We start from the raw sequence: 56,395 nt of genomic DNA, 5'->3' as shown, positions 1-56,395 counted from the left end.
GGCGTATGAACCATCCGCAAGATGGCTCAACTCTCCTTTGCGATGCGCCAGGCGATAGTAGAAATCCTTGATAAAGTTGGGATCGCCCGCTTCCAGTTGATCCCAGCGGATCTCCGCATATTCCTCAGCCGGAAGCACGCGCTTGAACACGCCTTTGCTGTAGCAATACGTGAAGTCACGGTGCAACTGCCCGTAGTTACACCAGATACCGTAGTCGTCAAACAGGTTCAGGCCGATCAGATTACCGATAACGCGGCCATCGTCCTTGTCGTCAAAATCTTTCGGGCCGTGCGGGAAGATCGTGGTATGGACAAAGTTTGCCACGCAGGTATTCCCCCCGGTGCTCGGTACGCCAAAATCCTTTACCCGTGGAATATTGAGCTGCGACATGCAGCGGATCGGGCATGAGTGGCAACCGCTCATTTTCACGGTGTATTTTTCAGCCGCCGGACCTAAGTCAAACACGGATTTATAGGTGCGAAAGCCGACCGTATTTTGATTACCCGGCGGGATCTCGCCGGTTTCAACAGGCCCGCCCTCTGCGGCCCCCCAGAACAAACCTTTACGCGCCGTCCAGCGCGAGGCCGGTGAGGAAAATTCCGCCCATGCCTGCGGGGTGCTCGGCACAACATGATTATTATTGGCGCCAATCAGCTCCGTCATCATGTAGTCATTCAGCCGCTTCATCTCTTTGCGATCGGCAATATTGACCCCTTTGGTGCCTTCAACGGCAATGGCCTTGAGGTTTTTCGACCCCATCACCGCGCCGGTTCCCGCCCCGCCGCTGTGGTTACGGCTGTTGAGCATACAGGAGAGCGGCACCAGGTTTTCACCCGCCTGACCAATGGCCGCCACGCAGGTCTCCGGGCTGGTCATACGGCAGATCTCTTCGGTCGTGGCGCGCGTCCCTTTGCCCCACAGAAAATCTGCTTTTTCGAGGCTGACCTTGTCATCTTTAATATTGATCCACACAGGCGAAGCGGATTTACCCTCAATAATAATCGCGTCGTACCCGGCAAATTTCATTTGTGCCGCAAAGAAGCCGCCCATATGCGCGTCGACAACCAAATTACCTTTAGTAAACGTAGAGAGCGAAGTGATATTGACGCGGGAACTACAGGGCGCGCCAGATCCGGTCAGCGGGCCGGTGGCAAATACCAGTTTATTTCCTTCATCGAAAGGTTTCGTGCCTGGCGGGACTTCGTCATACATAATTTTGTAGCCGAACCCCATTCCACCGACAAATTTTTTATATTTATTGGAATCTTCGAGGGTAATATCGCCTGTTGTAAGATTGACCCGTAATATATTACCTGTCCAACCGTTAGCCATAATGTTTTCCTTTGCAAGATTCAAACAGTAATATCTTTCCACTCGATAACTTTCAGCGCCCCTGTTGGACAGGCGCTGGCGCACTCGCCGCATAAAACACATTTTGACGATTTTTTCGTTTCGCTGTTTACGGTAGCCATCATCCAGGGGCAGGCAGTGGTGCAGGCGCTACAGCCAATACACCGCTTATGATCAACCGCGATGCAGCCATCGTCCTGTTTCCAGGTAATTGCGCCGATTGGGCAGACCTTCATGCACTGCGGGTCCTTACACTGGCGACAGGTATCTGCGGTGTAGTTTAAATCGCCGTACAGACCGCCGCCGGAGCCGACGCCATTGTCGCCAAAGAAGTAATTACGGTGAATCTTAATGCGGGAGAAGAACGAGCCCACGGCGCCATCGTTGTAATTGGTGCAGGAGATTTCGCAGCGATGGCAGCCTGTGCAGCGGGCGCGTTGGGTCACTAATACCCCTTTGGGCGTGTTTATCAGTCCTACCGTACCGCTATCAACGTCTTCCTGTTTGCAGCCAAAAAGTGACAGCAGCGCGGGAGCGATAGTTAATCCTGCCAGACCCTTTCCTGATATACGCAGAAATTCGAGCCGCGTTAAGCCAAAATCTAATATTGGACGTTCGACCTGGTTCATTTATTTCGCATCCTCTTCGCAAACACAGTGCTGACAACACCCGATGTTTTGCCCTAACCGGATCGCATACGTCATATCATTAAATACAAATAGACTAATCCTAAAGAGTTAGGCACATAAATAATGTGGTTATTCAGTGCTATTAACTTTGATCGTTATCAATTAAAAACCGGAAGTGAAATAATAAAAGCGGAGTGATATTTATTATCATTTAGGGGAAATAAAACACGGCAATCTATTAATAATTATAAATGTGACCTCGTTCCCATTATTAATATCAATCGCCTTCGTTATATATTAATATACATATCGATATTAATATAAACGCGATATCTGATTATTTACAAGGTGAAGAGTTTAAATACCGGGAATAAGGGATGACGAAGCGAGCGCCATCCCTGAGAGAATTATCCTGCCAGGGCTTTGATAACCGTTTCCATCGCCTGTTTTTCAAGTTCGCTGCGCTGGAGTCGCTGGTTCGCCATGGCGGTTCGTAACACTCCCGCAATCACGATATGCTTCGGCTCTTGCCCCAGGTCGCGCATCTCCAGAACCACTTTGCCAACCACTCTGCACATCTCACGGTACAGTTCGTCGTCTTTTGTCAGGTTTCCCATTATTGTCTCTCATCGCCAGCACAAACAAACAGCATATATCACTCTAACCATGAAGACAAAACTCAAATAAATCAAACAAATAAACAGAGTGACTATTCAACTTAACCGATATCCGTCACCTCACACTCTGTAACTTGCTCACCCGTTCGGCCAGGCCCTTTTATAGGCCGGATAAGCGTCACGCTATCCGGCACTACGTGGTATTAGTTATTGACCGGAATCACCGCGCCTTTGTACTTCGTGCGGATCCAGTCCTGAATCTCTTTTGAGTGCAGAACGTCAACCAGCGCCACGATGTCTTTTTTCTTCTCGTCGCCACGGTGTACGGTAATGATGTTGGCGTACGGATTGTTTTCACCGCTCTCAACGGCGATCGGATCGTTAACCGGGTCCAGACCTGCGTCGATAGCGTAGTTGGCGTTAATCACCACCGCATCGCCTTCATCGTTGTTGTACATCTGTGGTAACAGCGCCGCTTCCACGTTCGGCAGGAACTTCAGTTTTTTCGGGTTATCCACGATGTCGCTGATGCGCGCGCTGACCTTATCCACGTCCGGCTTCAGTTTGATCACGCCCTCTTTTTCAAAAATCGACAGAATACGTCCCTCTTCAGAGACCGCGTCACGCATAATGATCCTGCCGCCTTCCGGCAGATCTTTCAGCGATTTGTATTTTTTAGAGTAGATGCCGATCGGCTCAATATGAATCGCCCCGGCGCTGACGAAATCATAGGTTTTATCACCCGCATGATCTTTCAGCACGCTATTCAGGTACGGGATATGCTGGAAGTAGTTGGCGTCGATTTCACGACCGGCCAGCGCGGTGTTCGGCAGAATGTAATCCTGGAAAGGTTTAATCTCCAGATCGATCCCCTGTTTCGCCAGAATTGGTTTCGCCTGCTCAAGGATTTCCGCATGCGGTACGTTAGAGGCGCCAACGGTCAGCGTATCCGCCCAGGAGGCAAAGCTCAGGGCGCTTAAGGTTGCTGCGGCGAGTAATGTCAGTGATTTTTTCATGATAATGGTTTCCGTATTTTATTAGCGTTTATCTAACAGAGAGGTGATCACATCGCCGCAGAACTGGATAATGAAGACGATGATCAGGATAGTCACCGTCGCCACCAGCGTGACGTCGTTGTGGTTGCGCTGGAATCCTTCCAGATAAGCCAGGTTCCCTAAACCGCCTGCCCCAATCACTCCGGCCATCGCGCTGTAACTGACCAGCGCAATCAGCGTCACGGTGATCCCGGACACTAGTGCGGGTGATGATTCAGGCAGTAAAACCCGAAAAATAAGTGTGCTGAGACGTGCGCCCATTGAACGCGTGGCTTCAATCACGCCTCTGTCAACCTCGCGCAGTGCGATTTCAACCAGACGCGCATAAAACGGTGCCGCCCCGACAATCAACGCCGGCAGCGCAGCGTTCGCCCCGAGAATGGTGCCGACCAGCGCTTTGGTAAACGGGATCAACAAGACGATCAAAATGATGAACGGGATCGAGCGAAAAATATTCACCACCAGAGAAATGACGCTATACAGCGTGCGGTTCTGAAACAGCCCGCCGCGCGCGGTCAAAAACAGCGCCAGCCCCAGTACAATCCCCAGCACAAACGTCGCGATACCGGAAAGCGCCGTCATATAGAGCGTTTCCTGCGTTGCCGCAAAAAGTTGTTCCCATTTCAGATGGGGAAACAGATTCTCAACCATGTTGTACTACCTCACCTTCAATATCGCTCTGCCGCAAATCCGCCAGAATATTATTCAGTTGTTCTTCCGTCGCCACGACGTGCAGCCACAGTTGGCCAAACACGCCATGCGCGGTTTGCGTCATCTTGCCGTGTAAGATATTGAAAGGCAGGCCGTAACGCAGGGTAAGCTCCCCTACGATCGGCTGATGCGTACTGTGCCCGGTGAAGGTCAGCTTAATCACCGTCCCGCCCAGCTCGCTCGCCAGCTGCGGGTTAAACGCTTCCTCTTCGGCATACTGACTTACCTGGCGGACAAACTGCCGGGTAATCGGCTGTTGCGGATGAGTAAAGACGTTCAGCACATCGCCTTCCTCCACCACTCTGCCGTTTTCCATCACCGCAACGCGATCGCAGATTTTGCGCACCACATGCATCTCGTGGGTAATAAGCACAATCGTGAGCTGGAAGCGGCGATTAATATCGAGCAGCAGATCCAGAATCTGATCGGTGGTTTGCGGGTCCAGCGCGGAAGTCGCCTCGTCGCAGAGCAGCACATCTGGGTTATTTGCCAGCGCACGGGCAATCCCCACACGTTGCTTTTGCCCGCCGCTCAGCTGGGATGGGTAAGCATTCTCACGCCCGGTTAATCCCACCAGGTCGATCAGCTCCGCCACCCGCGCCTTGATTTTTGCTTTTGGCGCGCCCGCGATTTGCATAGAAAAAGCGATGTTTTCGCTGACGGTACGCGACCACAGCAAATTGAAGTGCTGAAACACCATGCTGATTTTCAGCCGCGCCTGGCGCAGGGACTCTCCTGTCGCCGCTGAAATATCATGACCATTGATGGTCACGCTGCCCACGGTCGGTTTTTCCAGACCGTTCAGCAAACGAATCAACGTACTCTTTCCGGCGCCGCTGTAGCCAATAATCCCGTAAATTTGTCCCTGTTCAACCGTCAGATTAACGTTATCCACTGCGGTAATAGACAGCTTGCCGGGCGTAAAAACTTTCGAAATATTTTTCAGGACGATCATATCGTTATCGTATCCGCTGCTGCTTATGGTTATCCTGCCAGTGCTTTTAGCTGTTTAGCAGTATGGATGTCCAAACGAGTGTAATCAGGGTATTTCTGCTTTTAAATGACCAAAAAGGAATTTGATATATCCACAAGGAATAAGAGAGGCGCAGCGCGGGAAAATGGCTTTAGTACAATTTCGGCAACCTTTATGCGGGGAGCGGCATTATCCTTAACGTGAGCAGCGTAAACTGTTGAATTAATCGACAAAAACAGGGTCATTCGGCCATCAACACCGCCAGACGACCGCACGGCTAAACGTCCTGCCATCCAAATAGCGTTTTATATTCCATTCTGTTCTTATTCACAGACAAACATTCTTTAGGCGTGCATTTTGGCAACTCTATTATTTCGTCATGTTATTCACTGACGGATATTCACCATGACAACGTTTCACTCCGTAACGGAACTGATTGGCAATACGCCGCTGCTTCAGTTGCATAAGCTGAATAGCGGCGTAAGCGAACTCTTTTTGAAACTGGAGAACCAGAATCCGGGCGGTTCGATTAAAGATCGCGTCGCACTTTCTATGATCAATGAAGCGGAAAGACAGGGGCTGCTAAAGCCCGGCGGCACGATTATTGAAGCGACGGCGGGCAACACCGGGCTGGGTCTGGCGCTGATCGCCGCGCAAAAAGGTTATGCCCTGACGCTGGTCGTGCCGGACAAAATGAGCCGTGAGAAGATCTTCCATTTGCGCGCGCTTGGCGCACAGGTGGTATTAACCCGCTCAGACGTCAACAAAGGTCATCCGGCCTATTATCAGGATTACGCACGCCGTCTGGCGCAGGAGACGCCCGGCGCCTTTTATATTGATCAGTTCAACAACGCCGCGAACCCGCTGGCGCATGCTTCCACCACCGCCCCCGAATTGTTTGCCCAGATGGATGGCCGCATTGACGCCATCGTGGTCGGCGTCGGTTCCGGCGGCACGCTGGGCGGTTTACAGGCATGGTTTCGCGAACACTCCCCGCACACGGAGTTCGTGCTGGCCGACCCCGCCGGTTCAATCCTTGCCGATCAGGTCGAGACAGGCACATTCGGCACCGCCGGTTCCTGGCTGGTTGAAGGGATTGGCGAGGACTTTATTCCGCTGCTCGCCCACATCGAATCCGTTTCACAGGCCTTTCGCATCAGCGATAAAGACGCCTTCGCCACGGCGCGCGAGTTGCTCAGAACCGAAGGCATCCTTGCCGGTTCATCGACCGGTACGCTGCTCGCCGCCGCCCTGCGCTACTGTCAGGCGCAGACGCAGCCAAAGCGCGTGGCGACCTTCGCCTGCGATAGCGGCAATAAGTATCTCTCGAAAATGTTTAACGATGACTGGATGCGCCAGCAAGGGCTCATCACCCGGCCACAGGCTGGCGATCTGAGCGACTTCATCGCCTTACGTCATGACGAAGGGGCAACCGTGACCGCCGCGCCGGACGATACGCTGGCGACCGTGCTGGCGCGTATGCGCCTGTACGATATTTCGCAGTTGCCGGTTCTTCAGGAGGATCAGCTTATCGGCATCATCGACGAATGGGATCTGATTACGCATATTCAGGGCGATAACCCGCGTTTTTCCCTCCCGGTAAAAGAAGCGATGACGCGCGAGGTAGTCCGGCTTGATAAACGTGAACCGGAAAGCGCGCTGAAACCTATTTTTGATCGCGGCCAGGTGGCTGTGATTGTCGACAACGACCAGTTCCTCGGTCTGGTCACCCGTAGCGATGTGCTCACCCACTGGCGCAACCGCCTGGATAAATAAGGAACTCTCATGAAATCGTATTCCACACTTAGCGTCCATAGCGGAACCTTTTCTGACGCGCACGGCGCCGTTATGCCGCCGATTTATGCGACATCGACGTTTGCGCAACCCGCGCCGGGTCAGCATACCGGATATGAATATTCACGCAGCGGCAACCCAACGCGCCATGCGCTGGAAACCGCCATTGCCGAGCTGGAAGGCGGTACGCAAGGTTATGCCTTCGCGTCCGGTCTGGCGGGCATCGCTACCGTGCTTGAACTTCTCGATAAAGACAGCCATCTGGTGGCGATTGACGATGTCTATGGCGGCACCTATCGACTGATTGAAAATGTGCGCCGTCGCAGCGCCGGACTACAGGTTAGCTGGGTAAAACCTGACGATCTGACCGGTATTGAAGCCGCGATTCGTCCTGATACCCGCATGATCTGGGTAGAAACGCCGACAAATCCGTTACTAAAACTGGCCGATCTGGCGGCCATTGCCGATATCGCGCGTCGCCACCAGCTTATCAGCGTGGCCGATAACACCTTCGCTTCGCCGTTGATCCATCGTCCTCTTGATCTGGGGTTCGATATCGTGGTGCATTCCGCGACGAAATACCTGAACGGCCATTCAGACGTCGTCGCCGGACTGGCGGTCGTCGGGGACAACCCGGCGCTCGCACAACAGCTGGGTTATCTGCAAAACGCCGTCGGCGGCGTACTGGACCCATTTAGCAGTTTTCTGACATTACGCGGTATTCGCACGCTGGCCTTGCGAATTGAGCGGCACAGCGGCAATGCGCTGACGCTGGCGCAATGGCTGGAAAAACATCCGGCGGTAGAACACGTCTGGTATCCGGGGCTGGCGTCGCATCCTCAGCATGCCCTTGCGCGCCAGCAAATGTCACAGTTCGGCGGGATGATCTCCATCGTCATAAAAGGCGATGACCAGCGCGCCACTGACGTTATCACGCGGCTGAAATTATTTACCCTGGCGGAAAGCCTGGGCGGTGTTGAAAGCCTCGTCAGCCAGCCGTTTACCATGACTCACGCCTCTATTCCGCTTGAGCAGCGTCTGGCGAATGGCATCACCCCGCAATTGATTCGCCTGTCAGTGGGCATTGAAGATGTTCAGGATTTGCAGGACGATTTAGCTCAGGCGCTCGCCGGGTAGTTGCGCAACGCCGCCCTTTCCCGGGCGGCACAACGCAAGGATCATAATTAACGCTTTAATAACAATTTGTTGTGAATCTGCACAGATGTTTTTTGAAACGCTGTTTTCATTTTCCTTTTGTGTAAATTTCAGCGTATAATGCGCGCCAATTGTCTCTTGAATGGTTTCAGCGCATTGGACTGCAAAACTCAACGACTAAAAAACACGCCATCCCGTTGGGCTGAAACACGAGCACACATTCCTCTGCACGCTCTTTCGATGTCACCTATCCTTAGAGCGAGGCAACACCACTTTCGCAACACAGGTTTAGCTTCAAGGCCGTGCGCCCCTGAAGCCAGATTTCCATATCCTTCTCAACTTAAAGACTAAGACTGTCATGAAAAAGACGAAAATTGTTTGCACCATCGGTCCGAAAACCGAATCTGAAGAGATGTTAACCAAAATGCTGGACGCAGGCATGAACGTTATGCGTCTGAACTTCTCTCACGGTGACTATGCAGAACACGGTCAGCGCATCAAGAATTTGCGCAACGTAATGAGCAAAACCGGTAAAAAAGCCGCAATCCTGCTCGATACCAAAGGCCCGGAAATCCGTACCATTAAGCTGGAAGGTGGTAATGACGTCTCCCTGAAAGCGGGCCAGACCTTCACTTTCACAACGGACAAATCCGTTATCGGCAACAGCGAAATGGTTGCCGTCACTTACGAAGGTTTCACTTCTGACCTGTCCGTAGGCAACACCGTACTGGTTGACGATGGTCTGATCGGCATGGAAGTCACCGCGATCGAAGGTAACAAGGTTATCTGTAAAGTGCTGAACAACGGCGACCTGGGCGAAAACAAAGGCGTTAACCTGCCGGGCGTTTCCATCGCGCTGCCAGCACTGGCTGAAAAAGACAAACAGGATCTGATCTTCGGCTGCGAACAAGGCGTTGACTTTGTTGCCGCGTCCTTTATCCGTAAGCGTTCTGACGTTGTTGAAATTCGTGAGCACCTGAAAGCGCACGGCGGCGAGAACATCCAGATCATCTCCAAGATCGAAAACCAGGAAGGCCTGAACAACTTCGATGAGATCCTCGAAGCGTCTGACGGCATCATGGTTGCTCGTGGCGACATGGGCGTTGAGATCCCGGTTGAAGAAGTTATCTTCGCGCAGAAGATGATCATCGAAAAATGTATCCGCGCACGTAAAGTCGTTATCACCGCGACCCAGATGCTGGATTCCATGATCAAGAACCCGCGTCCGACCCGCGCAGAAGCTGGCGACGTGGCGAACGCCATCCTCGACGGCACCGACGCAGTGATGCTGTCCGGCGAATCCGCAAAAGGAAAATACCCGCTGGAAGCCGTCACCATCATGGCAACCATCTGCGAGCGTACTGACCGCGTGATGACCAGCCGTCTGGACTTCAACAACGACAGCCGTAAACTGCGCATCACCGAAGCGGTGTGCCGCGGCGCGGTTGAAACTGCCGAAAAACTGGAAGCGCCGGTCATTGTCGTTGCGACTCAGGGCGGTAAATCTGCTCGCGCAGTGCGTAAATACTTCCCGGACGCTACCATCCTGGCGCTGACCACCAACGAAGTGACCGCGCGTCAGCTGGTGCTGAGCAAAGGCATTGTGCCGCAGCTGGTGAAAGAAATTAACTCTACTGACGACTTCTACCGTCTGGGTAAAGAAGTCGCTCTACAGAGCGGTCTGGGCCAGAAAGGCGACGTTGTGGTCATGGTTTCCGGCGCGCTGGTACCGAGCGGCACGACCAACACCGCATCTGTTCACGTCCTGTAATAATTCCTGTGTGAATTAATTTTCTGAATAAAAAGCGCCCTCGCGGCGCTTTTTTTATTTAATCGATAGCCACTCTTAATAAAAAATCAAATCGGATTTCACTATCTAATCGCAGATTATCTAAGACGAATCCGATGGAAGGATTCTGTTTTCACTCGGTTTTTTAGCCATTTTAGCTCAATTCGATGCTTCTTTGAGCGAACGATCAAAAATAAGTGCATTCCCGTCAAAAAAATATTCTCAACCTAAAAAAGTTTGTGTAATACTTGTAACGCTACATGGAGATTAACTCAATCTAGAGGGTATTAATAATGAATCGTACTAAACTGGTACTGGGCGCGGTAATCCTGGGTTCTACTCTGCTGGCTGGTTGCTCCAGCAACGCTAAAATCGATCAGCTGTCTTCTGACGTTCAGACTCTGAACGCTAAAGTTGACCAGCTGAGCAACGACGTGAACGCAATGCGTTCCGACGTTCAGGCTGCTAAAGACGACGCAGCTCGCGCTAACCAGCGTCTGGACAACCAGGCTACTAAATACCGTAAGTAATAGTACCTGTGTAATAAAAATGGCGCACATTGTGCGCCATTTTTTTTGCCTGTGTTTTCCCTTCCCTGCTACTGCGTTGCCTGGTTTTCAGCGCCGCTTCCGGGTTGGCTGTTTTGCGCGGACTCCACCACTGAGCGGCCAGAAGCTATCGGCGCCTGCCCTGATGTAACGGCAACCGGATATCCCGCCCGGCGATACAGCGCGTTTTCCACCAGACGCTCATCCACCTCCTGAGTCGCCTTAAACTGCGTAAAGCCTGCTGGCAGCACATACGGCATCGTCTGTACGTTTTGCTCCTCTTCAGGCGACAGCGGGCGATGTACTTCAACGTAACGCATTCCATTTGGTTCCACGGCGAATTTCACCGGTTCGTTAATCACCCGTACCGGCGTTCCCGTTCTGACCTGCGCAAACAGAGCTTTAATGTCTGGCGCGTTCATCCGAATACAGCCGGAACTGACGCGTAACCCGACGCTGTCCGGGGCATTGGTGCCGTGAATGAGATACTCACCGTTGCCGTATGCCAGGCGCAGGGCGAAGCGTCCTAACGGGTTATTTGGCCCGGCGGGCACCACCGGCGGCAGCGTAATGCCGCGTTCAAGCGAGCGTTTGCGGATACCTGCCGTCGGCGTCCAGGTCGGATTCGGGATTTTTTGCCCGACGCGCGTCGCCATTACCGGCGTTTCCAGCCCCTCTAAACCAATACCGATGGGGTAAACCTGAACACTATTTTCACCCGGCGGGAAATAATAGAGTCGTAACTCCGCCAGGTTCACAATAATGCCTTCACGCGGCGCATCGGGTAATAACAGTTGAGATGGAATGATAATCGGCGTCCCCGGTTTAGGGACCGGCGCGATGGTATTATTTGCCTCCAGGATCAGCATTGCGGCAGTATCAAAACGCCGGGCAATCGCCTGTAAGTTTTTATCCCCCGCTTGCACGGTATAGGTTTGATTCTGCCCGACAAGGCGACTGTTTGCTGGCGGCAAGGGGTAATCCACTGCCCAGGCCGTCTGAAATGCGCTGTAAGCGCCGAAAAGTGTAACTGCAATGAGAGACGCACGTTTCATATCCACCCCCCTGGCGTTTTGCCGGATGGCGGTTAAATGCCTTATCCGGCCTACGAGTCACGTAGAGCTGTACGCCATCTGGCGTTCTACGTCTTTTCAGTTTAGCTAAGAGTTGCGGCTCTGGCGCGGATCGCGCGAATCATAGCTTCCAGTCCTTGTGAACGGGAGGGCGTGAGATGTTGCGTCAGCGCCATTCTTTCAAACCACGGCCGCACATCAAAATTCACAATATCCTGTGGCGTCATCTGATGATACAAAATGAAGACGATGGCAATTAACCCTTTTACTATTGCTGCATCGCTGTCGCCCTGCAATTCAATAACGCCGTCAGCGTTCTGACGCATAACAATCCATACCTGACTCTGACATCCCTGAATACTATTTTCCGGGCAACGATCCTGCTCATTTAATTCCGCCAGACGCTGCCCCAGTTCAATAATGTACAGATACTTTTCTTCCCAATTGGCGCAACGCTGAAAATTACGCAGCAATCTTTCTTTATCTGGTAGCGCAGCCATAGCGTCTCCCTGTTATCCCAGTAAGCGATGAATACGTTTTAGCCCGGTTGCCAGACGATCCACTTCTTCATGGGTGTTATACATTGCTATCGACGCCCGACACATGGCGGGAACGTTGTAATACGTCATCAGCGGCATTGCGCAGTGATGGCCGGTTCGTACGGCGATACCGTAATTGTCGAGGAAGCTGCCCACGTCATAGGCGTGGTGTTTGCCCAGATTAAAGGCGATGACCCCCAGCCGGTTAGCCGGGCCATATAGCGTCAACTCCGGCACGTCCGCCAGTTGTTCCAGCGCATAGTGCATCAGGTTTTGTTCATATTCGCTGATTTCCGCCAGCCCTAACGCGCAAACGTATTCAATGGCGGCGCCAAGGCCAATAATTCCGCCCGTGTTCGGCGTCCCCGCCTCAAAACGCCAGGGCGCTTTGGTCCAGGTCGTCCCTTCCGTCAGACTAACGGTCGCAATCATCGAACCGCCGCCTTCCCACGGCGGCATATCCTGAAGCAGTTCCTCCCGGACATACAGCACGCCGATACCGGTGGGGCCATACAGCTTATGCCCGGAGAAAACGTAAAAATCACAATCCAGCGCCTGAACATCCACCGCATGGTGCATTACCGCCTGCGCGCCATCAACCAGCACTTTCGCGCCATACTGATGCGCCAGCGCGATCATTTCAGGAAGCGGGTTTTCCGTTCCCAGCACGTTCGACACATGCGCGATAGCCAGCAGTCGGGTACGCTCATCAAACAGCGACGGGAGCGTATCCAGCTGCAACGTGCCGTCCGTATTGAGCGGAATGACGCGCAGTTCCGCCCCTGTACGCGCGCACAGCATCTGCCAGGGGACGATATTGGCGTGGTGCTCCATCTCGCTGATGATGATGTTATCGCCAGCCCGAACATTCTCCGGCCCCCAGCTGTTGGCAACAAGGTTGATGCCCTCTGTCGTCCCGCGCACGAACACCAGTTCTTCCGCTGAACGGGCGTTAATGAACAGCGATGCCTGTTTACGCACATTTTCCATCTTCTCGGTGGCCTGCGCGCTCAGCGTATGGATGCCCCGGTGCACCGCCGCATAGCCATGACGGTAAAACTCCGCCTCAGCGTCAATCACCTGGTTGGGCTTTTGCGCACTGGCCGCGCTATCCAGATACGCCAACGGCAGCCCGTTGACTTCACGCGTCAGGACGGGAAAATCAGCCCGCACTTTTTCGATGGGAAATGTCATGCTATGCCTCCCGGCAGGCGAAGCCCTATTCGCGCCAGCACCTGTTGTTTAAGCGCGTCATCGCCGAGGGCTTCCGTCAACTCAGCGGCAAACGCGTAGAGAATCATCTGTCTGGCATCCTGCTCTCCAATCCCGCGTGAACGCAGGTAGAACATCTGCTCGTCATCAATCCGTCCTACCGTCGCCCCGTGGCTGCATTTCACGTCATCGGCGTAAATCTCCAGCTGCGGTTTGGTGTCCACCTCGGCAAGTTTACCGAGCAGCAGATTGTTATTGGTCATTTGTCCGTCGGTTTTAATGGCGTGCTGCGCCACGTTGATCAAGCCATTGAATACCGCCCGACCTTTATCGCTGACAATGGTTTTATGCAACTGACGGCTGTTGCAGTAACCCTTGTTGTGCTCCAGCCACGTACGGGTATCACACACTTCGTTTTTCACCGGCATCGCCAGGCTGTTAATCCGCAACGTAGTGTTTTCACCGTTTAACTGGGTGCTGGTGTTATGTCGCAGCACGGCATCGCCCAACAGGAAACTGTGGCTGTGCGCGCTTGCATCCGCCGCCAGCAGAATATCGTTATGGGCAAAGTGGTGGCTCACCGGGTTTTCAAACGCCAGTTTGATGTGGTGCAGATGCGCATTCGCCGCCACGTTCATGGTCAGACGCGCTCCGGTAAAGTGCCGTGCCGCGTTAAGGCTGACATAGTGTTCTATCACCGTCGCCTCTGCCCCTTCCGCCAGTTCCAGGTGGTGGCGGTAGTGCGCAGTGTTGACCTCATCGCCTTCCAGCCCCTGCGTGATGTGCATCAGCAGCAACGGCTTAGAGGGCCGCTGGTTGCGCTTAACGCTGATGTGCGTCACGCTCTGCGCCAGGCTTTCCGTCAGATGCAGGAAAACCTCCGGCTGAACCGGTGTGGCCAGCGTCTGACGTTCGTCGTTGATCGCAATGTCGAAACCGCTGGCTGTAGCGCTGTCGCTAAGCTGCGGGCTGAACTGGCCGTCAACAAACACCAGACGCACAGCGTCGATATCCAGCGCCAGCGCGTCGCGCTGTTCCTGAGTAACCTCGGCAAAACGGCTGACAAACTGGCTACTGACCAACCCTTCCAGCGGCGTGTATTTCCAGTTTTCATGCTTACGCGTCGGCAGCCCCAGGCGCAGCATCTGTTGTAAATGCTGCTGCGCGTGCGCCGAGCGGGATTCGCCCTGCGCCTCAAACAGATGGTGCCATTGTTGCAGCGCGTTACTGCTGTTCGGTAAGCCAGCCATATCCTTGCTCCTCCAGTTGTTTGACCAGAGTGAAATCGCCGGACTTCACAATCCGCCCCTGATACAGGACGTGGACGTAATCAGGTTTGATGTAGTCCAGAATGCGCTGATAGTGCGTCACGATAATGAATGAACGTTTACCGTCACGCAGCGAGTTGACGCCTTCCGCGACAATTTTCAGCGCATCAATATCCAGCCCGGAGTCAGACTCATCAAGAATGCACAGTTCCGGCTCCAGCACCGCCATTTGTAGAATATCGTTACGTTTCTTCTCACCGCCGGAGAAGCCCACGTTCACCGAACGGGTCAGCAAATCTTCCGGCATCTTCAAAAGCGCGATTTTCTCTTCCATCAGATCCTGAAAATCAAAACGATCCAGCGACTCCTGACCACGATAGCTGCGCACGGCATTCAGCGCTGTTTGCAGGAAAAACTGGTTGCTGACGCCAGGAATTTCTACCGGATACTGGAACGCCATAAAGATGCCTTCGCCCGCCCGATCCTCTGGCGACAGTTCCAGTAAATCTTTGCCTTTAAATTCGACAGAGCCGCCAACCACTTCATAATCTTCACGGCCCGCCAGCGTCGCGGAAAGCGTACTCTTCCCGGAACCGTTCGGCCCCATAATGGCATGCACTTCTCCGGGTCTGACGTCGAGGTCCAGACCGCGCAGAATCGCTTTATCTTCCACACTGACCTGTAAATCTTTAATGCTTAACATGTGCTTTCCTTAATACTTAACCGACGCTGTGTTCAAGGCTGATTGCCAGCAATTTTTGCGCTTCAACGGCAAATTCCAGCGGCAGTTCAGAGAAGACGTCTTTACAGAAGCCATTAACAATCATCGAGATGGCATCCTCTTCGCTGATGCCGCGTTGCAGGCAGTAAAAGAGCTGATCTTCACCGATCCGCGACGTCGTCGCCTCGTGCTCAAGCTGGGCGCTGTTATTACGACACTCGACATACGGGAAGGTGTGCGCGCCGCAGTCCGCGCCAATCAGCATTGAGTCGCACTGGGTAAAGTTACGGGCGTTGGTTGCCGTCGGCATGATCTTCACCAGCCCGCGATAGCTGTTCTGGCTATTCCCGGCGGAGATCCCTTTTGAAATAATGGTCGATTTGGTGTTCTTACCGATGTGGATCATTTTGGTGCCGGTGTCGGCCTGCTGATGACCGCTGGTCAGCGCCACAGAGTAAAACTCACCGATGGAGTTATCGCCGCGCAGAATGCAGCTCGGGTATTTCCAGGTGATGGCCGACCCCGTTTCGGACTGCGTCCACGACATCTTGCTGTTTTCACCTTCGCACAGCGCGCGCTTGGTGACGAAGTTCAGTATCCCGCCGGTGTTGTTATCGCCGGGGAACCAGTTTTGCACGGTGGAATATTTTACTTCGGCATCTTTGTGGATGATCACCTCTACCACCGCCGCGTGCAGCTGGTAGCTGTCGCGCACTGGCGCAGAACACCCTTCGATGTAGCTGACGTAGCTGCCCTCATCCGCCACCAGAATGGTGCGTTCGAACTGCCCTGTTTTTTCCGCGTTGATTCGGAAATAGGTTGACAGCTCCATCGGGCAACGAACGCCTTTCGGCACATAAATGAAGGTGCCGTCAGACGCTACCGCAGCGTTCAGCGCAGCAAAAAAGTTGTCATTACCCGGCACCACGGTGCCCAGATATTTCTTCACCAGCTCAGGGTGATCGTGAATCGCCTCGCCAAACGAACAGAAGATGATGCCCTGTTCCGCCAGCTTTTCCCGGTAGGTAGTGGCAACGGAAACGGAGTCGAAAATGGCATCCACCGCCACCTCTTTACCCTCACGTACCGGTACGCCAAGCTGTTCGAAGGCGTCTTCCACCTCTTTGCTGAGAAACGCATTCGCACCGGTTTGCTGTACTGCACCCGGTTCTGACGCGCACGTCTCATCGCAGTTACCGCACGATGGCGCAGAGTAATAACTGTAATCCTGATAATTCAGCTTATCGTAGTGCGCTTTCAACCAGTGCGGCTCTTCCATCTCAAGCCAGGCTTTGTACGCATTAAGGCGAAACTCCAGCATCCACTCCGGCTCATTTCTCTTGGCGGAAATCGCACGCACGACCTCTTCGCTGATGCCTTTTGCCAGCTCGTCAGTCTGTAACTGGGTGAAGAAGCCTTCTTTATAATTCAGTGGACCACCGGTCCAGGTTTTGACATCGTCAGTTGCTTCAGTATTACGAGACATAGTACCGCCTATACCCCGAAGCTTTCGCCACAGCCGCATTCGTTCTGGGCTTTCGGGTTATGAAATTTAAATAACTGGTTTAATCCTTCGCGCACATAATCGACCTCTGTCCCGTCAATAAACGGCATGGCCTGAAGCGGCACGTACAACCTCGCGCCCTCCGTTTCAAACAACAGATCGTCCTTTTCCGGCTCGCTGACGGTATCCAGCACGTAACCAAATCCCGCGCACCCCGTCTGCTTCACGCCTAAACGCACGCCAAGCATGCCGGGTTGCTTCGCAACCAGGTCACGAATATGCGCCGCCGCCTCAGGCGTTAGCGTCAGGCCACGCCATGCAAAATCGTCTGGATTAAATGTTCCTGAATGCAATTCCATAGGTCCACCTCGTGTAATGAGCCACCAGGGCATAACACCATGTTAGTGATAATGATTATCACTTCAACCCTCTGACAGAAGGGTCATTCGGGTTAACCGCCCTTTTTGACCACTTTTACTAAGCATAGACCCTGTTTCGAGGGTTATCAGTGATGGATTATTTTATTCAATACATTGATAGATAAAGCATTTAAGAAGAGTAAACAGCGCGGCAGGTTAAAAAATTAAATATGTATCGAAAATGCCTATTTTTGAGATAGGGTTATCAATAAAAATGGGGGTCAAAAGCGGACGATGACGGTGCTAAACAATAGCTCAAACAGCCGTCGGATTAGCAAATCCACTAAAGTGAAAAAGAAAGAACGGAAAGAACGGAGTAATTAACAACGAACGATCGGTATTGTATGAATAACACCGATCGTTCGTTGCCCCACCCGGCGCTTATCTCCGGCACTCATTTCAGGCTTAGCTCTTGAAGGGGTGTAAGAATATTCTCATAAGTTTGCATCGCGTATTTAACAGATCTTGCTTTCTGCACAATTTTTATACGCCTTATGCTGCGTCAGGAACAGGCTTCACCGTCGCGCATCGCGCCCTGCACCGCCTCAAGGAACAGGCGTAGCGCGGCGGGCTGATGCTCACGGGAAAGGTATAACCCGTATACGGCCAATTGCCGCGGTTGTAGATGGGGCAACAAGCGAACCAGTTTCTCCTGCGCCAGCCCCTCTCGCACCTCTTTTTCCGGCACCAGCGCAATCCCCATCCCTGCCAGCGCCGCTTCACACAAAAGCGAAGAGATTCCGGCGCTCAGGTTGCCCTTGATCGCAACGGAGAGCGGTTCTCCCTGCTCATCCAGAAAATGCCAGGATTTTCCAGCAAATCCGCTGTAATAGAGGCAATTGTGTTGCGCCAGCGCCTCCGGCGTCTGCGGTGTGCCATAGCGATGCAGATAGCCAGGAGACGCGCAGAGCACAGACTCACAGTCACCAAGCCGACGCGCAATTGTCCCTGGCTCAGGGTTATCGGTAATGCGTATCGCCACATCAATACGCTCCCCCACTAAACTGACAGGCTGATTATTAATCTCCACTTCAATGCGCAATTCAGGATAACGCGCTAAAAAAGCGGGCAGCATCGGGGCAAGAATATGCATCGCGGTGAAATGGGCGCAGGCGACGCGCAACGTGCCGGACGGCACCTCTCGCCCGGTCGCCCCCGCAATATCCAGGGAAAGCCGCGCCAGCGTTCGCGTTTTCATCAACGCGTCTTCTCCGGCAGGCGTGATCGTCAGGCGGCGCGACGAACGATGAATAAGTCTGGCTCCGGCCCATTTCTCCATTTCATCCAGATAACGGCTCACCATCGGCCTGGAGATCCCTAATGCGCGCGCAGCCGCGCTCAGGCTACCCAAATCGCAGATATGGTTAAACACCGTTGCCGCCATCACTCTGTCCATAACCTTCCATCCGATCGTTTTATGAAACTCAGCATGTCCTGATAGGGGAATTTTAACAGATCGAGATTTGCTTAAAATAAGCCACGTAAATAAATCAACATTATCTGCCGATAAGGTCACTCAGAATGAAAATCAAAACGCTGGCACTTCTGCTGTCGCTGACTAGCGCGCCATTGTTCGCCGCCCCGCTGCAACTCGACGTCTATAATCCGCAGGAAAACGCGATTTTCCCGGTCTCTTCCACGCTGGTCTCTGGCCCTAAAGAAGCCATTTTATTCGACGCGCAGTTCAGTACCAAAGACGGGGAAAAGCTGGTCGAAATGATTAAAAAGAGCGGCAAGTCGCTGAAAGCCATCGTGATTACCTCCGGCGATCCAGATTTCTATTTTGGTCTGGAACCGATTGTAAAAGCCTTCCCGAACGTGAAAGTTCTGGCGACGCCGCATGTGGTGGAACACATTCGCGCAACGAAAGACGCCAAACTGCAATACTGGGGCCCGCAAATGAAAGATGGCGCGCCAGCGGCGCTCACCATCCCGCAGGCAACCACCGAGACACAATTTACGATTGATGGGGAAACGCTGGAACTGCGCCACCCGAACGATTACGCTGCTTACGTCTGGGTCCCGGCTAACCGCGCAATACTTGGCGGAACGGGAATCGCATCCGGTATCCATGTCTGGACGGCGGATACCCAGTCTCCTGAGCAGCGTGCGGCCTGGCGTCATGTGTTGACAGAGATGCACAGTTTGCAGCCGACCCAGGTGATTCCGGGTCACTATATCGGTGAACGTCCCGCAGGCGATGCCGCTATACGCTTCACGCAGGATTATCTGCAATCCTTTGAGCAAGCGCTTGAGGCGAAAAAAGGGTCAGAGTATGTCATCAAAACGATGACCGCCGCCTGGCCTGGCCTCGCTGACGAAAGTTCCCTGACGCTGAGCGCGAAAGTGAATACCGGTGAAATGAAGTGGTAAACCGCCGCTCATAGCCCAAAAAAATAACCCCGGCAGAGCGTGTCGGGGTTTTCTGTTGGTGTTAATTCACCGAGCGATAAAACAGTGCGGAATCAATGAACGCCCAGACGCCAGGCAAAGTAAATCTCTTCTTTTAGCTCAGAGGAAGAGAGCGTGAGTAAATCGGCAAATTCCAGCTCTAATTGTTTTAAGCGCTTCAAATACTGGGCTGGAGAAAGCTCTGTTTTATCACGGCGTAAAAATTCAATTGCCAGTTGGGTTGGGTCTAAATCGGTAGACATATCATCCTCGCTTATGTTCAAAACGTGCACAGTATAACACTTTTTTCTGCACACATTTTGACCAAAAGCAGTCTGCGATAAAGATATTTTGTGACAACGTCACACAACAGCAGTTGTCAGACGTGAAGAACAGCACAGCCGTCCCTGCTCATCAAAAATATCGATCTGCCAGACCTGATGACGAGAGCCGGTATGCAGCGCTTTGCACACCCCTCTGACGCGCCCTTCGCGCGCTGAGCGAACGTGGTTGGCATTCACCTCCAGCCCCACGACTTTCTGTTCGCCCTGCGTGCACAGATAGCCCGCAACCGAGCCGATACTTTCAGCCAGCACAACGGACGCGCCGCCGTGTAGCAGACCAAAAGGTTGCTTTGTACGGCTATCCACCGGCATCGTTGCTTCCAGCGTATCGTCGCTAATATGCTCAAAGCGAATATCCAGTAGCCCCACCATGTTCCCTTCGCCCAGAGCGTTCAGCGCTTCGAGCGTGACTTTACGTTTCCAGATCATCCAATAATCTCCAGTAGTGCCTGTAATGGATGGCGAACCCCGGTGCCTTCAACGCGTTTTACCTGGCTGCGGCAAGAGTAACCGGTCGCCAGGCAGCGATTGCGCGGCAGTCGCGCCATCGCCTGTTGCCACGACAGCGCATAGATCCCCAGCGAATTTTCATGATTTTTCACTTCATGGCCGTAAGTACCCGCCATGCCGCAGCAGCCTACGCTGACGCTCTCCAGCTTCGCCCCTAAGCGCGCAAAAATGGCCGCCCACTGCGCCGGTGCGCCAGGCAATGCCGTCACTTCGGTACAATGCCCAAAGAAATACCAGGGCTCACCGCTCACGGCAAGAGGCTGTCGGGACGCCAGCACCGTCGGCAGCCACTCATTCACCATCTGTACGTGGAAATCACCACGCTGTTCGCCGAGGGTTTGTTTGTATTCATCACGATAGCAAAGCACCAGCGCCGGGTCGACACCGACCATCGGGATACGCAACTGCGCCACCCGATTGAGAAATTCGGCCGTTTTCTTCGCCGTCTTCGCAAATCGGTTAAGGAACCCTTTGATGTGCTGGGCCTTGCCATTTGGCGAGAACGGCAGCAATACAGGTTGAATACCGAGCTTTTCCACCAGCCGGATAAAATCCGCCACCACCTGCGCATCGTAGTAACTGGTAAACGGGTCCTGCACCACCAGCACCGTACGCTCTTTTTGCTCCTGGCTCAGGAGTTCAAGCTGTTCCAGCGTCATATTGGCGGAACGGTGCCCGACCATTTGCTGTTGCAGCGACGGCGTCGAAAGTAGCGGCAAATCCACCATGCCGATATGTTTCTTCGCGAGGTTTCGCACCAACGGCTGATTGAGAAAGAAGTTAAAGGTTTTCGGCGCCCGCGCCATTAATGGTGCATAGCTTTCGACCGTCGCCACCATATGATCGCGCAGCGGACGCAGGTAGCGCGTGTGGTAAAGCGCCAGGAAGCGTGAGCGGAACTCCGGCACGTCTATTTTAATCGGACATTGTGTCGAGCAGGCTTTGCACGCCAGGCAACCCGACATCGCCTCCTTCACCTCATGGGAGAAATCATATTCGCCTTTACGAGCGTGCCAGCTGTTGCGGGTACGGGCAATTAACGTCCGCAGACTGGCGCGTTTTTCCGGCAGATCTTTTTCCAGCTGTAGCGGATCAACCCCACGGTCGGCCAGCAGGCGCAACCATTCACGCACCAGCGTCGCACGCCCTTTGGGAGAGTGAATGCGATTCAGGCTGATTTTCATTGACGGGCACATCGGACTTTTGGCGTCAAAGTTGAAGCACAGGCCATTGCCGTTACACTCCATCGCCCCGCGCCAGACCTGACGCACCGCCAGTGGAATCTGCCGATCGTAGGTACCGCGTTTCACCGCATCGACCTTCATCATCGGCGCATCAATGCCTTCCGGCGGACAAATTTTTCCGGGGTTCAGGCGGTTTTGCGGGTCGAACGCCGCCTTCACTTTGCGTAGTTCGCCATAAAGCTGCTCGCCAAAAAACGCCGGGCTATATTCAGCGCGAAAACCTTTACCGTGCTCGCCCCACAGCAGACCGCCATATTTCGCGGTGAGCGCCACCACATCATCGGAAAGACTCTTCATCAGAATTTCCTGTTGCGGATCGCACATATCCAGCGCGGGTCTGACGTGCAGCACCCCGGCATCAACATGCCCGAACATGCCATAACTTAAGCCATGACCGTCGAGCAGCGCGCGGAATTCAGCAATATAGTCGGCCAGATGTTCCGGCGGCACACAGGTATCTTCCGCAAACGGAATCGGTTTGGCCGCGCCTTTGGCATTACCCAACAGACCAACCGCTTTTTTCCGCATGGCATAGATACGCTCCACGCCCGCCAGCTCCGCGCACAGCTGCCAGCCGATCACTCCGGCTTCCTGGCGAGCAATCAGCTCATCCAGACGCTGGCACAAGGCGCTCACCTGAGCATCAATAGCCGCTTCGTCATCCCCGGCGAACTCGACGATGTTCAGGCCCAGCATCTCTTTATCAGGCACATCAGTAATCAGCTCACTGACGGAATGCCAGACGATGTCCTCCCTCGCCAGATTAAGCACTTTAGAATCGACGGTTTCCACCGAGAGCGCCCGCGCCTCGACCATAAAGGGCGCGTTACGCAACGCGGAATCAAAAGAGTCATATTTGACGTTCACCAGACGGCGAACTTTAGGCAGTGGAGTAATATCCAGACGCGCTTCCGTGATAAACGCCAGCGTGCCTTCAGAACCGGTCAGCACGCGCGTTAAGTCAAACTCCGTCATATCATCGTTAAAGACATGGCGTAAGTCGTAGCCCGTTAAGAAGCGGTTGAGTCTGGGAAACTTATCAATAATCAGCTGTCGGTTTTCCCGACAACGCTGGTATACGGTGTTATAGATGCGACCGATCGCGGTGTTGCTTTTACCGAGCGTTTCCGCAAGTTCGACCGGCATTGCCTGGGTATCCAGAATATCGCCCCCCAGCAATACCGCGCGAACGCCCAGCACATGATCGGATGTCTTACCGTAAACTAACGACCCCTGACCGGACGCATCGGTATTGATCATGCCCCCGAGGGTCGCACGGTTGCTGGTCGAAAGCTCCGGGGCAAAGAAGTAGCCATACGGCTTCAGATACTGATTGAGTTGATCTTTGATCACCCCGGCTTCGACCCGCACCCAGCCCTCTTCCGGGTTAATTTCAATAATGCGGCTCATATAGCGGGACATATCAACGATAATGCCCTGGTTCAGCGCCTGACCATTGGTGCCGGTGCCACCGCCGCGCGGGGTAAAAATCAATGAGGCGAAGCGCGACTCTGCCGCCAGACGGGCGATAAGCGCCACATCCGCCGTTGAACGCGGGAAAACCACAGCATCAGGAAGAAGCTGATAGATACTGTTATCTGTCGACATTGTCAGACGATCGGCGTAATTCGTTGCCGTATCGCCGGTAAACCCTTGCTGCTCCAGCGCCTGCAAAAAATTGAGCACCAGCTGAACGACGCCAGGTGCCTGAGAAATCTGTGGAATCATTATAGTGACCCTTTCCTGCGGTCTGTATTGTGAATTTAATCGTTTGCGTGTTGCTCTGTTTGTTGTATCACATTTTTTTCTTACACGCCCAGCAGAATTACAGGCAGAATCCGCCTGTTAAAAACCGCTGAAATTGCTCATCATTATGGGGTAAGGTTCGCGTGTTCGCGTCGCGTCAACGTTCTGACGCACAGAAAAGGTGAAAAGGTATTTATGGTAAATCTTCGTCAGCCCAGGGATATCGCGCAAGTGCTGCTGTCGGTGCTGTTTTTAGCCATCATGATCGTGGCCTGCTTGTGGATTGTGCGTCCCTTTGTCCTTGGTTTTGCATGGGCGGGAACGATCGTTATTGCGACCTGGCCCGTTTTGTTACGTTTACAGAAAATACTCTGGGGCCGCCGTTCTCTGGCCGTTCTGGTTATGACGCTGTTGTTGGTTCTGCTGTTCATTATTCCCATCGCCCTGCTGGTCAACAGCATCGTGGACGGTAGCGGCCCGCTCATCCACGCCGTCACCGCCGGCGACATGACATTGCCCGACCTGGCCTGGTTAAACAGTATTCCGCTGATTGGCGCCAAATTGTATGCCGGGTGGCATAACCTGCTGGATATGGGCGGCACGGCGATCATGGCGAAAGTGCGTCCTTATATTGGCACCACCACGACCTGGTTTGTGGGTCAGGCCGCGCATATCGGTCGCTTTATGATGCACTGTGGTCTGATGCTGCTGTTCAGCGCCCTGCTGTACTGGCGCGGCGAACAGGTGGCATTGGGCATCCGCCACTTTGCCAGTCGTCTGGCCGCGAAACGCGGCGATGCCGCCGTGCTGCTGGCGGCTCAGGCCATCCGCGCCGTTGCATTGGGTGTGGTTGTCACCGCGCTGGTTCAGGCAATTCTCGGCGGGATTGGCCTCGCCATTTCCGGCGTGCCTTACGCAACGCTGCTGACGGTCGTCATGATCCTCTCCTGCCTGGTGCAACTGGGGCCGTTACCGGTGTTAATCCCGGCAATCATTTGGCTGTACTGGACGGGCGATACGACCTGGGGCACGGTGCTGCTGGTGTGGAGCTGCGTGGTCGGTACGCTGGATAACGTGATTCGCCCGGTATTGATTCGTATGGGCGCTGACCTGCCGCTGATCCTGATTCTCTCTGGCGTTATCGGCGGGCTGATTGCCTTTGGAATGATCGGTCTGTTTATCGGTCCGGTATTGCTGGCGGTTTCCTGGCGTCTGTTCTCCGCATGGGTGCATGAAGTGCCCGCGCCGGGAAACGCCCCTGACGAACTCCTTGAAGAACTGGGGGAGATTGAGGACAGCCATAAATAAACCCCATCGGCCGATCGACGCGTTCGGTCGGCCGATACTTTAGCATTGCTCATCAATTAGCATCCTGACCAACCTGCCTTATGGCGTAATCCTCCTTACGTAATTCATTTACGTCGCAAATTCTTCATAGTTTTTAAACTATTGGGACGAATCTGATCGACGCAAAAAATCTCCACGCCTACTATTAGGGCACGGTTATAAATCAACGCCTTGATTTATAAGCATGGAAATCCCCTGAGTGAAACAACGAATTGCTGTGTGTAGTCTTTGCCCATCTCCCACGATGGGCCTTTTTTTAAGTGCCTGCCCTCACACACCTTTTCTCCACCGCCAACAATTCTGATATGCCCACGCATAACGTCGGGTGTGATAGCGCGTATCGCAAAAAAAACGGCTCCTTTTTACGGGAGCCGTTGCGGATTAGAATCAGCGCTGACGCTTATTTTTTCAGTTCAGCCAGACTCAACCAGGTCTGTACGACGGTGTCCGGGTTCAGCGACAGGCTGTCGATTCCCTCTTCCATCAGCCAGGCGGCGAAGTCCTCGTGATCGGACGGCCCCTGACCACAGATGCCGACATACTTGCCTTGTTTCTTCGCCGCGCGGATCGCCATCGACAGCAGCGCTTTCACCGCCTCGTTACGCTCATCGAACAGTTCAGAAACCACGCCGGAGTCGCGATCCAGACCCAGCGCCAGCTGCGTCATGTCGTTAGAACCAATCGAGAAGCCGTCAAAGTGCTCCAGGAATTGTTCAGCCAGCAGGGCATTGGACGGAATCTCACACATCATGATGATCTTCAGCCCGTTCTCACCCCGCTTCAGCCCCTGACGCGCCAGCTCGTCAACTACCGCTTTCGCCTGCTCAACGGTACGTACGAACGGGATCATGATCTCCACGTTGGTCAGTCCCATATCGTTGCGCACGCGTTTCACCGCTTCACATTCCAGCGCGAAGCAATCGCGGAAGCTGTCGGAGACATAGCGACCGGCGCCACGGAAGCCCAGCATCGGGTTCTCTTCATCGGGTTCGTAACGCTCGCCGCCCACCAGGTTGGCGTATTCATTCGATTTGAAATCCGACAGGCGCACGATAACGCGTTTCGGATAAAATGCCGCGCCCAACGTCGCAATGCCCTCTGTCAGACGACCGACATAGAACTCACGCGGTGAATCGAAGCCTTTCATCATCTCGCGGATTTCGTTTTGTAGTTTCGCATCCTGGTCATCAAATTCCAGCAGTGCGCGAGGATGCACGCCAATCATTCGGTTGATAATAAATTCGAGACGCGCCAGGCCAACGCCTTCATTCGGCAGGCAGGCGAAGTCAAAGGCGCGATCCGGGTTACCAACGTTCATCATGACTTTCAACGGCAGATCGGGCATGGTGTCCACGCTTGAACTTTTGACGCTGAAGTCGAGCAGGTCTGCATAGACATAGCCGGTATCGCCTTCGGCGCAAGAAACGGTGACGTTTTCATCATCCTTCATGCGTTCCGTCGCATCGCCGCAGCCGACAACCGCCGGAATCCCCAGCTCACGGGCAATAATGGCCGCGTGGCAGGTACGACCGCCACGGTTGGTCACGATGGCCGCCGCTTTCTTCATGATCGGTTCCCAGTCCGGGTCGGTCATGTCAGTCACCAGCACGTCGCCAGGCTGGATACGGTTCATTTCGCTAATGTCGTGGATGACTTTAACCGCCCCCGCGCCAATGCGATGTCCGATGGCGCGGCCTTCCGCGACCACTTTCCCCTGCGCATGCAGCGTGTAGCGCTCCATTACCTGACCACGAGAACGGACGGTTTCCGGGCGAGCCTGTACAATAAACAGTTTGCCGGTATGGCCGTCTTTCGCCCATTCGATATCCATCGGGCGACCGTAGTGTTTCTCAATCTGTACGGCCTGTTTCGCCAGTTCCTGCACTTCTTCGTTGGTCAGCGAGAAGATGTCGCGCTGTTCCTGCGGCACATCTTCAATTTTGACCTGCTTGCCGTGCTCCTGGGTTGGCGCGTAAACCATTCGGATTTTTTTCGACCCCATCGTGCGACGAACGATCGCCGGGCGATTCGCCGCCAGCGTCGGTTTATGCACATAGAATTCATCCGGGTTGACTGCGCCCTGCACCACCATCTCGCCCAGACCCCAGGCTGAAGTGATAAACACCACCTGATCGAAACCGGACTCGGTATCAATAGAGAACATAACCCCGGACGAAGCCAGGTCGGAGCGCACCATCCGCTGTACGCCAGCGGAGAGCGCGACGCCGCGATGGTCATACCCCTGGTGAACGCGATAAGAGATAGCGCGGTCATTAAACAGCGAGGCAAAAACATGTTTCACCGCCACCAGCACCGCATCGAAACCCTGCACGTTGAGGAAGGTTTCCTGCTGGCCGGCGAAAGAGGCATCCGGCATGTCTTCAGCCGTTGCGGACGAGCGCACGGCGAAAGACGCCTGCGCATCATCCGCAGAGAGCTGTGCATAGGCATCGCGAATAGCGTTTTCCAGCTCTGGCTGGAAAGGAGTGTCGATAATCCACTGGCGGATCTGCGCGCCGGCCTTCGCCAGCGCGGTGACATCGTCAATATCCGTTTGATCCAGCAGTTCATAAATACGCTGGTTTACGCCGCTTTGATCCAGAAACTGGTTAAACGCATCGGCGGTCGTTGCAAAACCATTCGGTACGGAAACACCCATACCGGAAAGGTTAGTAATCATTTCACCCAGGGAGGCATTTTTGCCCCCAACGCTGTCTACATCATTCATGCCGAGTTGGTTATACCAAAGCACCAGCGGTGACGAGCCATTGTTGGACATCGAACAATCCTTTTGTGATAAATGAACGAGTTTAGAAACTACATTATTGCGTATTTATCTTTGCATATTTAAACCCCTGAAAAAAACGGTGAATCGTTCAAGCAGATTTATTTTTTATTTTTTCAGATTGTTTACGCATTTGCGCAAACCCGCGGGCGACGGGCGATCTCCCCAAAAACTGTCGGTATAAACATAAGTTCCGAAAAATGAAATGCACTTTTCACTTAATATAAAAATAGCGTTTCATTTTATAAAATAAGCATCGTGATATACGCTTCTGGCAAATTTTAATTTATGCTTTCAGATAATTATGTTTGCTCCTCAGGATAAACAAAATGGATAATGTTGTTGATCGCCATGTTTTTTATATTTCCGATGGTACGGCCATCACCGCCGAGGTTTTGGGTCACGCGGTGATGTCGCAATTCCCTGTGACCATCAGCAGCATTACGCTGCCGTTCGTTGAAAACGAGAGTCGCGCCAGAGCCGTGAAAGATCAGATCGACGCGATTTATCAGCAAACCGGCGTGCGTCCGCTGGTGTTCTATTCGATTGTTCTGCCGGAAATTCGCGCCATCATCTTACAAAGCGAAGGGTTCTGTCAGGACATCGTGCAGGCGCTGGTGGCGCCGCTACAGCAGGAAATGAAGCTCGACCCAACGCCAATCGCGCATCGCACCCACGGGCTTAACCCCGGCAACCTCAACAAGTATGACGCGCGTATCGCGGCAATCGACTATACCCTTGCGCACGACGATGGGATCTCCTTGCGCAATCTGGATCAGGCGCAGGTGATCCTGCTGGGGGTTTCACGCTGCGGAAAAACGCCGACCAGCCTCTATCTGGCGATGCAGTTTGGCATCCGGGCGGCGAACTACCCCTTTATTGCTGACGATATGGATAACCTGGTGTTGCCCACGTCGCTTAAACCGCTACAGCATAAGCTTTTTGGCCTGACCATTGACCCGGAACGTCTGGCGGCAATCCGCGAGGAACGCCGTGAAAACAGCCGCTACGCATCGCTACGCCAGTGCCGGATGGAGGTTGCGGAAGTTGAAGCGCTCTATCGTAAAAATCAGATCCCTTGCCTGAACAGTACTAACTATTCGGTAGAAGAAATTGCCACCAAGATTCTCGACATCATGGGGCTGAATCGTCGAATGTACTAACAAACTAGTGCAAGAGTTCATTTTTTTGCTATCATGCCGCTCTGCTTGCGAGGTGTGAAACGCCTCGCATTTGAAATCAGCAGGTGAAGGTTGAAGTGTGTTATTGTGATGCCCATCACTTCCCGGTAGTCCTGCCGTTGAAGCAACAAATTTCTGAGACTTGTAATGAACAGAACCGACGAACTGCGTACCGCGCGTATTGACAGCCTGGTCACCCCTGCTGAGCTAGCGCTACGTCATCCTGTATCATCCTCCGTCGCCAGCCACGTTACTGACTCCCGACGCCGGATTGAAAAAATATTAAATGGTGAAGATCGCCGCCTGCTGGTGATCATCGGCCCCTGCTCGATTCACGATCTGGACGCTGCGATGGAATACGCAACGCGCTTGCAAACGTTGCGCAACACGCATCAGGCGCGTCTGGAAATCGTTATGCGCACCTATTTTGAAAAACCGCGCACGGTTGTGGGCTGGAAAGGCCTCATCTCCGATCCCGATTTAAATGGCAGTTACCGCGTAAATCATGGCCTCGAACTGGCGCGCAAGCTGCTGTTGCAGGTCAATGAGCTGGGAGTCCCCACCGCCACCGAATTTCTCGACATGGTCACCGGCCAGTTTATTGCCGATTTGATCAGCTGGGGCGCCATTGGCGCGCGCACGACGGAAAGCCAGATTCACCGTGAAATGGCTTCCGCGCTCTCCTGCCCGGTTGGGTTTAAAAACGGGACAGATGGCAACACGCGCATCGCCGTTGATGCGATTCGCGCGTCGCGCGCCAGCCATATGTTCCTCTCGCCGGATAAAACTGGCCAGATGACGATTTATCAGACCAGCGGGAATCCGTACGGCCATATCATCATGCGCGGCGGTAAAAAACCGAATTACCACGCGGAAGACATCGCTGCCGCCTGCGATACGCTGCATGAGTTTGGTCTGCCGGAACACCTGGTGGTGGACTTCAGTCACGGTAACTGCCAGAAGCAGCATCGCCGCCAGTTAGAAGTTTGTGATGATATCTGCCAGCAAATCCGTAACGGTTCTACCGCAATTGCCGGGATCATGGCCGAAAGTTTCCTGCGTGAAGGTACGCAGAAAATCGTCAGCGGTCAGCCGCTGGTATACGGTCAGTCCATTACCGACCCTTGCCTGAACTGGGAAGATACTGAATTACTGTTAGAAAAACTTGCCTCAGCGGTTGATAGTCGTTTTTGACATCATGCCCATCCTCGCGGGGATGGGCGCGCTTCTTTCCCCTCCACGCATTCCCCACTCGCCTGATTTGCTACCAGAATTAACACTTGCTGTCGCCATACACAATATTGATAATAATAATCATTGTTAAACTGATTATTATTAATTAGCGATATGCCACTTATGGACGACATTGAGTTACTTCATTTTAAGGAAAGAGACAGCGTGCCCCCTTCCCCTGCTGCCGAGCGGCGTATCAGCAGCCAGACATTGTTAGGCCCTGAAGGCAAAGTCATCATCGATCATGACGGCCAGGAATACCTGCTGCGCAAGACGCAGGCAGGTAAGTTACTGTTGACCAAGTAGCAATCAGCTTGAGCAACTGACTTCCAGCCGTTTACCCCAGTCCGGCGGACGGTTGACATAATCGTCATCTCTGTCGGTAAAGGGGTCGCGCAGAACCTGATGCAGTTGATGTAATTCGCCCATATCCCCCTGCTCAGCGCTGGCTATCGCGCGTTGCGCCAGCCAGTTGCGCAGCACCACCGCAGGATTCACGCGCTGCATGTGCTGTTGACGCGTTGCGTCATCCACCTGCTCCTGCTGTAAACGTGCCCGGTAACGGCTGAACCACCCGTCAAAGGCCGCGCGATCGATAAATTCGTCACGCAGCGGCGATGCCGCGCTCTGTTGCTCAGTCTGACTCAACATACGGAACGTTCGGCTATAATCGCTGCCTTCGCGCGCCATCAGGGCGAAAAGCTCGTTGAGAAGCGCGTTGTCCTCTTTTTGTTCGGTAAAGAAGCCCAGTTTTTGCCGCATGCGCTGCCCGTAGCGCGTGAGCAGCGCCAGCTGATAGCCATCCAGCGCATCATTCAGCGTATCGACCGGCATAAACGGCGACAGGGTTTGCGCCAGGCGTTGCAGATTCCACAATCCGACAGCCGGTTGATTATCGAAGCTATAGCGCCCCTGGTGATCGGAGTGGTTACAGATAAACCCTGGCTGATAATCATCCAGGAAACCGAAAGGACCATAATCTATCGTCAGCCCCAGTACAGACATGTTATCGGTGTTCATCACGCCATGCGCAAAACCTACCGTTTGCCAGTCAGCAATCAACCTCGCCGTGCGCGCCACAACGTCCCGGAACCAGAGCGCATACTTGTCCTCTTCCGCCTGAAATTGCGGCCAGTAATGGCGAATTGCAAAATCGGCCAGCTGACGGACTTTATCCGGCTCACGCCGATAGTAAAAATGTTCGAAATGACCGAAACGCATATGGCTCTGCGCCAGACGCATGAGCATCGCGCCGGATTCAACCGTTTCCCTGTAAACAGGCGTGTCGCTGGTGACGATAGACAGCGCCCGCGTTGTGGGGATGCCAAGATAGTGCATCGCCTCGCTGGCCAGACTTTCACGGATCGTTGAGCGCAGCACTGCTCGCCCGTCGCCCATGCGGGAGTATGGCGTTAGTCCGGCGCCTTTCAGGTGCCAGTCAAGCGTACTGCCGTCCGCCAGCAGTTGTTCGCCTAACAGAATACCGCGTCCATCACCGAGCTGGCCGGCCCAGACGCCAAACTGATGGCCGCTATAAACCTGAGCCAGAGGCGACATGCCGGGCAGTAATGACTCGCCGCCCCACACGCCTGCGCCGTTTTCCATATCAAACAACGAAGGTGGTATCGCCAGCTGCTGCGCCAGCGCATCGTTATGCCAAATCAGGCGGGCATGACTCAGAGGAGTTGGAGAAAGTGCTGTATATGTGGCTGGCAGTTCGTCACGCCAGCGGGATGTAAAAGACAGGGTCATAGAGCCTCCTGCCTGTAGTGTAGACGGTTAATACCCGCTTAAACACCAGCAAATAAAAAGGTTATCCCTGAACCAGCGTCGTAACCTGGCTCGCTGGCACGGCAGGCCATAAACATCCTTGCAGCGCGCTAAATCCCATTGATGATATCCGCGCCAGCATCTCTTCAGTATCAATACCCGCAATCATTATCGAATCACAGCACGGTGATATCTGCGAAATAATAGCCTGCATAAAGGGTTCAAAAGAAAGACTTGCGGATCTTTGCTGGACAAAGTTTTTATCCAGCGCGACGCGTTTGAAGAGACCATCAAAGATCGCTTTTATCGATGTATCGCCAGCGCCAAAATTGGCAAGGATGAGGGGAAATCGTCCGGCTAACTCAGCCAGAATTTGATTCTCTTTCCCAAGACTTAATTCAGGATAATTCTCATTAATCATCAGTTCCAAAAATGGAAAGCGCCTTACATAGGATACAAACTCGCCGTCCGATAATAATGATGCGACGACGGCTGGCGTTAAATTAATCCAGGCAATAAGTTTATGTTGAATAAAAAAATGTTGGCACGTTTCCAGCAATGCGAGTTTTTCTTCGAACAGACAACGCTGTTCTTCTGCTGACAGGCGCGGCATGACCAGCTCCGTCGGCATACGGACATTACCGTCTTCAGTGACAAAGTTTGCAACAATCTCCAGGCCGACGAGTTTCTCTTTCTCGGTTCGGGCAGGAACAAAATAAAGGTGAGAATGATAAAAGTTGTCCAGTGAAACAATCATTGTGCCAGCCCCGCTGCATGGGTGTAATCCGGCATCCTGTAAGAAAGAACGAAGAAAGATGTCATTTCTGATACGACTGGAGGTGCTTTCATTTTTTCCTTTTTAGCCGGTAAACCGGGTCCTTTTTTTAGCTTATCTCGATTATAAACCAATATCCAGTTTTGCATTTTCCGCAAGACACCGGATAAATCATTTTGACTAAAAATACTTTTGCAAAATGTAGGGTTAAAACTATTTCTGATAACTCACGATAGCCCTGGCATTCAGACAATGAGAAATCAATTTCTTAAATATAGATGATGAAGCGGCCGCTGGGTATCCGCTTTACCATCGATAGCATTAAATACGTCTCGCCTGCCAGAAATTTTTCCGCCAGTAGACATTGTCGAGCGATGAGCGCATCACGCCACGGCTGGTAGACGCATGAATAAATTGATTGTTGGTATCATAAATGCCGACGTGCAAACCACTTTCCCCCGATCCGGTTTTAAAAAAGACCAGGTCGCCGGGCAGCAGTTCATCTTTGTCGATTTCCGTACCAATTTTTGACTGTTGGCGCGTTTCACGCGGCAGTTGTAAATCAAATTTGTCGCGCATCGTCATCAACACAAATCCCGAGCAGTCCACCCCGCTACGGCTCATTCCGCCATAGCGATACGGTGTACCTCTCCAGGACTGTAGCTGATCGTTCAGGCCCGCGATAACCATAATGGAATCCGAAAGCCTGGCGTTAGGTGCTGGCGCACGATGGCTGCTACACCCTGCCAAAAACAGTGCTGCGATAAGAAGAAGCCAAAAGCGCATTCAGGACGAATCCTCTATCTTTTTATTCTTGCTTCTATTTAGCGTGGAAATTATGTGTTTTTCAAGAACCCATTTAACTTAAGTGGTTGATATGAGCATTCTGTGGCCTTCAACGTCCAGCCGACGGAAGTTCATACCGTATGCCCGGGCCAGATTTGGCGGCGTCAGCACCTCGTCACGCCGCCCGCTGGCGATCAATTTCCCCTGTTTCAGCAACCAGGCGCGATGCGCGTGGCGCAGAGTATGGTTAAGGTCATGGCTGCTCATCACGATGGCGATACCCTGGCTGCATAGCTGGCTCAACAGCCTATCCAGCGCGTTTTGTTGCGCAACGTCCAGACTGTTCATCGGCTCATCCAGTAGCAGAAGCTGCCCGCGCGGGTTAGCGTGAGGGTGAATTTGCAATATCACCGCCGCCAGACGTACACGCTGCCACTCGCCGCCGGAGAGTTGATTCGCGCTCCGCCCCAGCTTGTCGCTCAGCCCAAGCGCCTGCGCAACGTCATTCAGCAGGTTCGTTTGCGTTTTATCAGGTTGATGCAGCGTCAGGAAATGCCAGACCGGCATTGAAAATGGGGGATTCTGCTGCTGCGCGAGATAGGCCCGATGTTGAGCCAGCTTCGCCGCAGGCCATGCCTCCAGCGACGCGCCGTCGAATATGACGGTGCCTTCCCCGAAGGTTAAGCCCGCCATACGCGCCAGCAGCGTACTTTTCCCTGCCCCATTCGGCCCCACGAGGTGAAGAATCTCGCCAGGCTTAACGTCGCCGGAAAGCGGCCCCAGACGCGTCGTTTCGGCAACATCCTGTAACTGCATCAACGAGATCATTATTTTGCCAACGCGATTTTGATACTTTCCACCATCCCCGGATCTTCAGGCGTCATGTCCGGTGAGAAACGCTGTACGACCTGTCCATCCCTGCCGATTAAAAACTTCTCAAAGTTCCACAAAATATCGTCCGGGTAAAGCGGCGCGCGGCCTTTACTCGCCATGCGCTCATAGAAACCACTACCTTCCGGCGCAACGGCGGCAGGCGCTGCGGCAATCAACTTCTGATACAGTGGATGGCGGTTCTCACCATTGACGTCAACCTTGCTGAACATCGGGAATGTGACGCCCCAGGTGGTGCTGCAATAGGTTTTAATCTCCTCTTCAGTGCCAGGTTCCTGACCAAGAAACTGGTTGCAGGGAAAACCTAACACCGTAAAGCCCTGGTCGGCCCAGGCTTTCTGAATATTCTCCAGTTGTTCGTATTGTGGCGTTAAGCCACATTTCGAGGCCACATTAACCACCAGCAGTACGTTTCCGGCGTACTTCTCAAGCGTGGTGACATCCCCGTCGATCGTCGTCACTTCAGTGTTGAGAATGGTATCTTGCATAGCGTCTCCCATATAACAGGCGGATGTGAGTGATCAAATATCAGCTTTTAATCATAGACTGCGAGTGTTGAAAACAGCGACTCCCCGATACGGACAATCGCGGCGTCACGCTGCGCCATTGTCGCCGGAGTTTGTGTAATATAGATAACCACGAGCAAAGGTTTTTGTGATGTCGGCCAGACAACGCTGACAATAGAACGCGAGCCGTTGTCGCCCGCCCCGGTTTTATCCGCGATTTTCCAGCCGTCCGGCAAGACCGAACGCAGCAGACCGTCGGCCACTTTGTCGTCCCGCATCCATTGCATAAGCTGCTCTCTTGAGGATGGCTGCAACACGTTCCCCAGCAGTAGCGTATTGAGCGTCTGCGCTATCGCGACAGGCGTCGTGGAGTCGCGTTCATCACCGGGAATGGCGCTGTTCAGTTCGGGCTCATAGCGATCGAGGCGGGTTATCGTATCCCCCGAATCACGCAAAAACTGCGTGACGGCCTGCGGCCCGTTGAGCTTCCTGGCGATGAGATTGGCGGCCGTGTTATCGCTGTAGCTTACCGCCGCGCTGCACAATTGCGCCCAGCTCATGGCGTCTGGCGCCACATGTTTTTCAGTAATCGGCGAATACTCCACCAGTTGTGAGGGTTCAAACTGCATTGAAGCAGAAAGCGCCAGCGCCTTCCTGTCGACTTCGCGTAATAACGCTGCGCATAACAGCGGCTTGTGCGTACTGTTTAACGGGAACCGTTCTTCTCCCCGATAATGGGTGATACTGTTGGTCGCCGTATCAAGTACCGCAATGCCAATCCGGGCATGAAGACGCTGTTCTTCCTGCATCGCGATAGCCGACACGTATTGCGCCGTCAGCGGTGCGGCCATCGCAGAACCGCTGAGTGCCGCCAGCACACACAGACCCCATTTCATCCGTTGCCACATACTAATGACTTCCTCGTTTCTCATTTTGGCTAGCGCCTGGATTTTAATAATAGCCAGATGAAGACCGGCGCCCCCATCGTCGCCGTCACTACGCCGATAGGCAGTTCCGCCGACGCCAGCGCCAGACGGGCGATGACATCCGCCAGCAGCAGAGCTATCGCCCCCGCCAGCGCACAGCCCGGCAGCAAAGCGCGATGATCGCTCAGACCGCAAAGCCGTAATATATGTGGGATCACCAGGCCGATAAACCCAATCGAACCCGCGAGCGCAACGCTAACGCCGACCATCCAGCCCGTAGCGACCACCAGCAAATTGCGCCAGAACCACAGCGGCAGCCCCAGCTGACGCGCGGACGTTTCGCCCAGCGCCAGAATATTCATCGGCTGCGACTGGCAGCAAATCCAGAGTGAAACCGGGATCAGGGCAATCATCAGCCAGGCCTGCTGCCAGTCCACCCCGCCGAATCCGCCCATCATCCAGTACATCAACTGGCGCAGGTCGAAGGAGGTTGAAAAATAGATGGCCCACGTCATCATCGCGCTGCAAATAATGCCAAGCGCAACGCCCGCCAGCAGCAGGCGGCTGGTTGATAAATGTCGACGGGCAAATCGCAGGAGAATAAGTGTGATGATAAGCGCGCCGGCAATGGCGCAGAACCCCAGCGCCCAGCCGGGTAACTGACCTTGCCCCAGTAGCACCGCGGCAATAAGGCCCACGCCAGCGCCGTTGGAGACGCCAAGCAACCCGGGCTCGGCAAGCGGGTTTTCAAATAACGCCTGCATTACCGCGCCTGACAGCGCCAGCGCGGCGCCTACCAGCAGAACAGCAAGCGTGCGAGGGAGTCGTATCTGCCAGACAAACAGTTCACCACGGGCGCTGAACCAGTCACCAGGGGCTATCCACTGATCTCCGGCGCACAGGCTTAATACCACTGCCAGCAGCATAAGCACCGACAGACTGGATAACCAGCGCACATTACGGCGCTGTTGTTGGCAGGCAAAAGTCAGCATGTTTTCCATTCAGCTGAAAAGGGATGATGTTGATTTTACGGTGCGTAACCATCACAGGAAAGAAAAAAGGCCGCAAAGCGGCCTTTTTAGTTAGATCAGATTACTCTTCTTTGGGCGAAGCGTTTTCAACCCGGCTTTTCAACTTCTGTCCGGGTCTGAAGGTCACCACGCGCCGTGCTGTAATGGGAATATCTTCGCCCGTTTTCGGGTTACGTCCCGGACGTTGATTCTTATCACGCAGATCGAAGTTACCAAAACCAGAGAGTTTCACCTGCTCACCGTTTTCCAGAGCACGACGAATCTCCTCGAAAAACAGCTCGACCAGTTCTTTGGCATCCCGCTTGCTAAGCCCAAGCTTATCAAACAGATATTCTGACATTTCAGCTTTTGTAAGCGCCATAGGTTCAATCCCTCAATGATGCCTGGAATCGCTCTTTTAATGCCTCTACACATTTGGCGACGGTAGCGGCAATCTCCTCTTCTTCGAGTGTACGGCTGGTATCCTGAAGGATCAGGCTGATAGCGAGGCTCTTATAACCCTCCGCAACACCCTTACCGCGGTACACGTCAAATAAGTTTACGCCAACTACCTGATTTACGCCAACTTTCTTACACTCGGATAAAATATCCGCTGCGGGAACGTTTTCTGCGACTACCACCGCGATGTCGCGACGGTTAGCCGGGAAGCGCGAAATCTCGCGCGCCTGAGGCACCACGCGGTCTGCGAGCTTATTCCACTCCAGTTCAAACACCAGAGTGCGACCGTTCAGATCCAGTTTACGTTCCAGCTCAGGATGAACAACCCCAATAAAACCAATGCGTTCACCTTTCAGATAAATCGCCGCGGACTGCCCAGGATGCAGCGCCGGATTCGCTTCCGCCCTGAACTGAATGTCGGCCAGTTTGCCGGTGAGATCCAGCACCGCTTCCAGATCGCCTTTCAGATCATAGAAATCAACGGTCTCTTTCGCCAGATTCCAGTGCTCGTCATAACGGTTGCCGCAAATCACCCCTGCCAGCATCAGATCCTGACGAATGCCCAGATTTGCCTGGGTATCCGGCACGAAACGCAGACCGGTTTCAAAGATACGCACGCGGTTCTGCTGACGGTTCTGGTTATAGACCACCGTTGACAGCAGGCCGGTCCACAGAGAGAGACGCATCGCCGACATCTCAATGGAGATCGGACTTGGCAGCAACAGCGCTTCTTCGCCCGGATGCAGCAGTTGCTGAACCTTCGGATCGACAAAGCTATAGGTGATCACTTCCTGGTAGCCTTTGTCATTGAGCATGGTTTTCACACGCTTCAGCGACAAGTTGGCTTCACGGTGAGTCCCCATGATTAAACCCGCCTGAATCGGCTCATCAGGAATGTTGTTGTAGCCATACACGCGGGCCACTTCTTCGACCAGATCTTCTTCAATCTCCATGTCGAAACGCCAGCTCGGCGCGACCGCTTTCCACTCGTCCTGACCTTCAGTCACTTCGCAGCCCAGACGACGCAGAATATCGCTCACCTGCTCATCGGCAATGTGATGCCCGATCAGACGATCCAGCTTGCTACGACGAAGCGTAATGGTCGCGCGTTTCGGCAGCGTGGCGTCATTCGTGACGTCGATAACCGGACCGGCTTCGCCGCCGCAAATGTCGATCAACAGGCGGGTGGCGCGCTCCATTGCTTTGTACTGCAACGCCGGGTCCACACCACGCTCATAGCGGTGGGAAGCATCGGTATGCAGACCGTGGCGACGCGCACGACCGGTAATAGACAGCGGGCTAAAGAACGCGCATTCCAGCAGCACGTTTTGCGTTTCCTCATTCACGCCGGAATGCTCGCCGCCAAAGATACCGCCCATCGCCAGCGCTTTGTGGTGATCCGCGATAACCAGCGTATCGGTGCTCAGCTTCGCTTCTGTGCCGTCCAGCAGCACCAGGGTTTCGCCCTCTTTGGCCATACGCACGACAATACCGCCTTCAATACGGTCTTTGTCAAAGGCATGCATCGGCTGACCCAGTTCAAGCAGTACATAGTTGGTGACGTCAACGACAGCATCAATGGAACGAATGCCGCAGCGACGCAGCTTCTCTTTCATCCACAGCGGCGTAGGCGCTTTAACATTAATGCCTTTCACCACGCGACCCAGGTAGCGCGGGCAGGCATCCGGCGCTTCAACCGCGATCGGCAGCGTGTCATTGATGGTGGCTGCAACAGGTGCGATCTCCGGCTCAACCAGCGCGATTTTGTTCAGGACAGCGACATCACGCGCCACACCGATGATCCCTAAGCAGTCGGCGCGGTTCGGCGTCACGCTGATTTCAATGGTGTTATCGTCAAGCTTCAGGTATTCGCGGATATCGGTTCCGATCGGCGCATCCGTCGGTAATTCGATGATGCCGCTATGGTCGTCGGAAATCCCCAGTTCGGAGAAGGAGCACAGCATCCCTTCCGACGGCTCGCCGCGCAGTTTAGCGGCTTTGATTTTGAAATCGCCCGGCAGAACCGCGCCGATAGTTGCAACGGCTACTTTCAGCCCCTGACGGCAGTTAGGCGCGCCACAGACGATATCCAGCAGACGTTCGCCGCCCACGTTCACTTTCGTAACGCGCAGTTTATCTGCGTTCGGGTGCTGGCCGCACTCCACCACTTCACCCACAACCACGCCGTTGAACTCACCGGCGACGGCGTCAACGCCATCCACTTCCAGACCCGCCATCGTAATCTGATCCGACAGCGCATCGCTGTCGATTGCCGGGTTCACCCATTCGCGTAACCACAGTTCACTGAATTTCATTGTTTTACCCTGCCTTTATTTAAACTGTTTGAGGAAACGCAGATCGTTTTCGAAGAATGAGCGCAGATCGGTCACGCCATAACGCAGCATGGTCAGGCGCTCCATCCCCATACCAAACGCGAAGCCAGAGTAGATTTCCGGGTCGATGCCCACGTTGCGCAGAACGTTCGGATGCACCATCCCGCAACCCAGCACTTCCAGCCATTTGCCGTTTTTGCCCATTACATCCACTTCTGCGGACGGTTCCGTGAACGGGAAATAAGAAGGACGGAAACGGATTTGCAGATCTTCTTCAAAGAAGTTACGCAGGAAGTCGTGCAGCGTGCCTTTCAGGTTGGTGAAGCTAATGTTGGTGTCAACAATCAGCCCTTCCATCTGATGGAACATCGGGGTGTGCGTTTGATCGTAGTCGTTACGGTACACCCGGCCCGGCGCAATAATACGGATCGGCGGCTGCTGTTCTTTCATGGTACGAATCTGCACGCCGGAAGTCTGCGTACGCAGCAGGCGGGTGGCATCAAACCAGAAAGTGTCGTGGTCAGCGCGGGCCGGGTGATGGCCTGGAATGTTCAGCGCATCGAAGTTGTGGTAATCGTCTTCGATCTCCGGGCCAGTCGCCACGGTAAAACCAAGCTCACCGAAGAAACTTTCAATACGATCAATGGTACGTGTTACCGGATGCAGACCACCGTTCTCAATACGACGCCCAGGCAGAGAAACGTCGATGGTTTCAGCCGCCAGACGTGCATTCAGCGCTGCGTTTTCTAAATCCGCTTTGCGCGCGTTCAGCGCTTGTTGTACCTGCTCTTTTGCTTCATTGATAACCGCGCCGGCTGCCGGACGCTCTTCTGGCGGCAATTCACGCAGGGTCGTCATCTGAAGGGTTAAATGCCCTTTCTTGCCCAAATATTCGACGCGTACATTGTCTAACGCGGCAACATCTGACGCCTGGTTAATGGCTGCCTTCGCACTGGCAACCAGCTCTGCGAGATGTGACATGGTTTTCCTCATTGTGTCGGTGAAGACACCGGTTCGTTGGACTTAATCTCTCGATTTCAGGTACAAAAAAAGCCTCCATCAGGAGGCTTTTTCGCGCTGTTTTTCGTTTCTTCTTTCACGCGCTAGCCTCCTGGAGTCAGGTGCTAAAGTAAAAAAAGAAGCGGAAAATAGCAGCATTCATGCTTGCGTTACCTTGTGTGGTAAAACCGGACAACCTTTATTGAAAAGGGTTACGGATAAATTGTCAACTGATTGATTGCACTACAAATAAAAGAGAGGGAGCCAGGCTCCCTCTTTTCACTGGCTTATGCCAGAGCTGCTTTCGCTTTTTCAACCAGAGCGGTGAACGCTACTTTGTCGAATACTGCGATGTCAGCCAGGATCTTACGGTCGATTTCAACAGAGGCTTTTTTCAGGCCGTTGATGAATTTGCTGTAAGAAATACCGTTCTGACGTGCTGCTGCGTTGATACGCGCAATCCACAGTTGACGGAACTGACGCTTACGTTGACGACGGTCACGGTAAGCATACTGACCAGCTTTGATAACTGCCTGGAAGGCAACGCGGTATACGCGAGAACGCGCACCGTAGTAGCCTTTGGCTTGTTTCAAAATTTTCTTGTGACGTGCGCGTGCAATTACACCACGTTTTACGCGAGCCATAGTGCTCTCCTGTATCTATTCTGATTCGCCCTTCATCTTTCACATTTTCGCGGCGTTAACCGCCTTGCGACATGCGAAATCTATTGGGCATAAAAAAGTTAAAAAAAACGTTAACGGCTTATGCGTACGGCAGGCACGCGATTACCAGACCCAGATCGCCTTTGGAAACCATGGCTTTCGGGCGCAGGTGACGTTTACGCTTGGTCGCTTTTTTGGTCAGAATATGACGCAGGTTAGCGTGCTTGTGCTTAAAACCACCTTTACCGGTTTTTTTGAAGCGCTTAGCAGCACCGCGTACGGTCTTAATTTTTGGCATTTTAATAACTTCCACTTCGCATTGTTAATAAACGAAACCCAGGCGAACAAAATCTGTGAAGCCCGAAGGCTCCACAGGAATTGCTACTTGAAGGCCTTACTGTTTCTTCTTAGGAGCGAGCACCATAATCATCTGACGGCCTTCGATCTTCGTAGGGAAGGATTCGACAACTGCCAGTTCAGCCAGATCTTCTTTCACGCGATTAAGCACTTCCATACCAATCTGTTGGTGGGCCATCTCACGACCGCGGAAACGCAGCGTGATCTTGGCCTTATCGCCCTCTTCGAGAAAGCGAATCAGGCTGCGGAGTTTTACCTGATAGTCGCCTTCATCTGTACCAGGACGGAATTTAATTTCCTTAACCTGGATAACTTTTTGCTTTTTCTTCTGTTCCTTAGAAGACTTACTCTTTTCATAGAGGAATTTGCCGTAATCCATTATACGACAAACCGGCGGCTCGGCGTTAGGGCTGATTTCGACTAAGTCTACTCCAGCTTCTTCAGCTTTTTCCAGAGCTTCTCTCAGACTCACAATACCAAGCTGCTCGCCTTCCAGACCTGTTAAGCGAACTTCCTGGGCGCGAATTTCGCCATTGATACGGTTAGGACGCGCCGTTTGAACTCGTTTTCCGCCTTTAATACTTTATTCCTCCAGTTGTTGAAGACTGCGGCTGCGAATCTCTTGTTGCAGCTTCTCGATAACTTCATTTACGTCCAGGCTGCCCAAGTCTTTGCCACGACGGGTACGCACGGCTACTTTGCCTGCTTCTACCTCTTTGTCGCCACAGACCAACATGTAAGGGACACGACGTAAAGTGTGCTCGCGGATTTTAAAGCCTATCTTCTCATTTCTCAAGTCTGCTTTTACACGAATGCCCGCATTTTGTAGTTTCTGCGTCAATTCGTTAACGTATTCAGACTGAGTATCGGTAATGTTCATCACCACTACCTGAACCGGCGCAAGCCAGGTCGGGAAGAAGCCCGCGAACTCTTCAGTCAGGATACCGATGAAACGTTCCATTGACCCAAGAATCGCGCGGTGAATCATCACCGGCACCTGACGCTCGTTGTTTTCGCCAACATAAGAGGCGTTCAGACGAGACGGCAGAGAGAAGTCCAGCTGTACCGTACCGCACTGCCATGCACGATCGAGGCAGTCATACAGGGTAAATTCAATTTTCGGACCGTAGAATGCGCCCTCACCCAGTTGATACTCAAACGGGATGTTGTTTTCTTCCAGCGCAACGGCCAGATCCGCCTCAGCACGATCCCACATTTCATCGCTACCGATACGTTTTTCGGGGCGAGTGGAAAGTTTGACGACGATTTTCTCGAAGCCAAAGGTGCTGTACATATCGTAGACCATACGAATACAGGCGTTCACTTCATCGCGAATCTGTTCTTCAGTACAGAAGATATGCGCATCATCCTGGGTGAAGCCACGTACGCGCATCAGGCCATGCAAGGCGCCTGACGGTTCGTTACGGTGGCAGCTACCGAATTCCGCCATACGCAGCGGCAGATCGCGGTAGGACTTCAGACCCTGGTTGAAGATCTGCACGTGGCCCGGGCAGTTCATCGGCTTGATGCAGTATTCACGGTTCTCTGAAGAGGTAGTGAACATCGCATCTTTGTAGTTTTCCCAGTGCCCGGTTTTTTCCCACAGCACACGGTCCATCATGAACGGACCTTTAACTTCCTGATACTGATATTCTTTGAGCTTAGAACGCACAAAGACTTCCAGTTCACGGAAGATAGTCCAGCCGTCGTTATGCCAGAACACCATACCCGGCGCTTCTTCCTGCATATGATACAGGTCAAGCTGCTTACCGATTTTACGGTGGTCGCGCTTGGCGGCTTCTTCAAGGCGTTGCAGATAGGCGTTCAGGGATTTTTTATCCGCCCACGCCGTACCATAAATACGTTGCAGCATCTTGTTGTCGCTGTCGCCACGCCAGTATGCCCCTGCGGTTTTCATCAGTTTGAAGTGATGGCAGAAACGCATGTTCGGCACGTGCGGGCCACGGCACATATCGACATATTCTTCATGATGATACAAGCCCGGCTTGTCATCATGCGCAATATTCTCATCAAGAATAGAAACCTTATAGGTTTCGCCACGCTTCACGAAGGTTTCACGCGCTTCGTGCCAGCTCACTTTCTTCTTAATGACGTCGTAGTTTTTCTCAGCAAGCTCGTGCATCCGTTTTTCGAGCGCGTCGACATCTTCCTGGGTTAACGTACGGTCGAGATCAATATCATAGTAAAAACCGTTATCGACAACCGGACCGATAGCCATTTTGGTGTTCGGCCAAAGTTGTTTAATCGCGTGCCCTAACAGGTGCGCGCAGGAGTGACGAATGATCTCCAGACCTTCTTCATCTTTCACGGTGATGATTGCCAGCTGAGCGTCGTTTTCAATGAGATCGGACGCGTCAACCAGTTCGCCATTAACGCGACCTGCGATACAGGCTTTCGCCAGTCCTGGACCAATGTCCAGCGCAACATCCATGGGGCTTACAGCGTGGTCGTAATGGCGTTGGCTGCCATCAGGAAGAGTAATAACAGGCATGTTATATCCTTATTTGCAGTGGTGACCCATACGCAAGATCACATACAAAGTTTCAATATTTAAAATTATCAAAAAGTTATGGGCTGATTCCCGCTTCACTCTGCGAAATATGTCACGGCCCGCCTGAATGGCGAGACTGGACCTACACCCGTTTTTTGATAACACCGTTTGACAGTGTACACGGCATTGACCGCCGATCAAAGCCGCAATCACGCCGAACTGTATGATGTAAATCAATTCCCTGACGCGCCATCGCTTTTGTTACACTGAGAGCATCAGTCCGATTTTGACAGGAAGAGAGAAGATGCCAACAAACCGCTTTGCCAAAAAACACTGGAAGATGGTTGTCGTATTGCTCCTCATTTGCGGCGCAATGTTGCTGCTCCGCTGGGCGGCGATGATTTGGGGCTAATATCCGAAGCGTTCGCCGAAAGTTAATTCCTGCGAATGAATAGAAAGCATCAATAATATGCACGTTCAACGCGTTTTTATGAATGGCATTCGCCACGGAAAATATAAATATAATTTCACTTAGCGCGCAATCGCGATAAAAACGCTAATTTAAAAAGCCGGGTCGTGTTTAAAACAACCCGGCAGGCGATTACATCTTATACCCTAACGATACCGTCGTGCGGCGATCGGTATGTTCCGGCGCCGTTGCGGGCGGTTCGGAGTTCCAGGTCAGGTTATAAGCCACCTTTAAACCAAAATGCTCGTTGATCGCGACATTCAACGCCGTCTCTGAGTTGAGGGTGGTATCTTCAGCGCCGAAAACGGACACGCCCTGCGTAAATTTGGTGTTATCCGTCATCTGCCAGGCGTAGCTACCGGAAGCGTAGCCCAGCGGTTGGGTCTCGGTTTTGCCATCGGTATGTTCGTCATAGCGTACGCCAGGACCGAATTCAAAACGGAAGCTGTGCACCGGCCCGTTGAGGAACTGACGGCCATAACCGGCGGTCAGTGTGTCGCGCTCACGATAACCGTTGTAACGGTCTGTCAGCCAACTTGCCTGGCCAAACAGGTAATCGTAGTCGGTCATATTGAAACGGCTACGGCCGCCTACCGCGTATTTCTCCGAAGAGCGTTCATCGTTGGAGGATGTATTGCTGGCATTCCCCCACAGCGACCAGGCGGTGGTTGCACCGTACCAGGTCATCGTGGTGTCAGCCGTTAAAGAAGAACTTTTCGTGTTGCCTGACTGAGCAAGGTAGCCCGCATTCAGGTTACCTTCGAAGGGTTTCTTCGCAGTGGCGGGATCATCCATGACAGTAAAAACGGAATCATCAGCAGCGGCATGCATTGACGCAAATACGCTCCCTGCCAACATTAATGCAGCGGGTACTGTCTTCAAAAGCTTCATTTATAAAGAGTCCGTACAACAAAAAAAGAGACCGTTACGGTCCCGGAAACTTTCATAAGGATCAATGACAAACGATCCAGGAAAGGTAACAAATTATAAAAAGGCTCGAATAACATAGCAATGAATTCTTATTTCATTTTTTGAATAAGAGAGTTCCCAAAGCAGATATTTATTTATATATCTTTCTCCCGGTAATTTTAAATAAATATCCAGTAAATCATATTGTTAATTACTTCCCTTTCCGGGCATTCAGTGCCAGACTGAAGTCAGCCTAACAGGAGGTAAAGATGATACGTATCTATACGTTAACACTTGCGCCCTCTCTCGATAGCGCAACAATCACCCCACAACTCTATCCCGAAGGGAAACTTCGCTGTTCATCACCCGTTTTTGAACCCGGCGGCGGCGGAATCAACGTTGCCCGCGCGATTGCCCATCTTGGCGGAACCGCAACCGCGATTTTCCCCGCAGGCGGCGCGACCGGCGAACATCTGGTCGCACTTCTGGCCGATGAAAACGTCCCCGTCGTAACCATCGACGCCAAAGACTGGACGCGACAAAACCTGCATGTTCATGTGGAGTCCAGCGGGGAACAATATCGCTTTGTCATGCCCGGCGCCGCACTCGACGATGACGAATTTCGCCAGATTGAAGAACAGGTTCTGGAGATCGAATCCGGCGCCATTTTGGTTATCAGCGGGAGTCTGCCGCCCGGCGTCAAGCTGGAAAAACTGACGCAGCTTATTGCCGCCGCGCAGAAACAGGGCATCCGCTGCATTATTGATAGTTCGGGCGATGCGCTCAACGCGGCGTTATCTCTCGGCAATATTGAACTGGTCAAACCGAACCAAAAAGAGCTGAGCGCGCTGGTCAATCGCGAACTCACGCAGCCTGACGATGTGCGCCAAGCGGCGCAGGAAATCGTGAAGAGCGGCAAAGCGCGCCGCGTCGTTGTTTCTCTGGGGCCGCAGGGGGCGCTGGCGGTGGATAGCGAAAGCTGCGTCCAGGTTGTTCCCCCTCCCGTCAGAAGTCAAAGTACCGTCGGCGCGGGCGACAGCATGGTTGGCGCAATGACGCTAAAACTGGCGGAAAACGCCTCGCTGGAAGAGATGGTGCGTTTCGGCGTCTCGGCAGGCAGCGCGGCGACGTTGAATCAAGGGACACGTCTGTGTTCCCGGGACGATACGCAGAAAATCTACGCCTGGCTTTCTCAGTGATCGGCCATCCCCCTCCTTATTACGAGGGGGTTTCAGCGGCAAAGCTATCAGCATACGAATTAACCGACTATGCTAAAAAATCATGTGATTACAAAGAGGTGATTTATGGCCAGTGGTGATGTCATCCGCTATGTCATAACCGTGAAATTTCATGAAGACTCGCTGACAGAGATTAACGAGTTGAACAACCATCTGACGCGGTGCGGTTTTCTGCTCACCATGACCGACGAGCAAGGGCATGTGCATGAACTGGGTACCAACACATTTGGTTTTATCAGCGCCCTGAGCGAAGATGAGATCGCCGCGCTTACCGCCGGGCTGGCGGAAAGCGCTTTAGATAAGAAACCAGAAATATCGGTCATGACATGGGAGGAGTGGACTAAAGACCGATAATATCAGTGCCATTGTGCAAAAACGCGTCTACGGTGTGCGTTAGCTCGTGTTTTTTCACCGCATTTATGCGCTAACCTTATGATCTGGCAGACAACATGGGGAGAGACATCATGTGGCAGGCTATCAGTCGTCTTTTAAGCGAGCAATTAGGTGAAGGCGAAATCGAACTGCGTAATGAACTGCCCGGCGGAGAGATCCATGCCGCATGGCATTTACGCTATGCGGGACGCGATTTTTTCGTCAAATGTGATGAAAGAGAGCTCCTTCCCGGCTTTACGGCGGAAGCTGACCAACTGGAGCTGCTTTCCCGCAGTAAAACCGTCACCGTCCCGAAAGTCTGGGCGCAGGGCTCAGACAGAGACTACAGTTTCCTGGTGATGGATTATCTTCCTCCCCGTCCTCTGGATGCCCACAACGCCTTTATCCTCGGTCAGCAACTTGCCCATTTACATGAATGGAGCGACCAGCCCCAGTTTGGCCTTGATTTTGATAACGCCCTGTCCACCACGCCTCAACCCAATGCCTGGCAACGACGCTGGTCAACATTTTTTGCCGAACAACGCATTGGCTGGCAGCTCGAACTGGCGGCAGAAAAAGGCATCGCATTTGGCAATATCGATGCGATCGTTGAGCATGTTCAGCAGCGTCTGGCCTCGCATCAGCCGCAGCCTTCGCTGCTGCACGGCGATTTATGGTCAGGAAACTGCGCGCTTGGGCCTGATGGCCCCTATATTTTCGATCCCGCCTGTTACTGGGGCGACAGGGAGTGCGATCTGGCCATGCTGCCGCTGCATACCGACCAACCTCCGCAGATCTATGATGGCTACCAGTCTGTTTCTCCGCTACCGCTGGATTTTCTGGATCGCCAGCCGATCTATCAGCTCTATACCCTGCTCAATCGGGCGAGACTGTTTGGCGGGCAACACCTGGTGGTGGCGCAAAAAGCGATGGAAAGGTTGCTGGCGGCATAGCTATTGTGCCGGATGACAGCTTACAAATGCACTGAACCGCAGGCCCGATAAGCGAAGCGCTATCGGGCATTCTTCATTGCTACACAAATCCAAGAAGCGAAAAGAAAACGTAGCCCAACACGATGATAATCACCGGCAGGATATAAAGCGGGAAAAACTGTAAGAAGATCGTGTGATGCGGAACCACGATGCGCGACTCAATTTGCTCGCGTGACAACCCCTCGCTGCCTTTCGCTTTTTCCAGAATAAGCTGATCTTCAACCCCTTCGCGAAGAAAACGCGCCTGGCGGCTCATCCTGGCACCTGAGTCCTGCAATGCCAGGCCAACGAAAATCAACACAAAAATCACCCAGAAAACAATGTTCAGACTGTGTTGAAAATCCGGCGTCGGCGAGTTATACCAGAACAGGTTCAGGAACGCGGTATTCGCCCGCATCATATCAATCATAACGTGAGTAAAATCAAGCATCACCGCGTTAATCCCTTCCTGCTTTTCGCTGTGCTCATACATAAACTTCAGCAATGAAACCAGTGTGGAAATAAGCGCGGGGATAAAAATCACCCATCCCAGAATCCTTTTTAAGACAGCAATGCGTCCAGCTTGTTGATACGTCATGAGTTCCCCTTGATAAAGACGCGTCGTTTTGGCCTAAGTCTACCTGCTGATAACCAATTTCGCCTGTTCTTTAAAGGCGCTATGATACGTCATTAGCCATAATAAGCGCTTAATCCATTGTGTTTTCACCTCAAAAGGAGAGGTTGTAATGTCAACCCCGCGTCAGATTCTTGCTGCAATTTTCGATATGGATGGACTACTGATCGATTCCGAACCGCTTTGGGATCAAGCTGAACTGGAGGTCATGGCAAGTTTAGGCGTAGATATTACCCGCCGCCATGAACTCCCGGATACGCTGGGTTTACGCATCGATATGGTTGTTGACCTCTGGTACGCCCAACAACCGTGGAATGGGCCAGACCGTCAGGCGGTTACCGACCGAATCATTACCCGCGCCATCTCACTGGTTGAAGAAACTCGCCCGCTGCTCCCCGGCGTGCGCGAAGCGGTCGCGCTGTGCAAATCTCAGGGGTTAATGGTCGGTCTGGCCTCCGCTTCCCCCCTGCATATGCTGGAAAAGGTGCTGACCATGTTTGATCTGCGTGAAAGTTTCGATGCCCTGGCCTCTGCGGAAAAACTGCCTTACAGCAAGCCGCATCCGCAGGTATACCTCGATTGCGCGGCCAAACTGGGCGTTGACCCGTTAACCTGCGTTGCGCTGGAAGACTCCGTCAACGGCATGGTCGCCTCAAAAGCGGCGCGAATGCGCTCAATTGTTGTTCCGGCGGAAGAAGGCCAGCACGACCCGCGCTTTGCCCTTGCCAACGTCAAACTGACTTCGTTGGCTGAACTGACCGCAGCGCATCTGCGCGGTTAAATAGCGACGGGCGGTGGCGACATTGCCCGTTTTGCTACGCACATCTTTTTTATAAAACACTGTTTCATTTTTTATTGTATTCCTTCACCGCCTCTTCTATCCTTTTCTCAGGGCAAAAAACTGATAAAAACCGATAGCCGAGGTGAACATGATTCTGGATGCGTTTAGTCTTGCAGGTAAAGTCGCGATAGTGACCGGATGCGATACCGGGCTTGGGCAGGGTATGACGCTGGCGCTGGCGGAAGCAGGCTGCGACATCGTCGGCGTTAATCGCAAAGTCCCCCACGATACGGCAGCAAAAGTGGCGGCGCTCGGACGCCGTTTTATGGCGATCCAGGCCGACCTGAGCCAGCAACGCGCTATCCCGGCTATTGTCGCGCAAACGGTCGAACAGTTTGGCCGAATCGACATTCTGGTGAACAACGCCGGGACGATACGCCGCGAAGACGCGCTGTCGTTTAGCGAGAAAGACTGGGACGATGTGATGAATTTGAATCTCAAATCCGTGTTCTTTCTCTCTCAGGCCGTCGCACGGCAATTCCTGAAGCAAGGTGATGGCGGGAAGATTATTAATATCGCCTCAATGCTTTCATTCCAGGGCGGCATTCGCGTGCCTTCTTATACCGCGTCGAAAAGCGGCGTACTGGGCATCACACGGTTGCTGGCGAACGAATGGGCGGAGCACCACATCAACGTGAACGCCATCGCTCCCGGCTATATGGCGACGAACAATACGCAGCAGCTGCGGGATGACGCCGCACGCAGCAAAGAGATTGTTGACCGCATTCCGGCCGGACGCTGGGGCACACCTGCCGATCTGCAAGGCCCGGTTGTCTTTCTCGCCTCTTCGGCGTCTGATTACGTTCACGGCTATACCCTCGCCGTTGATGGCGGCTGGCTGGCGCGCTAATTCATGTCATTTGTGACATAGAGTTACAACGTCACCTCTTCCGCCTACTGTATAAAAACCCTATACTGTATGAATTGACAGTTTATTGGGTTTTATCATGACGGCGGAAGGCCACCTTCTTTTTTCCATTGCCTGCGCAGTGTTTGCCAAAAATGCGGAATTGACGCCGGTTCTCGCTCAGGGCGACTGGTGGCATATTGTCCCTTCGGCCATCCTGACCTGCCTGCTGCCCGATATTGATCATCCAAAATCATTTCTTGGCCAGCGTCTGAAATGGATATCAAAACCTGTCGCGCGCGCGTTCGGCCATCGCGGGTTTACGCACAGCCTGTTCGCCGTGTTCGCTATGCTTGCCCTTTTCTACCTGAAAGTGCCGGAGAGCTGGATTATTCCGGCCGATGCCCTGCAAGGAATGGTGCTCGGTTATTTAAGCCATATTCTGGCCGATATGCTGACCCCGGCGGGCGTTCCCCTGCTCTGGCCCTGCCGCTGGCGCTTTCGTCTGCCGATCCTCGTTCCGCAAAAAGGCAATCAACTGGAGCGTTTTTTATGCATGGCGTTATTCGTGTGGGCTATCTGGATGCCGCAGACAATGCCCGAAAACAGTGCAGTGCGTTGGTCGTCGCAGATGATTAATATGCTGCAAATGCAGTTCGATCGCTTTATAAATCACCAGATTGCTGAGTAAACCAGCATAAATGTCATTTTTGGCATAAACAATTCCATTTGAATATAAGAGGTCGGTCACAGTTCTGCTAACCTTGCGCCAACAGGATCGCTGTCACACGGCGATACGTATAAAAAAATCAGGAGAACGGGGATGAATTTTCCATTAATCGCGAACATCGTGGTGTTCGTTGCATTGCTGTTCGTGCTGGCGCAAACTCGCCACAAACAGTGGAGTCTGGCAAAAAAAGTGCTGGTCGGTCTGGTGATGGGCGTGATCTTCGGTCTCGCCCTGCACACCGTTTACGGGTCTGACAGCCAGGTACTAAAAGACTCCGTTCAGTGGTTCAACATCGTCGGCAACGGCTATGTACAACTGCTGCAAATGATCGTCATGCCGCTGGTCTTCGCGTCTATTCTCAGCGCCGTTGCGCGTCTGCATAACGCGTCTCAGTTGGGTAAGATCAGCTTTCTGACCATTGGCACGCTGCTTTTCACTACCCTGATTGCCGCACTGGTGGGTGTACTGGTCACCAACCTGTTCGGTCTGACGGCGGAAGGTCTGGTGCAGGGCGGCGCGGAAACCGCGCGTCTGAACGCCATCGAAACCAACTATGTCGGCAAAGTCGCCGACCTCAGCGTGCCGCAACTGGTGCTGTCGTTTGTGCCGAAAAACCCGTTTGCTGACCTGACCGGCGCAAACCCGACCTCCATCATCAGCGTGGTGATCTTCGCGGCATTCCTCGGCGTCGCGGCGCTGAAACTGCTGAAAGACGACGCGCCGAAAGGCGAACGCGTGTTAATCGCTATCGATACCCTGCAAAGCTGGGTGATGAAGCTGGTGCGCCTGGTAATGCAACTGACGCCATATGGCGTACTGGCGCTGATGACCAAAGTCGTCGCAGGGTCTAACCTACAGGACATCATCAAACTGGGTAGCTTCGTGGTCGCGTCTTATCTTGGCCTGATCATCATGTTTGTGGTGCACGGTATCCTGCTGGGCGTCAACGGCGTCAGCCCGCTGAAATATTTCCGTAAAGTATGGCCGGTTCTGACGTTCGCCTTTACCAGCCGCTCCAGCGCCGCGTCCATTCCGCTGAACGTGGAAGCGCAAACGCGTCGTCTGGGCGTACCGGAATCCATCGCCAGCTTCTCCGCCTCTTTTGGCGCGACGATTGGTCAGAATGGTTGTGCAGGCCTGTACCCGGCTATGCTGGCGGTGATGGTTGCGCCAACTGTCGGTATTAACCCGCTTGATCCGGTCTGGATTGCCACCCTGGTCGGTATTGTGACCGTCAGCTCTGCCGGTGTCGCGGGCGTCGGCGGCGGCGCCACCTTCGCCGCGCTGATCGTTCTGCCTGCGATGGGCCTGCCGGTCACGCTGGTCGCGCTGCTGATTTCCGTTGAACCGCTGATCGATATGGGTCGTACCGCGCTGAACGTGAGCGGCTCAATGACTGCCGGTACGCTGACCAGCCAGTGGCTGAAGCAGACGGACAAAACCCTTCTGGACAGTGAAGACGATGCCGAACTGGCACATCATTGATCCCGCGTGATGAACAAACCGCCTTAATCAGGCGGTTTTTTTATGCGAATTATTCGGCTATCTCATTTTCCTGGCGAACCTGATTCGCCCATCGCTGCGCCGACTCAGGAACGGTAAATGCAGGCGATCGCTGAAATGCCTCCCCCATTAAGATAAAGGCGACATACTTTCCGCGCAGTATCCATACGTCACGAAACGCGTCCATTTTTATCGCATGTTCTGGCGGCGCGGGCTCCACGCGTGGAACATAGCTGATAACCGGGCGATTTTGTTGGCGAAGAGGTTTCATCATCAGTTGCTTCACTAAAGGCAAATGCTAAAAATCAGAAAAACACTATCTTAGCTGATTTTGCCCCCGTTCGTCCCGCCTTGCATGTGCGGTTTACGCTGATGGCATCGCACCGCGTCTGGTCACGGGCGGGTAAAACAAGCGCCGTCAGGCTGACGGCATAAAAAATGCGGCGCAGCAATGCGCCGCAAACTCAGGAGTCAGACATCAAGAAAACTGCCGAGACGATACCCACGTTCCGCAATCGCATACTTCAGCGACGCAGACGTCAGCACGTCAAGCTCAGTCAAGCGGGGGTAACAATAGGCGCTCTGACGGATGATATTGTCGATGAACGCCGGATGACACATCACTTCCAGTGACTTTTCGCCTCTGTCAGCAGAGGCATCCAGCACCTGAAGAAACAGCGCTTCTGCAATAGCGTCGCCGTAAAACTCGCTGCTGAATCCCTGCGAGCTGCGTAACGCTACCGGCAGATCGTCAGCATTAAGCACCGACTGGCGATCGATACGCAGAGCAACGCCGCGTTCTGCCGCAAACTGTGCCACAATGGGAAAAATTTGCGGGAACATATGCACATGGTGATGACTGTCCAGATGCGTTGGCTCACGGCCAAAAAGGTCGATAAAACGCTGATACTGACACTCCAGCTCATGCGAAATTTCATCCAGCGGCAAGGTCTCTTCCTCGGCCATTTGCCAGATCCATTTTCCCAGCAGCCCTTCACGCGTCAAACCCGGCATCGCCGTCAGCGGCTTCCCTAAGGTGAGTACAAAATGCATCCCCACCGCCAGTTTCGGCACGTCACGGCACAATTGCGCCGCATGGTCGATGGCTTCACCATTGACCAGCGCCGTTGTGGACGTCACAACGCTATTCCGACAAGCCTCGACAATGCCGTAGTTTTGTCCCTTGCTCAGGCCAAAATCATCCGCATTCACAATCAATAAGCGTTCCATACCCAACCTCTGTTAGTGTTGTGCGCCTTTGAGTTTCTCGATGCATTCCGCAAAATTCGGCAGCCACTTCTCGTGGGCCAGAATCAACTCCCGCGCCAGGGTTTCCGCATCGCGATCGGAGTGCACCAGCGGGCTCAGGTTAAGCGCTAACAGCACATCATTGAACTCGCCGCTCAGCGCCGCCTTACTGGCTGCGACTTCAAACCCTTTGATGGTATAGATGAGGCCCAGCACTTTTTCATCGAAATGCGTGATGCGCGGGTGCGGCGTCGCCCCATTCCGCCCTAATGTGCAGGTCATCTCCACCGCCCAGTCAGCAGGGATATTATCCACATGACCATGATGCGGGATATTAACGTAGTGTTCCGTCTGCTTATCGTTATAGATAGCGTTAATCACTTCACATGCGGCGTCGGAATAGTAAGCCCCACCGCGCTGCTCCAGCTCTTTCGGTTTGATATTCAGCTCTGGATTTTTATAAAGATCAAAGAGCTGTTTCTCAACCTTCTGCACCACCTGAGCGCGCGCGCCGCCTTTATAGTATTCGCCCATTTCAATCGCCAGCATCTCTTTTTGCTTGAAGTAGTAAAGCAGATAGGAACACGGCAGCATATTCAGCGAGCGAATAAGCCCTTCGCTAAACGGCAGGTCAAAAATATTTTTCACCGTTGACGCTTTTAACTGCCCGGACGCCACGCCATCCAGCAGTTCAGCAAAGCGCGATTCGCCATTCACCAGTACGTCTTTAATAAACACCATGTGGTTGAGGCCAAACAGGTCGATCGACAGATCGTCGCTGTCTTGCAATGCCAGCACGTCATGGATGAACATTTTCATCCCCACGGGGATATTGCATACGCCGATGAATTTCTTAAAGCGGGTGTGGCGATAAACCGCTTCTGTCACCATGCCTGCCGGGTTAGTGAAGTTAATGACCCACGCGTTCGGGCACAGTTCTTCGACATCTTTCACGATATCAAAGATAACCGGGATGGTGCGCAGCCCTTTGAACAGGCCGCCTGCGCCGTTGGTCTCTTGCCCCAGATACCCGTGACTTAGCGGAATGCGTTCATCCTGTTCACGGGCCTTCAGTTGGCCCACGCGCAGTTGCGTAGTGACGAAATCCGCCCCTTGCAAAGCTTCGCGACGATCCAGCGTTTTGTATAATTTCAGCGGGACACCGGCTTTGTCGATCATGCGCTGGCAGAGGTCAAAAATAATATCCAGTTTCTCTTTTCCGTCTTCAACATCCACCAGCCATAATTCAGAAACCGGCAATTCATGATAACGCTTAATAAAACCTTCCAGTAATTCAGGGGTGTAGCTGCTCCCGCCACCAATCGTGACGACTTTTAATTTCTGGCTCATACTTTCTCCCTTCAGTGTAAAAACACTGGCGTGTATTACGCTCTGCCCATTCGTCAGGTATGGCGCGGGCGTCCCGCGCTATTCAGGGCAAGCGATAAAATCGTGTTGTCAGGTCAATATTGTTTACTGATTAAATTCAGTTAATTTTTTACGATAACTGTTCGGTGTAAATGAGGTCAGCTTTTTAAACGTTTTAATAAACAGACTTGGGCTACTGTAACCCGCCTCATACGCTATATCCGTTACGGAGTAGTTGGTCATTTCCAGCTGTTTTTTCGCAAAATTAATACGGATCTCATTAATAATCTGCATTGGCGTTTTGCTGTAATAACGCTGCGTTGCGCGGGTCAGATACTCCTGAGATTTTGCGGACAGGTGCACCATATTTTCCAGCGCGTTTTCACCAAACTGCGTTTTGTCGTGCATTGTCTCCACGGTCGCTTTCAGCCATTGCGGAATATCGTCAATCACCTGCTCTTCACGGTGATGGCGCAGCCGGTTAATGATGTAGAAGGTGACCACTTCTACAAACTCATCTAACCCGTTTCCCCGAAAGTTCAGCGACGCGATAACCGTTTCAATATAAGTCAGGAAAGCGCTGTTGACCCGGTATACCTGAGACGCAACAAAACAAAACGGTAATAAAGGATGATAGTGTTGTTCAAAAAAACGCTTACTGATACCAACGTTAAGAATACGCGTGGCGCCGAACTCATAGAAACTCTGGTGGTGCGATCCCAACGGGATAAACACGAAATCACCACGCTCCAGCAGCACACGTTTACCGTTGATTTCCTGATAGTAGCGCCCCGTTAACACCAGGGTAAATTCATAATAATCATGCTGATGCAGCCCACTGATGCTCTCAGTTTTGTTATAGATAAACACATGGAAATTCTTGCCGTTAAAAAGCTGTTGCTCACGAGCGGTGGCGATCTCCGGTGCGTTAACCTGTAGCTGCATCATTTATTCCTCACTGTTCCAGCTTCTCGTGAAGCTCGATTAACTCTGTAACCAGTTCCCGCGCTAACATCGACGTCATCAGGTGATCCTGAGCATGAACCAGCACCAGGCTGACTTTCATTTTACCTTCGCCCTGATCGCCTTCAATCAGTTTCGTCTGCACGAGATGTGCTTCATTGAGCGCCATCCGCGACTG

General features: G+C 53.0%; 59 protein-coding genes, 1 other RNA gene and 1 other annotated feature (2 of these 61 cut by a window edge). Of the genes, 19 read left to right on the top strand and 41 right to left on the bottom strand.

From position 1 onward, the window contains the following. The 6 genes from OGY62_RS14030 to OGY62_RS14005 all read right to left on the bottom strand — a co-directional run. Positions 1 to 1,332, bottom strand: the 5' portion of a protein-coding gene (locus tag OGY62_RS14030) for an aldehyde ferredoxin oxidoreductase (protein WP_286460116.1). It extends 771 nt beyond the left edge of the window; the window shows 1,332 of its 2,103 coding nt (coding positions 1–1,332); the start codon lies at positions 1,330 to 1,332; its stop codon lies off the left edge, out of view. A gap of 20 nt (positions 1,333 to 1,352) precedes the next feature. Next, positions 1,353 to 1,979, bottom strand: coding sequence for a ferredoxin-like protein (locus OGY62_RS14025; protein ID WP_012132569.1), 627 nt, complete (start codon positions 1,977 to 1,979; stop codon positions 1,353 to 1,355). Positions 1,980 to 2,386: 407 nt separating this feature from the next. Continuing rightward, entirely contained in the window at positions 2,387 to 2,596 is a 210-nt protein-coding gene (gene fumD / locus OGY62_RS14020; RefSeq protein ID WP_012132570.1) for a fumarate hydratase FumD, read from the bottom strand. Between the two features lie 203 nt (positions 2,597 to 2,799). Further along, the gene (locus OGY62_RS14015) at positions 2,800 to 3,612 is read right to left on the bottom strand and encodes a MetQ/NlpA family ABC transporter substrate-binding protein (protein ID WP_012132572.1); all 813 of its coding nucleotides are present in this window, start codon (positions 3,610 to 3,612) and stop codon (positions 2,800 to 2,802) included. Between the two features lie 21 nt (positions 3,613 to 3,633). Further along, positions 3,634 to 4,302 (bottom strand): methionine ABC transporter permease, encoded by a 669-nt coding sequence (locus OGY62_RS14010; protein WP_012132573.1) that lies wholly within the window; start codon positions 4,300 to 4,302, stop codon positions 3,634 to 3,636. Next, positions 4,295 to 5,317 (bottom strand): methionine ABC transporter ATP-binding protein, encoded by a 1,023-nt coding sequence (locus OGY62_RS14005; protein WP_047457318.1) that lies wholly within the window; start codon positions 5,315 to 5,317, stop codon positions 4,295 to 4,297. Before OGY62_RS14005 ends, OGY62_RS14010 begins: the two co-directional genes overlap by 8 nt. Positions 5,318 to 5,740: 423 nt before the next feature. Between OGY62_RS14005 and OGY62_RS14000 the strand changes: the two genes are divergently transcribed. The 5 genes from OGY62_RS14000 (at position 5,741) to lpp (ending at position 10,603) form a co-directional block, all read left to right on the top strand. Then, complete coding sequence (locus tag OGY62_RS14000) at positions 5,741 to 7,111, top strand: pyridoxal-phosphate dependent enzyme (RefSeq protein WP_286460113.1); 1,371 nt, start codon at positions 5,741 to 5,743, stop codon at positions 7,109 to 7,111. Between the two features lie 9 nt (positions 7,112 to 7,120). Beyond that, the gene (locus OGY62_RS13995) at positions 7,121 to 8,266 is read left to right on the top strand and encodes a trans-sulfuration enzyme family protein (RefSeq protein ID WP_214143746.1); all 1,146 of its coding nucleotides are present in this window, start codon (positions 7,121 to 7,123) and stop codon (positions 8,264 to 8,266) included. Positions 8,267 to 8,440: 174 nt separating this feature from the next. Then, positions 8,441 to 8,635, top strand: a complete 195-nt coding sequence (gene ynhH, locus OGY62_RS13990) for a protein YnhH (protein WP_244264181.1) — start codon at positions 8,441 to 8,443, stop codon at positions 8,633 to 8,635. A 7-nt stretch (positions 8,636 to 8,642) separates the two neighbouring features. Next, positions 8,643 to 10,055 carry a pyruvate kinase PykF gene (gene pykF, locus OGY62_RS13985; RefSeq protein ID WP_012132579.1) on the top strand — a complete coding sequence of 471 codons (1,413 nt, stop codon included), beginning with the start codon at positions 8,643 to 8,645 and terminating at the stop codon, positions 10,053 to 10,055. Between the two features lie 311 nt (positions 10,056 to 10,366). Next, positions 10,367 to 10,603, top strand: a complete 237-nt coding sequence (lpp, locus tag OGY62_RS13980; protein WP_001082307.1) for a murein lipoprotein Lpp — start codon at positions 10,367 to 10,369, stop codon at positions 10,601 to 10,603. Between the two features lie 68 nt (positions 10,604 to 10,671). On the opposite strand, the gene ldtE is transcribed toward lpp, so the two are convergent. From ldtE to OGY62_RS13940, 8 genes are all read right to left on the bottom strand, one after another. Next, a complete protein-coding gene (ldtE, locus tag OGY62_RS13975) occupies positions 10,672 to 11,676 on the bottom strand; it encodes a L,D-transpeptidase LdtE (RefSeq protein ID WP_286460110.1) in 1,005 nt (334 codons plus the stop codon). A gap of 101 nt (positions 11,677 to 11,777) precedes the next feature. After that, positions 11,778 to 12,194, bottom strand: coding sequence for a cysteine desulfuration protein SufE (gene sufE, locus OGY62_RS13970; protein WP_200097040.1), 417 nt, complete (start codon positions 12,192 to 12,194; stop codon positions 11,778 to 11,780). Positions 12,195 to 12,206: 12 nt separating this feature from the next. Beyond that, complete coding sequence (gene sufS / locus OGY62_RS13965) at positions 12,207 to 13,427, bottom strand: cysteine desulfurase SufS (RefSeq protein ID WP_012132582.1); 1,221 nt, start codon at positions 13,425 to 13,427, stop codon at positions 12,207 to 12,209. Continuing rightward, entirely contained in the window at positions 13,424 to 14,695 is a 1,272-nt protein-coding gene (gene sufD, locus OGY62_RS13960; RefSeq protein ID WP_115609351.1) for a Fe-S cluster assembly protein SufD, read from the bottom strand. Before sufD ends, sufS begins: the two co-directional genes overlap by 4 nt. Next, on the bottom strand, positions 14,670 to 15,416 hold the full coding sequence (sufC, locus tag OGY62_RS13955; RefSeq protein ID WP_012132584.1) for a Fe-S cluster assembly ATPase SufC: 747 nt from the start codon (positions 15,414 to 15,416) through the stop codon (positions 14,670 to 14,672). The genes sufD and sufC overlap by 26 nt, the downstream gene beginning before the upstream one ends. A gap of 16 nt (positions 15,417 to 15,432) precedes the next feature. Next, positions 15,433 to 16,920 (bottom strand): Fe-S cluster assembly protein SufB, encoded by a 1,488-nt coding sequence (gene sufB, locus OGY62_RS13950; RefSeq protein WP_012132585.1) that lies wholly within the window; start codon positions 16,918 to 16,920, stop codon positions 15,433 to 15,435. 8 nt (positions 16,921 to 16,928) lie between these two features. After that, positions 16,929 to 17,297 carry a Fe-S cluster assembly scaffold SufA gene (gene sufA, locus OGY62_RS13945; RefSeq protein ID WP_012132586.1) on the bottom strand — a complete coding sequence of 123 codons (369 nt, stop codon included), beginning with the start codon at positions 17,295 to 17,297 and terminating at the stop codon, positions 16,929 to 16,931. A 562-nt stretch (positions 17,298 to 17,859) separates the two neighbouring features. Beyond that, a complete protein-coding gene (locus tag OGY62_RS13940) occupies positions 17,860 to 18,753 on the bottom strand; it encodes a LysR family transcriptional regulator (protein WP_286460108.1) in 894 nt (297 codons plus the stop codon). 125 nt (positions 18,754 to 18,878) lie between these two features. Between OGY62_RS13940 and OGY62_RS13935 the strand changes: the two genes are divergently transcribed. Further along, positions 18,879 to 19,730 (top strand): Vmh family MBL fold metallo-hydrolase, encoded by an 852-nt coding sequence (locus tag OGY62_RS13935; RefSeq protein ID WP_012132588.1) that lies wholly within the window; start codon positions 18,879 to 18,881, stop codon positions 19,728 to 19,730. Positions 19,731 to 19,822: 92 nt separating this feature from the next. On the opposite strand, the gene OGY62_RS13930 is transcribed toward OGY62_RS13935, so the two are convergent. From OGY62_RS13930 to ydiJ, 3 genes are all read right to left on the bottom strand, one after another. After that, a complete protein-coding gene (locus tag OGY62_RS13930; RefSeq protein WP_024130379.1) occupies positions 19,823 to 20,011 on the bottom strand; it encodes a YdiH family protein in 189 nt (62 codons plus the stop codon). Positions 20,012 to 20,110: 99 nt separating this feature from the next. Continuing rightward, positions 20,111 to 20,521: a 1,4-dihydroxy-2-naphthoyl-CoA hydrolase gene (gene menI / locus OGY62_RS13925; protein WP_012132590.1), complete on the bottom strand. Its 411-nt coding sequence runs from the start codon at positions 20,519 to 20,521 to the stop codon at positions 20,111 to 20,113. Continuing rightward, positions 20,518 to 23,574, bottom strand: coding sequence for a D-2-hydroxyglutarate dehydrogenase YdiJ (gene ydiJ, locus OGY62_RS13920; protein ID WP_286460107.1), 3,057 nt, complete (start codon positions 23,572 to 23,574; stop codon positions 20,518 to 20,520). The genes menI and ydiJ overlap by 4 nt, the downstream gene beginning before the upstream one ends. Positions 23,575 to 23,787: 213 nt before the next feature. On the opposite strand from ydiJ, the gene ydiK reads away from it, so the two are divergent. Continuing rightward, on the top strand, positions 23,788 to 24,900 hold the full coding sequence (gene ydiK / locus OGY62_RS13915) for an AI-2E family transporter YdiK (RefSeq protein ID WP_130028417.1): 1,113 nt from the start codon (positions 23,788 to 23,790) through the stop codon (positions 24,898 to 24,900). 191 nt (positions 24,901 to 25,091) lie between these two features. Then, an RNA gene (gene rprA, locus OGY62_RS13910) (antisense sRNA RprA) lies at positions 25,092 to 25,199 on the top strand. A gap of 140 nt (positions 25,200 to 25,339) precedes the next feature. Here the strand turns inward: rprA and ppsA are convergent. Further along, on the bottom strand, positions 25,340 to 27,718 hold the full coding sequence (gene ppsA, locus OGY62_RS13905) for a phosphoenolpyruvate synthase (protein WP_200075351.1): 2,379 nt from the start codon (positions 27,716 to 27,718) through the stop codon (positions 25,340 to 25,342). A 335-nt stretch (positions 27,719 to 28,053) separates the two neighbouring features. On the opposite strand from ppsA, the gene ppsR reads away from it, so the two are divergent. From ppsR to hemP, 3 genes are all read left to right on the top strand, one after another. After that, a complete protein-coding gene (gene ppsR, locus OGY62_RS13900) occupies positions 28,054 to 28,887 on the top strand; it encodes a posphoenolpyruvate synthetase regulatory kinase/phosphorylase PpsR (protein WP_012132595.1) in 834 nt (277 codons plus the stop codon). A gap of 165 nt (positions 28,888 to 29,052) precedes the next feature. After that, complete coding sequence (gene aroH / locus OGY62_RS13895; protein WP_012132596.1) at positions 29,053 to 30,099, top strand: 3-deoxy-7-phosphoheptulonate synthase AroH; 1,047 nt, start codon at positions 29,053 to 29,055, stop codon at positions 30,097 to 30,099. 153 nt (positions 30,100 to 30,252) lie between these two features. After that, complete coding sequence (hemP, locus tag OGY62_RS13890) at positions 30,253 to 30,444, top strand: hemin uptake protein HemP (RefSeq protein ID WP_012132598.1); 192 nt, start codon at positions 30,253 to 30,255, stop codon at positions 30,442 to 30,444. 3 nt (positions 30,445 to 30,447) lie between these two features. On the opposite strand, the gene selO is transcribed toward hemP, so the two are convergent. From selO to thrS, 16 genes are all read right to left on the bottom strand, one after another. Then, on the bottom strand, positions 30,448 to 31,890 hold the full coding sequence (gene selO / locus OGY62_RS13885; protein ID WP_275055063.1) for a protein adenylyltransferase SelO: 1,443 nt from the start codon (positions 31,888 to 31,890) through the stop codon (positions 30,448 to 30,450). A 61-nt stretch (positions 31,891 to 31,951) separates the two neighbouring features. After that, positions 31,952 to 32,665 carry an EAL domain-containing protein gene (locus OGY62_RS13880; RefSeq protein ID WP_286460104.1) on the bottom strand — a complete coding sequence of 238 codons (714 nt, stop codon included), beginning with the start codon at positions 32,663 to 32,665 and terminating at the stop codon, positions 31,952 to 31,954. After that, entirely contained in the window at positions 32,662 to 32,832 is a 171-nt protein-coding gene (locus OGY62_RS13875) for a hypothetical protein (RefSeq protein ID WP_153257548.1), read from the bottom strand. Before OGY62_RS13875 ends, OGY62_RS13880 begins: the two co-directional genes overlap by 4 nt. A gap of 172 nt (positions 32,833 to 33,004) precedes the next feature. Next, complete coding sequence (locus OGY62_RS13870) at positions 33,005 to 33,469, bottom strand: C40 family peptidase (RefSeq protein ID WP_012132602.1); 465 nt, start codon at positions 33,467 to 33,469, stop codon at positions 33,005 to 33,007. A gap of 78 nt (positions 33,470 to 33,547) precedes the next feature. After that, the gene (gene btuD / locus OGY62_RS13865; protein ID WP_286460103.1) at positions 33,548 to 34,297 is read right to left on the bottom strand and encodes a vitamin B12 ABC transporter ATP-binding protein BtuD; all 750 of its coding nucleotides are present in this window, start codon (positions 34,295 to 34,297) and stop codon (positions 33,548 to 33,550) included. Further along, on the bottom strand, positions 34,297 to 34,848 hold the full coding sequence (locus OGY62_RS13860; RefSeq protein ID WP_024130381.1) for a glutathione peroxidase: 552 nt from the start codon (positions 34,846 to 34,848) through the stop codon (positions 34,297 to 34,299). Before OGY62_RS13860 ends, btuD begins: the two co-directional genes overlap by 1 nt. A 47-nt stretch (positions 34,849 to 34,895) precedes the next feature. Further along, the gene (gene bla / locus OGY62_RS13855; RefSeq protein ID WP_286460101.1) at positions 34,896 to 35,774 is read right to left on the bottom strand and encodes a class A beta-lactamase; all 879 of its coding nucleotides are present in this window, start codon (positions 35,772 to 35,774) and stop codon (positions 34,896 to 34,898) included. A gap of 29 nt (positions 35,775 to 35,803) precedes the next feature. Next, entirely contained in the window at positions 35,804 to 36,784 is a 981-nt protein-coding gene (btuC, locus tag OGY62_RS13850) for a vitamin B12 ABC transporter permease BtuC (protein WP_024130383.1), read from the bottom strand. A 100-nt stretch (positions 36,785 to 36,884) separates the two neighbouring features. After that, entirely contained in the window at positions 36,885 to 37,184 is a 300-nt protein-coding gene (gene ihfA, locus OGY62_RS13845; protein WP_001229266.1) for an integration host factor subunit alpha, read from the bottom strand. 4 nt (positions 37,185 to 37,188) lie between these two features. Beyond that, on the bottom strand, positions 37,189 to 39,576 hold the full coding sequence (pheT, locus tag OGY62_RS13840; protein ID WP_012132607.1) for a phenylalanine--tRNA ligase subunit beta: 2,388 nt from the start codon (positions 39,574 to 39,576) through the stop codon (positions 37,189 to 37,191). A 15-nt stretch (positions 39,577 to 39,591) separates the two neighbouring features. After that, complete coding sequence (gene pheS / locus OGY62_RS13835) at positions 39,592 to 40,575, bottom strand: phenylalanine--tRNA ligase subunit alpha (protein ID WP_024130384.1); 984 nt, start codon at positions 40,573 to 40,575, stop codon at positions 39,592 to 39,594. Between the two features lie 62 nt (positions 40,576 to 40,637). Continuing rightward, positions 40,638 to 40,761 (bottom strand) — a sequence feature (Phe leader region). Then, complete coding sequence (gene pheM, locus OGY62_RS13830; RefSeq protein WP_001386830.1) at positions 40,712 to 40,756, bottom strand: pheST operon leader peptide PheM; 45 nt, start codon at positions 40,754 to 40,756, stop codon at positions 40,712 to 40,714. Its footprint overlaps the feature before it by 45 nt. Positions 40,762 to 40,880: 119 nt before the next feature. Further along, entirely contained in the window at positions 40,881 to 41,237 is a 357-nt protein-coding gene (gene rplT / locus OGY62_RS13825) for a 50S ribosomal protein L20 (protein ID WP_000124850.1), read from the bottom strand. Positions 41,238 to 41,355: 118 nt separating this feature from the next. Next, a complete protein-coding gene (rpmI, locus tag OGY62_RS13820; RefSeq protein WP_001124225.1) occupies positions 41,356 to 41,553 on the bottom strand; it encodes a 50S ribosomal protein L35 in 198 nt (65 codons plus the stop codon). Between the two features lie 96 nt (positions 41,554 to 41,649). Then, positions 41,650 to 42,192, bottom strand: coding sequence for a translation initiation factor IF-3 (infC, locus tag OGY62_RS13815; RefSeq protein ID WP_047457361.1), 543 nt, complete (start codon positions 42,190 to 42,192; stop codon positions 41,650 to 41,652). Positions 42,193 to 42,195: 3 nt separating this feature from the next. Continuing rightward, positions 42,196 to 44,124 (bottom strand): threonine--tRNA ligase, encoded by a 1,929-nt coding sequence (thrS, locus tag OGY62_RS13810; RefSeq protein ID WP_071258190.1) that lies wholly within the window; start codon positions 44,122 to 44,124, stop codon positions 42,196 to 42,198. A gap of 304 nt (positions 44,125 to 44,428) precedes the next feature. Between thrS and yniD the strand changes: the two genes are divergently transcribed. Then, positions 44,429 to 44,536 (top strand): small membrane protein YniD, encoded by a 108-nt coding sequence (gene yniD, locus OGY62_RS13805; RefSeq protein ID WP_096753848.1) that lies wholly within the window; start codon positions 44,429 to 44,431, stop codon positions 44,534 to 44,536. A 189-nt stretch (positions 44,537 to 44,725) separates the two neighbouring features. Here yniD and OGY62_RS13800 read toward each other — a convergent pair whose 3' ends face one another. Further along, positions 44,726 to 45,484 (bottom strand): DUF481 domain-containing protein, encoded by a 759-nt coding sequence (locus tag OGY62_RS13800; RefSeq protein ID WP_286460098.1) that lies wholly within the window; start codon positions 45,482 to 45,484, stop codon positions 44,726 to 44,728. 287 nt (positions 45,485 to 45,771) lie between these two features. On the opposite strand from OGY62_RS13800, the gene pfkB reads away from it, so the two are divergent. The 3 genes from pfkB (at position 45,772) to OGY62_RS13785 (ending at position 48,065) form a co-directional block, all read left to right on the top strand. Continuing rightward, positions 45,772 to 46,701, top strand: a complete 930-nt coding sequence (gene pfkB / locus OGY62_RS13795; protein ID WP_012132614.1) for a 6-phosphofructokinase II — start codon at positions 45,772 to 45,774, stop codon at positions 46,699 to 46,701. A gap of 105 nt (positions 46,702 to 46,806) precedes the next feature. Then, a complete protein-coding gene (locus tag OGY62_RS13790) occupies positions 46,807 to 47,094 on the top strand; it encodes a type V toxin-antitoxin system endoribonuclease antitoxin GhoS (protein ID WP_012132615.1) in 288 nt (95 codons plus the stop codon). 110 nt (positions 47,095 to 47,204) lie between these two features. Continuing rightward, the gene (locus OGY62_RS13785; RefSeq protein WP_024130386.1) at positions 47,205 to 48,065 is read left to right on the top strand and encodes a fructosamine kinase family protein; all 861 of its coding nucleotides are present in this window, start codon (positions 47,205 to 47,207) and stop codon (positions 48,063 to 48,065) included. Positions 48,066 to 48,144: 79 nt separating this feature from the next. Here the strand turns inward: OGY62_RS13785 and OGY62_RS13780 are convergent, their stop codons facing one another. Further along, on the bottom strand, positions 48,145 to 48,681 hold the full coding sequence (locus OGY62_RS13780) for a YniB family protein (RefSeq protein ID WP_012132617.1): 537 nt from the start codon (positions 48,679 to 48,681) through the stop codon (positions 48,145 to 48,147). A 148-nt stretch (positions 48,682 to 48,829) separates the two neighbouring features. On the opposite strand from OGY62_RS13780, the gene hxpB reads away from it, so the two are divergent. The 4 genes from hxpB to tcyP all read left to right on the top strand — a co-directional run bounded on the left by hxpB (position 48,830) and on the right by tcyP (position 52,620). After that, positions 48,830 to 49,498 carry a hexitol phosphatase HxpB gene (gene hxpB, locus OGY62_RS13775; RefSeq protein WP_012132618.1) on the top strand — a complete coding sequence of 223 codons (669 nt, stop codon included), beginning with the start codon at positions 48,830 to 48,832 and terminating at the stop codon, positions 49,496 to 49,498. Between the two features lie 148 nt (positions 49,499 to 49,646). Continuing rightward, on the top strand, positions 49,647 to 50,408 hold the full coding sequence (gene kduD / locus OGY62_RS13770) for a 2-dehydro-3-deoxy-D-gluconate 5-dehydrogenase KduD (protein ID WP_047457368.1): 762 nt from the start codon (positions 49,647 to 49,649) through the stop codon (positions 50,406 to 50,408). Between the two features lie 85 nt (positions 50,409 to 50,493). Further along, positions 50,494 to 51,096 (top strand): metal-dependent hydrolase, encoded by a 603-nt coding sequence (locus OGY62_RS13765; protein WP_077956894.1) that lies wholly within the window; start codon positions 50,494 to 50,496, stop codon positions 51,094 to 51,096. A 132-nt stretch (positions 51,097 to 51,228) separates the two neighbouring features. Further along, positions 51,229 to 52,620 carry a cystine/sulfocysteine:cation symporter gene (gene tcyP / locus OGY62_RS13760; protein ID WP_012132621.1) on the top strand — a complete coding sequence of 464 codons (1,392 nt, stop codon included), beginning with the start codon at positions 51,229 to 51,231 and terminating at the stop codon, positions 52,618 to 52,620. 49 nt (positions 52,621 to 52,669) lie between these two features. Here tcyP and cedA read toward each other — a convergent pair whose 3' ends face one another. The 5 genes from cedA to chbA form a co-directional block, all read right to left on the bottom strand. After that, complete coding sequence (cedA, locus tag OGY62_RS13755) at positions 52,670 to 52,933, bottom strand: cell division activator CedA (RefSeq protein ID WP_196050445.1); 264 nt, start codon at positions 52,931 to 52,933, stop codon at positions 52,670 to 52,672. A 176-nt stretch (positions 52,934 to 53,109) separates the two neighbouring features. Beyond that, positions 53,110 to 53,868 (bottom strand): chitin disaccharide deacetylase, encoded by a 759-nt coding sequence (chbG, locus tag OGY62_RS13750; RefSeq protein WP_286460097.1) that lies wholly within the window; start codon positions 53,866 to 53,868, stop codon positions 53,110 to 53,112. A gap of 12 nt (positions 53,869 to 53,880) precedes the next feature. Continuing rightward, positions 53,881 to 55,236, bottom strand: coding sequence for a 6-phospho-beta-glucosidase (locus OGY62_RS13745; protein WP_058669037.1), 1,356 nt, complete (start codon positions 55,234 to 55,236; stop codon positions 53,881 to 53,883). Positions 55,237 to 55,359: 123 nt separating this feature from the next. Continuing rightward, positions 55,360 to 56,202 (bottom strand): transcriptional regulator ChbR, encoded by an 843-nt coding sequence (gene chbR / locus OGY62_RS13740; RefSeq protein ID WP_012132626.1) that lies wholly within the window; start codon positions 56,200 to 56,202, stop codon positions 55,360 to 55,362. Positions 56,203 to 56,209: 7 nt separating this feature from the next. Further along, positions 56,210 to 56,395, bottom strand: partial view of a PTS N,N'-diacetylchitobiose transporter subunit IIA gene (gene chbA / locus OGY62_RS13735; RefSeq protein ID WP_012132627.1) — the 3' portion only. Its footprint extends 165 nt past the window's final position; only the last 186 of its 351 coding nucleotides appear in the window; its start codon lies off the right edge, out of view — the gene reads right to left on this strand; the stop codon is at positions 56,210 to 56,212.

Source organism: Citrobacter sp. CK198 (genome assembly GCF_030333295.1).
Taxonomy (GTDB): Bacteria; Pseudomonadota; Gammaproteobacteria; order Enterobacterales; family Enterobacteriaceae; genus Citrobacter_B; species Citrobacter_B koseri.
The sequence above is the reverse complement of the archived record's forward strand: the minus strand, read 5'-3'. Positions and strand labels throughout refer to the sequence as shown.

Excerpts from the sequence above, each read along its gene's own strand:
- OGY62_RS14025 (WP_012132569.1), bottom strand. The coding sequence starts at position 1,979 with ATGAACCAGGTCGAACGTCCAATATTAGATTTTGGCTTAACGCGGCTC.
- fumD (WP_012132570.1), bottom strand. The coding sequence starts at position 2,596 with ATGGGAAACCTGACAAAAGACGACGAACTGTACCGTGAGATGTGCAGA.
- OGY62_RS14015 (WP_012132572.1), bottom strand. The coding sequence starts at position 3,612 with ATGAAAAAATCACTGACATTACTCGCCGCAGCAACCTTAAGCGCCCTG.
- OGY62_RS14010 (WP_012132573.1), bottom strand. The coding sequence starts at position 4,302 with ATGGTTGAGAATCTGTTTCCCCATCTGAAATGGGAACAACTTTTTGCG.
- OGY62_RS14005 (WP_047457318.1), bottom strand. The coding sequence starts at position 5,317 with ATGATCGTCCTGAAAAATATTTCGAAAGTTTTTACGCCCGGCAAGCTG.
- OGY62_RS14000 (WP_286460113.1), top strand. The coding sequence starts at position 5,741 with ATGACAACGTTTCACTCCGTAACGGAACTGATTGGCAATACGCCGCTG.
- OGY62_RS13995 (WP_214143746.1), top strand. The coding sequence starts at position 7,121 with ATGAAATCGTATTCCACACTTAGCGTCCATAGCGGAACCTTTTCTGAC.
- pykF (WP_012132579.1), top strand. The coding sequence starts at position 8,643 with ATGAAAAAGACGAAAATTGTTTGCACCATCGGTCCGAAAACCGAATCT.
- lpp (WP_001082307.1), top strand. The coding sequence starts at position 10,367 with ATGAATCGTACTAAACTGGTACTGGGCGCGGTAATCCTGGGTTCTACT.
- ldtE (WP_286460110.1), bottom strand. The coding sequence starts at position 11,676 with ATGAAACGTGCGTCTCTCATTGCAGTTACACTTTTCGGCGCTTACAGC.
- sufE (WP_200097040.1), bottom strand. The coding sequence starts at position 12,194 with ATGGCTGCGCTACCAGATAAAGAAAGATTGCTGCGTAATTTTCAGCGT.
- sufS (WP_012132582.1), bottom strand. The coding sequence starts at position 13,427 with ATGACATTTCCCATCGAAAAAGTGCGGGCTGATTTTCCCGTCCTGACG.
- sufD (WP_115609351.1), bottom strand. The coding sequence starts at position 14,695 with ATGGCTGGCTTACCGAACAGCAGTAACGCGCTGCAACAATGGCACCAT.
- sufC (WP_012132584.1), bottom strand. The coding sequence starts at position 15,416 with ATGTTAAGCATTAAAGATTTACAGGTCAGTGTGGAAGATAAAGCGATT.
- sufB (WP_012132585.1), bottom strand. The coding sequence starts at position 16,920 with ATGTCTCGTAATACTGAAGCAACTGACGATGTCAAAACCTGGACCGGT.
- sufA (WP_012132586.1), bottom strand. The coding sequence starts at position 17,297 with ATGGAATTGCATTCAGGAACATTTAATCCAGACGATTTTGCATGGCGT.
- OGY62_RS13940 (WP_286460108.1), bottom strand. The coding sequence starts at position 18,753 with ATGGACAGAGTGATGGCGGCAACGGTGTTTAACCATATCTGCGATTTG.
- OGY62_RS13935 (WP_012132588.1), top strand. The coding sequence starts at position 18,879 with ATGAAAATCAAAACGCTGGCACTTCTGCTGTCGCTGACTAGCGCGCCA.
- OGY62_RS13930 (WP_024130379.1), bottom strand. The coding sequence starts at position 20,011 with ATGTCTACCGATTTAGACCCAACCCAACTGGCAATTGAATTTTTACGC.
- menI (WP_012132590.1), bottom strand. The coding sequence starts at position 20,521 with ATGATCTGGAAACGTAAAGTCACGCTCGAAGCGCTGAACGCTCTGGGC.
- ydiJ (WP_286460107.1), bottom strand. The coding sequence starts at position 23,574 with ATGATTCCACAGATTTCTCAGGCACCTGGCGTCGTTCAGCTGGTGCTC.
- ydiK (WP_130028417.1), top strand. The coding sequence starts at position 23,788 with ATGGTAAATCTTCGTCAGCCCAGGGATATCGCGCAAGTGCTGCTGTCG.
- ppsA (WP_200075351.1), bottom strand. The coding sequence starts at position 27,718 with ATGTCCAACAATGGCTCGTCACCGCTGGTGCTTTGGTATAACCAACTC.
- ppsR (WP_012132595.1), top strand. The coding sequence starts at position 28,054 with ATGGATAATGTTGTTGATCGCCATGTTTTTTATATTTCCGATGGTACG.
- aroH (WP_012132596.1), top strand. The coding sequence starts at position 29,053 with ATGAACAGAACCGACGAACTGCGTACCGCGCGTATTGACAGCCTGGTC.
- hemP (WP_012132598.1), top strand. The coding sequence starts at position 30,253 with ATGCCACTTATGGACGACATTGAGTTACTTCATTTTAAGGAAAGAGAC.
- selO (WP_275055063.1), bottom strand. The coding sequence starts at position 31,890 with ATGACCCTGTCTTTTACATCCCGCTGGCGTGACGAACTGCCAGCCACA.
- OGY62_RS13880 (WP_286460104.1), bottom strand. The coding sequence starts at position 32,665 with ATGATTGTTTCACTGGACAACTTTTATCATTCTCACCTTTATTTTGTT.
- OGY62_RS13875 (WP_153257548.1), bottom strand. The coding sequence starts at position 32,832 with ATGCAAAACTGGATATTGGTTTATAATCGAGATAAGCTAAAAAAAGGA.
- OGY62_RS13870 (WP_012132602.1), bottom strand. The coding sequence starts at position 33,469 with ATGCGCTTTTGGCTTCTTCTTATCGCAGCACTGTTTTTGGCAGGGTGT.
- btuD (WP_286460103.1), bottom strand. The coding sequence starts at position 34,297 with ATGATCTCGTTGATGCAGTTACAGGATGTTGCCGAAACGACGCGTCTG.
- OGY62_RS13860 (WP_024130381.1), bottom strand. The coding sequence starts at position 34,848 with ATGCAAGATACCATTCTCAACACTGAAGTGACGACGATCGACGGGGAT.
- bla (WP_286460101.1), bottom strand. The coding sequence starts at position 35,774 with ATGTGGCAACGGATGAAATGGGGTCTGTGTGTGCTGGCGGCACTCAGC.
- btuC (WP_024130383.1), bottom strand. The coding sequence starts at position 36,784 with ATGCTGACTTTTGCCTGCCAACAACAGCGCCGTAATGTGCGCTGGTTA.
- ihfA (WP_001229266.1), bottom strand. The coding sequence starts at position 37,184 with ATGGCGCTTACAAAAGCTGAAATGTCAGAATATCTGTTTGATAAGCTT.
- pheT (WP_012132607.1), bottom strand. The coding sequence starts at position 39,576 with ATGAAATTCAGTGAACTGTGGTTACGCGAATGGGTGAACCCGGCAATC.
- pheS (WP_024130384.1), bottom strand. The coding sequence starts at position 40,575 with ATGTCACATCTCGCAGAGCTGGTTGCCAGTGCGAAGGCAGCCATTAAC.
- rplT (WP_000124850.1), bottom strand. The coding sequence starts at position 41,237 with ATGGCTCGCGTAAAACGTGGTGTAATTGCACGCGCACGTCACAAGAAA.
- rpmI (WP_001124225.1), bottom strand. The coding sequence starts at position 41,553 with ATGCCAAAAATTAAGACCGTACGCGGTGCTGCTAAGCGCTTCAAAAAA.
- thrS (WP_071258190.1), bottom strand. The coding sequence starts at position 44,124 with ATGCCTGTTATTACTCTTCCTGATGGCAGCCAACGCCATTACGACCAC.
- yniD (WP_096753848.1), top strand. The coding sequence starts at position 44,429 with ATGCCAACAAACCGCTTTGCCAAAAAACACTGGAAGATGGTTGTCGTA.
- OGY62_RS13800 (WP_286460098.1), bottom strand. The coding sequence starts at position 45,484 with ATGAAGCTTTTGAAGACAGTACCCGCTGCATTAATGTTGGCAGGGAGC.
- pfkB (WP_012132614.1), top strand. The coding sequence starts at position 45,772 with ATGATACGTATCTATACGTTAACACTTGCGCCCTCTCTCGATAGCGCA.
- OGY62_RS13790 (WP_012132615.1), top strand. The coding sequence starts at position 46,807 with ATGGCCAGTGGTGATGTCATCCGCTATGTCATAACCGTGAAATTTCAT.
- OGY62_RS13785 (WP_024130386.1), top strand. The coding sequence starts at position 47,205 with ATGTGGCAGGCTATCAGTCGTCTTTTAAGCGAGCAATTAGGTGAAGGC.
- OGY62_RS13780 (WP_012132617.1), bottom strand. The coding sequence starts at position 48,681 with ATGACGTATCAACAAGCTGGACGCATTGCTGTCTTAAAAAGGATTCTG.
- hxpB (WP_012132618.1), top strand. The coding sequence starts at position 48,830 with ATGTCAACCCCGCGTCAGATTCTTGCTGCAATTTTCGATATGGATGGA.
- kduD (WP_047457368.1), top strand. The coding sequence starts at position 49,647 with ATGATTCTGGATGCGTTTAGTCTTGCAGGTAAAGTCGCGATAGTGACC.
- tcyP (WP_012132621.1), top strand. The coding sequence starts at position 51,229 with ATGAATTTTCCATTAATCGCGAACATCGTGGTGTTCGTTGCATTGCTG.
- chbG (WP_286460097.1), bottom strand. The coding sequence starts at position 53,868 with ATGGAACGCTTATTGATTGTGAATGCGGATGATTTTGGCCTGAGCAAG.
- OGY62_RS13745 (WP_058669037.1), bottom strand. The coding sequence starts at position 55,236 with ATGAGCCAGAAATTAAAAGTCGTCACGATTGGTGGCGGGAGCAGCTAC.
- chbR (WP_012132626.1), bottom strand. The coding sequence starts at position 56,202 with ATGATGCAGCTACAGGTTAACGCACCGGAGATCGCCACCGCTCGTGAG.